Annotated in this window: 53 protein-coding genes (2 of these 53 only partly in view); 20 read left to right on the top strand and 33 right to left on the bottom strand. The window is 59.3% G+C overall.

Going from position 1 to position 57,671, the window contains the following annotated elements; all coding sequences use genetic code 11:
- Both pgeF and rluD read right to left on the bottom strand, forming a co-directional pair.
- Positions 1-615: the 5' portion of a peptidoglycan editing factor PgeF gene (gene pgeF, locus PspS49_RS25115; RefSeq protein WP_160041874.1), read on the bottom strand. The gene continues 108 nt to the left of window position 1, outside the view; the window shows 615 of its 723 coding nt (coding positions 1-615); its start codon is at positions 613-615; its stop codon lies off the left edge, out of view.
- Positions 612-1,574, bottom strand: coding sequence for a 23S rRNA pseudouridine(1911/1915/1917) synthase RluD (gene rluD, locus PspS49_RS25120; RefSeq protein WP_016986220.1), 963 nt, complete (start codon positions 1,572-1,574; stop codon positions 612-614). Before rluD ends, pgeF begins: the two co-directional genes overlap by 4 nt.
- A gap of 151 nt (positions 1,575-1,725) precedes the next feature.
- Here rluD and PspS49_RS25125 point away from each other — a divergent pair, with 151 nt between their 5' ends.
- The 4 genes from PspS49_RS25125 (at position 1,726) to PspS49_RS25140 (ending at position 6,033) form a co-directional block, all read left to right on the top strand.
- Positions 1,726-2,742 carry an outer membrane protein assembly factor BamD gene (locus PspS49_RS25125; protein ID WP_127929826.1) on the top strand — a complete coding sequence of 339 codons (1,017 nt, stop codon included), beginning with the start codon at positions 1,726-1,728 and terminating at the stop codon, positions 2,740-2,742.
- Between the two features lie 126 nt (positions 2,743-2,868).
- Positions 2,869-3,111, top strand: coding sequence for a PP0621 family protein (locus PspS49_RS25130; RefSeq protein ID WP_127929827.1), 243 nt, complete (start codon positions 2,869-2,871; stop codon positions 3,109-3,111).
- Positions 3,101-4,690: an ATP-binding protein gene (locus tag PspS49_RS25135; protein WP_160042586.1), complete on the top strand. Its 1,590-nt coding sequence runs from the start codon at positions 3,101-3,103 to the stop codon at positions 4,688-4,690. The genes PspS49_RS25130 and PspS49_RS25135 overlap by 11 nt, the downstream gene beginning before the upstream one ends.
- Entirely contained in the window at positions 4,687-6,033 is a 1,347-nt protein-coding gene (locus PspS49_RS25140; protein ID WP_150774967.1) for a sigma-54 dependent transcriptional regulator, read from the top strand. Before PspS49_RS25135 ends, PspS49_RS25140 begins: the two co-directional genes overlap by 4 nt.
- Positions 6,034-6,149: 116 nt before the next feature.
- Here the strand turns inward: PspS49_RS25140 and thiO are convergent, their stop codons facing one another.
- Genes thiO through PspS49_RS25175 form a run of 7 tightly spaced genes read right to left on the bottom strand, consistent with a single transcriptional unit; the run spans position 6,150 to position 12,921 of the window.
- Positions 6,150-7,250 carry a glycine oxidase ThiO gene (thiO, locus tag PspS49_RS25145; RefSeq protein ID WP_127929829.1) on the bottom strand — a complete coding sequence of 367 codons (1,101 nt, stop codon included), beginning with the start codon at positions 7,248-7,250 and terminating at the stop codon, positions 6,150-6,152.
- Between the two features lie 57 nt (positions 7,251-7,307).
- Positions 7,308-7,709, bottom strand: a complete 402-nt coding sequence (locus tag PspS49_RS25150) for a type IV pilin protein (RefSeq protein WP_160041876.1) — start codon at positions 7,707-7,709, stop codon at positions 7,308-7,310.
- Positions 7,710-7,724: 15 nt separating this feature from the next.
- On the bottom strand, positions 7,725-10,814 hold the full coding sequence (locus PspS49_RS25155; RefSeq protein WP_160041878.1) for a PilC/PilY family type IV pilus protein: 3,090 nt from the start codon (positions 10,812-10,814) through the stop codon (positions 7,725-7,727).
- Positions 10,801-11,280 (bottom strand): PilX N-terminal domain-containing pilus assembly protein, encoded by a 480-nt coding sequence (locus PspS49_RS25160; protein WP_160041880.1) that lies wholly within the window; start codon positions 11,278-11,280, stop codon positions 10,801-10,803. Before PspS49_RS25160 ends, PspS49_RS25155 begins: the two co-directional genes overlap by 14 nt.
- Before the next feature lie 11 nt (positions 11,281-11,291).
- Positions 11,292-12,005, bottom strand: a complete 714-nt coding sequence (locus PspS49_RS25165; RefSeq protein WP_150774969.1) for a prepilin-type N-terminal cleavage/methylation domain-containing protein — start codon at positions 12,003-12,005, stop codon at positions 11,292-11,294.
- Entirely contained in the window at positions 12,002-12,451 is a 450-nt protein-coding gene (pilV, locus tag PspS49_RS25170) for a type IV pilus modification protein PilV (protein ID WP_150774970.1), read from the bottom strand. The genes PspS49_RS25165 and pilV overlap by 4 nt, the downstream gene beginning before the upstream one ends.
- Positions 12,448-12,921 carry a GspH/FimT family pseudopilin gene (locus PspS49_RS25175; protein ID WP_150774971.1) on the bottom strand — a complete coding sequence of 158 codons (474 nt, stop codon included), beginning with the start codon at positions 12,919-12,921 and terminating at the stop codon, positions 12,448-12,450. Before PspS49_RS25175 ends, pilV begins: the two co-directional genes overlap by 4 nt.
- A 130-nt stretch (positions 12,922-13,051) precedes the next feature.
- Here PspS49_RS25175 and PspS49_RS25180 point away from each other — a divergent pair, with 130 nt between their 5' ends.
- Positions 13,052-13,606 (top strand): GspH/FimT family protein, encoded by a 555-nt coding sequence (locus PspS49_RS25180; RefSeq protein ID WP_160041882.1) that lies wholly within the window; start codon positions 13,052-13,054, stop codon positions 13,604-13,606.
- Here the strand turns inward: PspS49_RS25180 and ispH are convergent.
- The 6 genes from ispH to murJ all read right to left on the bottom strand — a co-directional run bounded on the left by ispH (position 13,578) and on the right by murJ (position 21,062).
- Entirely contained in the window at positions 13,578-14,522 is a 945-nt protein-coding gene (gene ispH / locus PspS49_RS25185) for a 4-hydroxy-3-methylbut-2-enyl diphosphate reductase (RefSeq protein ID WP_034153853.1), read from the bottom strand. The two genes, PspS49_RS25180 and ispH, sit on opposite strands and share 29 nt — an antisense overlap.
- A 138-nt stretch (positions 14,523-14,660) precedes the next feature.
- Positions 14,661-15,098 (bottom strand): FKBP-type peptidyl-prolyl cis-trans isomerase, encoded by a 438-nt coding sequence (fkpB, locus tag PspS49_RS25190; RefSeq protein ID WP_174245140.1) that lies wholly within the window; start codon positions 15,096-15,098, stop codon positions 14,661-14,663.
- A gap of 7 nt (positions 15,099-15,105) precedes the next feature.
- A complete protein-coding gene (gene lspA, locus PspS49_RS25195) occupies positions 15,106-15,618 on the bottom strand; it encodes a signal peptidase II (protein ID WP_007909836.1) in 513 nt (170 codons plus the stop codon).
- A complete protein-coding gene (gene ileS, locus PspS49_RS25200) occupies positions 15,611-18,442 on the bottom strand; it encodes an isoleucine--tRNA ligase (RefSeq protein WP_160041884.1) in 2,832 nt (943 codons plus the stop codon). The genes lspA and ileS overlap by 8 nt, the downstream gene beginning before the upstream one ends.
- Before the next feature lie 13 nt (positions 18,443-18,455).
- The gene (gene ribF / locus PspS49_RS25205; protein ID WP_008078544.1) at positions 18,456-19,394 is read right to left on the bottom strand and encodes a bifunctional riboflavin kinase/FAD synthetase; all 939 of its coding nucleotides are present in this window, start codon (positions 19,392-19,394) and stop codon (positions 18,456-18,458) included.
- Between the two features lie 129 nt (positions 19,395-19,523).
- A complete protein-coding gene (gene murJ, locus PspS49_RS25210; RefSeq protein ID WP_127929837.1) occupies positions 19,524-21,062 on the bottom strand; it encodes a murein biosynthesis integral membrane protein MurJ in 1,539 nt (512 codons plus the stop codon).
- Between the two features lie 252 nt (positions 21,063-21,314).
- On the opposite strand from murJ, the gene rpsT reads away from it, so the two are divergent.
- The gene (gene rpsT, locus PspS49_RS25215; protein ID WP_003228351.1) at positions 21,315-21,587 is read left to right on the top strand and encodes a 30S ribosomal protein S20; all 273 of its coding nucleotides are present in this window, start codon (positions 21,315-21,317) and stop codon (positions 21,585-21,587) included.
- A 181-nt stretch (positions 21,588-21,768) separates the two neighbouring features.
- Here rpsT and PspS49_RS25220 read toward each other — a convergent pair whose 3' ends face one another.
- From PspS49_RS25220 to rplU, 5 genes are all read right to left on the bottom strand, one after another.
- Positions 21,769-22,236: a CreA family protein gene (locus tag PspS49_RS25220; RefSeq protein WP_122607899.1), complete on the bottom strand. Its 468-nt coding sequence runs from the start codon at positions 22,234-22,236 to the stop codon at positions 21,769-21,771.
- A gap of 10 nt (positions 22,237-22,246) precedes the next feature.
- The gene (gene proB / locus PspS49_RS25225) at positions 22,247-23,365 is read right to left on the bottom strand and encodes a glutamate 5-kinase (protein ID WP_150751790.1); all 1,119 of its coding nucleotides are present in this window, start codon (positions 23,363-23,365) and stop codon (positions 22,247-22,249) included.
- A 123-nt stretch (positions 23,366-23,488) separates the two neighbouring features.
- On the bottom strand, positions 23,489-24,712 hold the full coding sequence (gene cgtA, locus PspS49_RS25230) for an Obg family GTPase CgtA (RefSeq protein ID WP_150706882.1): 1,224 nt from the start codon (positions 24,710-24,712) through the stop codon (positions 23,489-23,491).
- Positions 24,713-24,905: 193 nt separating this feature from the next.
- Positions 24,906-25,163, bottom strand: coding sequence for a 50S ribosomal protein L27 (gene rpmA, locus PspS49_RS25235; protein ID WP_003176049.1), 258 nt, complete (start codon positions 25,161-25,163; stop codon positions 24,906-24,908).
- Between the two features lie 34 nt (positions 25,164-25,197).
- The gene (gene rplU, locus PspS49_RS25240; RefSeq protein ID WP_003176051.1) at positions 25,198-25,512 is read right to left on the bottom strand and encodes a 50S ribosomal protein L21; all 315 of its coding nucleotides are present in this window, start codon (positions 25,510-25,512) and stop codon (positions 25,198-25,200) included.
- Between the two features lie 239 nt (positions 25,513-25,751).
- On the opposite strand from rplU, the gene PspS49_RS25245 reads away from it, so the two are divergent.
- The 3 genes from PspS49_RS25245 (at position 25,752) to PspS49_RS25255 (ending at position 27,671) form a co-directional block, all read left to right on the top strand.
- Positions 25,752-26,720, top strand: coding sequence for a polyprenyl synthetase family protein (locus PspS49_RS25245; RefSeq protein ID WP_127929839.1), 969 nt, complete (start codon positions 25,752-25,754; stop codon positions 26,718-26,720).
- 146 nt (positions 26,721-26,866) lie between these two features.
- Positions 26,867-27,208 (top strand): zinc ribbon domain-containing protein YjdM, encoded by a 342-nt coding sequence (locus PspS49_RS25250; RefSeq protein ID WP_016986200.1) that lies wholly within the window; start codon positions 26,867-26,869, stop codon positions 27,206-27,208.
- Positions 27,209-27,413: 205 nt separating this feature from the next.
- Positions 27,414-27,671 (top strand): hypothetical protein, encoded by a 258-nt coding sequence (locus tag PspS49_RS25255; RefSeq protein WP_034153845.1) that lies wholly within the window; start codon positions 27,414-27,416, stop codon positions 27,669-27,671.
- 108 nt (positions 27,672-27,779) lie between these two features.
- Here the strand turns inward: PspS49_RS25255 and PspS49_RS25260 are convergent, their stop codons facing one another.
- From PspS49_RS25260 to PspS49_RS25270, 3 genes are all read right to left on the bottom strand, one after another.
- Positions 27,780-28,397, bottom strand: coding sequence for an FKBP-type peptidyl-prolyl cis-trans isomerase (locus PspS49_RS25260; RefSeq protein ID WP_008078561.1), 618 nt, complete (start codon positions 28,395-28,397; stop codon positions 27,780-27,782).
- A gap of 122 nt (positions 28,398-28,519) precedes the next feature.
- Positions 28,520-28,825, bottom strand: a complete 306-nt coding sequence (locus PspS49_RS25265) for a DUF6482 family protein (protein ID WP_160041886.1) — start codon at positions 28,823-28,825, stop codon at positions 28,520-28,522.
- Positions 28,826-28,960: 135 nt separating this feature from the next.
- Positions 28,961-29,449, bottom strand: a complete 489-nt coding sequence (locus PspS49_RS25270) for a TIGR00645 family protein (RefSeq protein WP_007909801.1) — start codon at positions 29,447-29,449, stop codon at positions 28,961-28,963.
- A 161-nt stretch (positions 29,450-29,610) separates the two neighbouring features.
- On the opposite strand from PspS49_RS25270, the gene PspS49_RS25275 reads away from it, so the two are divergent.
- Entirely contained in the window at positions 29,611-31,440 is a 1,830-nt protein-coding gene (locus tag PspS49_RS25275; protein WP_160041888.1) for a hypothetical protein, read from the top strand.
- Between the two features lie 36 nt (positions 31,441-31,476).
- Here the strand turns inward: PspS49_RS25275 and PspS49_RS25280 are convergent, their stop codons facing one another.
- Positions 31,477-31,791 (bottom strand): hypothetical protein, encoded by a 315-nt coding sequence (locus PspS49_RS25280; RefSeq protein ID WP_007909799.1) that lies wholly within the window; start codon positions 31,789-31,791, stop codon positions 31,477-31,479.
- Positions 31,792-32,103: 312 nt separating this feature from the next.
- On the bottom strand, positions 32,104-34,542 hold the full coding sequence (locus PspS49_RS25285; protein WP_127929841.1) for an ATP-binding protein: 2,439 nt from the start codon (positions 34,540-34,542) through the stop codon (positions 32,104-32,106).
- 277 nt (positions 34,543-34,819) lie between these two features.
- Here PspS49_RS25285 and PspS49_RS25290 point away from each other — a divergent pair, with 277 nt between their 5' ends.
- The 4 genes from PspS49_RS25290 to PspS49_RS25305 all read left to right on the top strand — a co-directional run bounded on the left by PspS49_RS25290 (position 34,820) and on the right by PspS49_RS25305 (position 38,397).
- Complete coding sequence (locus PspS49_RS25290; protein WP_007909797.1) at positions 34,820-35,308, top strand: DUF3015 domain-containing protein; 489 nt, start codon at positions 34,820-34,822, stop codon at positions 35,306-35,308.
- A 94-nt stretch (positions 35,309-35,402) separates the two neighbouring features.
- Positions 35,403-37,256, top strand: a complete 1,854-nt coding sequence (locus PspS49_RS25295) for a DUF4105 domain-containing protein (RefSeq protein ID WP_160041890.1) — start codon at positions 35,403-35,405, stop codon at positions 37,254-37,256.
- 219 nt (positions 37,257-37,475) lie between these two features.
- Positions 37,476-37,832, top strand: coding sequence for a hypothetical protein (locus tag PspS49_RS25300; protein ID WP_160041892.1), 357 nt, complete (start codon positions 37,476-37,478; stop codon positions 37,830-37,832).
- Positions 37,833-37,902: 70 nt separating this feature from the next.
- On the top strand, positions 37,903-38,397 hold the full coding sequence (locus PspS49_RS25305) for a GreA/GreB family elongation factor (RefSeq protein ID WP_160041894.1): 495 nt from the start codon (positions 37,903-37,905) through the stop codon (positions 38,395-38,397).
- Here PspS49_RS25305 and gdhA read toward each other — a convergent pair.
- Positions 38,394-39,731, bottom strand: a complete 1,338-nt coding sequence (gdhA, locus tag PspS49_RS25310) for an NADP-specific glutamate dehydrogenase (protein ID WP_160041896.1) — start codon at positions 39,729-39,731, stop codon at positions 38,394-38,396. The genes PspS49_RS25305 and gdhA overlap by 4 nt on opposite strands.
- Positions 39,732-40,083: 352 nt before the next feature.
- Complete coding sequence (gene ettA / locus PspS49_RS25315) at positions 40,084-41,748, bottom strand: energy-dependent translational throttle protein EttA (protein ID WP_127929845.1); 1,665 nt, start codon at positions 41,746-41,748, stop codon at positions 40,084-40,086.
- Positions 41,749-42,033: 285 nt separating this feature from the next.
- Between ettA and morA the strand changes: the two genes are divergently transcribed.
- The 5 genes from morA (at position 42,034) to PspS49_RS25340 (ending at position 50,543) form a co-directional block, all read left to right on the top strand.
- Positions 42,034-45,882 (top strand): cyclic di-GMP receptor MorA, encoded by a 3,849-nt coding sequence (morA, locus tag PspS49_RS25320; protein WP_160041898.1) that lies wholly within the window; start codon positions 42,034-42,036, stop codon positions 45,880-45,882.
- A gap of 240 nt (positions 45,883-46,122) precedes the next feature.
- Complete coding sequence (gene glyA, locus PspS49_RS25325) at positions 46,123-47,376, top strand: serine hydroxymethyltransferase (protein ID WP_007909785.1); 1,254 nt, start codon at positions 46,123-46,125, stop codon at positions 47,374-47,376.
- A gap of 335 nt (positions 47,377-47,711) precedes the next feature.
- Entirely contained in the window at positions 47,712-49,025 is a 1,314-nt protein-coding gene (locus tag PspS49_RS25330) for a C4-dicarboxylate transporter DctA (protein WP_150751710.1), read from the top strand.
- An 83-nt stretch (positions 49,026-49,108) separates the two neighbouring features.
- A complete protein-coding gene (locus PspS49_RS25335; protein ID WP_150751711.1) occupies positions 49,109-49,813 on the top strand; it encodes a FadR/GntR family transcriptional regulator in 705 nt (234 codons plus the stop codon).
- A gap of 19 nt (positions 49,814-49,832) precedes the next feature.
- A complete protein-coding gene (locus PspS49_RS25340) occupies positions 49,833-50,543 on the top strand; it encodes a GntR family transcriptional regulator (protein WP_160041900.1) in 711 nt (236 codons plus the stop codon).
- 98 nt (positions 50,544-50,641) lie between these two features.
- On the opposite strand, the gene yjiA is transcribed toward PspS49_RS25340, so the two are convergent.
- The 3 genes from yjiA to PspS49_RS25355 all read right to left on the bottom strand — a co-directional run bounded on the left by yjiA (position 50,642) and on the right by PspS49_RS25355 (position 54,055).
- A complete protein-coding gene (gene yjiA, locus PspS49_RS25345) occupies positions 50,642-51,613 on the bottom strand; it encodes a GTPase (protein ID WP_102899948.1) in 972 nt (323 codons plus the stop codon).
- Positions 51,614-51,775: 162 nt separating this feature from the next.
- A complete protein-coding gene (locus PspS49_RS25350; RefSeq protein WP_003228401.1) occupies positions 51,776-51,973 on the bottom strand; it encodes a YbdD/YjiX family protein in 198 nt (65 codons plus the stop codon).
- 15 nt (positions 51,974-51,988) lie between these two features.
- Positions 51,989-54,055, bottom strand: coding sequence for a carbon starvation CstA family protein (locus PspS49_RS25355; protein ID WP_095121699.1), 2,067 nt, complete (start codon positions 54,053-54,055; stop codon positions 51,989-51,991).
- Between the two features lie 159 nt (positions 54,056-54,214).
- On the opposite strand from PspS49_RS25355, the gene PspS49_RS25360 reads away from it, so the two are divergent.
- Positions 54,215-54,583 (top strand): PilZ domain-containing protein, encoded by a 369-nt coding sequence (locus PspS49_RS25360; RefSeq protein WP_127929851.1) that lies wholly within the window; start codon positions 54,215-54,217, stop codon positions 54,581-54,583.
- Positions 54,584-54,700: 117 nt separating this feature from the next.
- On the opposite strand, the gene radA is transcribed toward PspS49_RS25360, so the two are convergent.
- The 3 genes in view from radA to katB are tightly spaced (at most 59 nt apart) and all read right to left on the bottom strand, a layout consistent with a single transcriptional unit that may run on beyond the window.
- Complete coding sequence (radA, locus tag PspS49_RS25365; RefSeq protein ID WP_007909773.1) at positions 54,701-56,068, bottom strand: DNA repair protein RadA; 1,368 nt, start codon at positions 56,066-56,068, stop codon at positions 54,701-54,703.
- 45 nt (positions 56,069-56,113) lie between these two features.
- On the bottom strand, positions 56,114-56,659 hold the full coding sequence (locus tag PspS49_RS25370) for an ankyrin repeat domain-containing protein (RefSeq protein WP_150775717.1): 546 nt from the start codon (positions 56,657-56,659) through the stop codon (positions 56,114-56,116).
- 59 nt (positions 56,660-56,718) lie between these two features.
- On the bottom strand, positions 56,719-57,671 hold the 3' portion of the coding sequence (katB, locus tag PspS49_RS25375; RefSeq protein ID WP_127929853.1) for a catalase KatB. The gene runs 589 nt beyond the window's last position; 953 of the gene's 1,542 nt are visible here — the last part of the coding sequence; its start codon lies beyond the right edge, outside the window; it ends in the stop codon at positions 56,719-56,721.

Raw genomic sequence — 57,671 nt, forward strand, 5'->3', positions numbered from 1 at the left:
AGTGACACCGCGTTCAGCCAGACGTAGGCGCGCCAGCAGATAGATGTCAGCCATGAACTTGCCGGCATTGTCGCTCGGTACAAACGCCTCTGCTGCTTCAGGCAGTTGATTAATGAAGACTTCCCGCACTTCCGGGCCGACTTCAAAGGCTTTCGGGCCAATGGCCGGACCGAGCCAGACCAGAACATCCTTGGGCGGAATATCGAGGCTATCGAGCGTGGCTTCAAGTACCCCCGCCGCCAGACCACGCCAACCGGCATGGGCCGCCGCGATACGGGTTCCAGCGCGATCGCAGAACAACGCTGGCAAACAATCAGCCGTCATTGCCGCGCAGGCAATACCGGGCGTTGCCGTCCAGCTCGCATCGGCGGTCGCAACAATGCCCGGATCAGCATGCGCCACGGTAATCCCGTGCACTTGCTGCAACCAGGCAGGCTGTATAGAGAAGTGTTCGGTCAGGCGCCGACGGTTCTCGGCCACAGCCTCAGGACGATCATCGACATGATCGCCCAGATTGAGGCTATCGAACGGCGCCTCGCTGACACCGCCCTCGCGGGTGGTGACGCAGGCTTTGACGCTGGCCGGCGCAGGCCAGTCCGGCGTCAGCCAGTTCATCCGACGAATGCCTCGCGATCCTGCTTGAGCAGGGTCAGCAGCCAGACGAAATCTTCTGGCAGCGGCGATTCCCAGCTCATGCGTTCACCGGTCGTCGGATGATCCAGCTCAAGGAAGCGCGCGTGCAGGGCCTGACGCGGGAAATGCTTGAGCGATTCAACCATCGTCGGGTTCGCCGCTGGCGGAATGCGGAAACGACCGCCATACGCCGGATCGCCGACCAACGGGAAGTTGATGTGCGACATGTGCACGCGAATCTGGTGAGTACGACCGGTTTCCAGTTTCACCCGTACATGGGTGTGGGAACGGAAGCGCTCCAGCACGCGGTAGTGACTGACGGCTGGCTTGCCGCCTTCCATCACCGCCATGCGCTGGCGCTGCTGGCCGTGACGACCGATCGGGGCGTTGATCTTGCCACCGGCCGTCACCACGCCAATCACGATGCACTCATAGATACGGCTGACGCTGCGACTCTGCAACTGAGTAACCAGTTTGGTCTGCGCCTGAATGGTCTTGGCCACCACCATCAGACCGGTGGTGTCCTTGTCCAGACGATGCACGATGCCGGCGCGCGGGACATTGATGATGTCCGGCACGTGGTGCAGCAAGGCGTTGAGCAAGGTGCCATCGGCGTGACCGGCAGCCGGGTGCACCACCAGGCCCGCAGGCTTGTTGATCACCAGGATGTCGTCGTCTTCATAGACGATATCGAGTTCGATGTCCTGGGCGATCCACTCGCCCTGGGCTTCCTGCTCGGCAGTCAGCTCAAGGATGGCACCGCCGTGCACGATGTCGCGCGGGCGGATGACCGCCCCGTCCACAGTCAGGCGACCTTCTTTGATCCAGGCGGAAAGGCGCGAGCGAGAGTGCTCAGCGAAGAGTTGGGCAGCGACTTGATCGAGGCGTTGGCCGCCCAATTCGGACGGCACCTCTGCGCGAAGTTCAATTTTATCGGACATGCTCTGACTGTGCGTCGGCACAGCTTTTGGTTTCGGCTGCGCGCTTGTGGTTAAATACGGCGTCTTTTGCCCCGAGGCTTTTCAACGGGGCGCTCATCATAACAGGACGGCCCCGCCCAAGACAGCGGCCGTCATAGGGACGCAAGCCGCCATGCAAGTGAAACACCTGCTGCTGATCGCCATCCTCGCATTGACCGCTGCTTGCTCATCGAAGGAAGTCGTAGACGAAAACCTCAGCGAAGCCGAGCTGTATCAGCAGGCTCAGACTGACCTGGACAACAACAGCTACACCAGCGCCACAGCCAAGCTGAAGGCTCTGGAGTCGCGTTATCCGTTCGGTCGCTACGCCGATCAGGCACAGCTGGAGCTGATCTACGCCAACTACAAGAACGCCGAGCCGGAAGCTGCAAAGTCTGCCGCCGAGCGTTTCATTCGTTTGCACCCGCAGCACCCGAACGTGGATTACGCGTACTACCTGAAAGGTCTGACCTCTTTCGACCAGGACGTCGGCCTGCTGGCGCGCTTCCTGCCGCTGGACATGACCAAGCGTGACCCGGGCGCCGCGCGCGACTCGTACAACGAGTTCGCCCAGCTGACCAGCCGCTACCCGAACAGCCGCTACGCGCCGGACGCCAAGCAGCGCATGATCTACCTGCGCAACCTGCTGGCGGCCTACGAAATTCACGTGGCCGACTACTACCTGACCCGTCAGGCTTATGTAGCCGCTGCCAACCGTGGCCGTTACGTCGTGGAAAACTTCCAGGAAACCCCATCGGTCGGCGACGGCCTGGCGGTGATGACTGAAGCCTATCAGCGTCTGCACCTGGACGAACTGGCGGCCACTAGCCTGGAAACCCTGAAGCTCAACTACCCGAACCACCCAAGCCTGCAAGATGGCCAGTTCGTGCCACGGGTTGCCGAAGCCGACAACCGTTCGTTCCTGAGCAAAGCCACTTTGGGCCTGATCGAATCGCGTCCACCGCTGCCGCCGGGTGAAACCCGCGCCAACCAGGACGTGCAGAAGCAGTTCCAGGACGCGAAAGACGCGATCCCGAACGAGCTAAAGCCTAAGGACGAAAACGGCGACGTGATCGAAGAACCGGAGCCTGAGTCGAGCAGCACCGACCGCTCGTGGTTCAGCTACATGACTTTCGGCGTGTTCGACTGATCGCACCGGCAGTAGAGAAAAGGGAGATCTGCGGATCTCCCTTTTTTATTGCCACGCATTAATAGGCTGTGCGCTGGTCGGGAGCTTGGCTAAACTGCCGGATCATCAGTCGGAAAGTCGCTCATCATGCTTCGTTTATTGTTCTGGATCGTCGTGATTTTCGCCGCCATATGGTTGTGGCGTAAATTCAAGGCACCCGCCGCGTCCTCTCAGTCCAATCGCGCCCCTCGCGAACAGGACGCCCCGCCGATGGTGCGCTGCGCCCATTGCGGCGTGCATCTGCCGCGCGACCGCGCGCTGAGCGTGCAACAACAGTGGTATTGCAGCCAGGCTCACCTTGAGCAAGGCCCGGGTGCCAGTGATCGCTGAGGCCACCCACGCCGACAGCAAACAGGCTCAGCGCCTGCTGCGCCTTTATCATCTTTACCGTTTAAGCGTCGGCATCACCCTGGTGTTGCTGATCTCCAGCAACATGGACAACCGCCTGCTGACGTCGGCCAACGACGAACTGCTGCGCGGCGGCAGCTGGCTGTATCTGATCCTCAACATCTTGCTGGTAGTGTTCCTTGAGAACACCCGACGGCCGGCGCAGCTGTTCAGCCTGGCCCTCGTCGATGTCCTGCTTTTATGCGGTGTGTTCTTTGCGGCAGGCGGTGTTGGCAGTGCGCTGGGCAATTTGCTGATTGTCTCGGTGGCAATCAGCAACACCTTGCTACGCCGACGCATCGGCCTGTTGATCGCCGCCATCGGCGCGCTGGGTATCGTCGGTTCGAGTTTCCTGCTGAGCTTCAACCATCCCCTGAGCGCCAATGAATACCTGCAAGCCGGCACCCTTGGCGCCCTGTGCTTTGCCGCCTCGTTGTTGGTGCAGGGACTGATCCGGCGCCTGGAGGTCAGCGAAACACTGGCCGAACAGCGCGCCAGTGAAGTGGTCGGGCTCGAAGCGCTCAATGCGCTGATCCTGCAACGCATGCGCACCGGGATTCTGGTCCTCGACGAGGAGCGCCGGGTGCAACTGGCGAACCACAGCGCACAAACCCTGCTCGCGCAATCTCACCTTCAGGGACATTTGATCGACGACTATTCCAGTGCGCTGGTCGATCGCCTGCAACTGTGGATGAACAACCCGACCTTGCGCCCGCAAAGCCTGAAAATCCCCGGCAACGGCCTCGAACTGCAACCGAGCTTCATTGCCCTCGAGCAAAGTCCCAACCAGCAAACCCTGGTGTTTCTCGAAGACCTTGCGCAAATCGCCCAGCAGGCCCAGCAATTGAAACTGGCCGCGCTCGGGCGCTTGACCGCCGGGATCTCCCACGAGATCCGCAATCCGCTGGGTGCCATCAGTCACGCTGCACAGCTATTGGGGGAGTCCGAGGAACTCGACAGCGCCGATCGGCGTCTGACGCAGATCATTCAAGATCACTCCCAGCGCATGAACCGAGTCATCGAAAACGTCCTGCAACTGTCCCGGCGCCAACAGAGCGCGCCGCAACGACTGGATCTCAAGCCGTGGCTGGAGAATTTCGTTGCCGAAAGCCGCGAACAGGCGGGCGAGCGCCAGCAGATTCATCTGCGGATCAATTCAGGGGACTTCACCACGCTGATGGACCCCAACCAGCTCACGCAGATTCTCGACAATCTGTTACGCAATGGCTGGCGCCACAGCGCCCTGCTGCACGATCAGGCGCAAGTCTGGCTGGCCCTGTTCAGCGATCCCGACAGCCAGTTGGCGGTCCTCGAAGTGCAAGACAACGGCCCCGGCGTGCCTGCCGATGAACAGACACATCTGTTCGAACCGTTCTTCACCACCAGCAGCCAGGGCACCGGCCTTGGGCTTTATCTGTCCCGTGAGCTGTGCGAAAGCAACCAAGCGCGCCTAGACTTTCAATCACGCCAAGGCGGCGGCTGCTTTCGCATCACCTTTGCTCACGGACGGAAACAAAGTTGAACACGAGCCCACGGCAAAAAATCCTCATCGTCGACGACGAACCGGACATCCGCGAACTCCTGGAAATCACCTTGGGACGGATGAAACTCGACACCTACAGCGCGCGCAATCTGGCTGAAGCCCAGGCGCTGTTGCATCGCGAAACATTCGACCTGTGCCTGACCGACATGCGTCTGCCCGACGGCACGGGACTGGAACTGGTGCAGCACATTCAGCAGCGTTATCCACAACTGCCAGTGGCGATGATCACCGCCTATGGCAGCCTGGAAACGGCGATCAACGCCTTGAAAGCAGGCGCATTCGACTTTCTTACCAAACCAGTGGACCTCACTCGCTTGCGCGAGCTGGTCGGCACGGCACTACGCATGCCGGCGGCGGGCGGCAGCTCTACCTCGATTGATCGACGCTTGCTCGGCGATTCAGCACCGATGCGCAACCTGCGCAAACAGATCGACAAACTCGCCCGCAGCCAGGCACCGGTGTACATCAGCGGCGAATCCGGCAGCGGTAAAGAACTGGTCGCGCGACTGATCCACGAACAGGGGCCGCGCGCCAGCCAGCCGTTCGTACCGGTGAACTGCGGGGCGATTCCCTCGGAGCTGATGGAAAGCGAGTTTTTTGGTCATCGCAAAGGCAGTTTCACCGGCGCAGTCGAGGACAAACCCGGGCTGTTTCAGGCGGCCCATGGCGGCACGTTGTTTCTCGATGAAGTGGCGGATTTGCCGCTGTCGATGCAGGTGAAGTTACTGCGCGCGATTCAGGAAAAAGCCGTGCGCAGTGTCGGCGGCCAGCAGGAAAGCGTGGTCGATGTGCGGATTCTTTGCGCCACCCACAAGGATCTCGATGCAGAGGTCGCGGCCGAGCGTTTTCGTCAGGACCTTTATTACCGCCTGAACGTGATTGAATTGCGCGTGCCGTCGCTGCGTGAGCGCCGTGATGACATTGAAGTGCTGGCGGCACATATGCTCAAGCGTTTGGCCAAGGACACCGGCCAACCGGCAGCACGCTTGCATCCGCAGGCGTTGGAAGCGCTGAAGAACTACCGCTTTCCAGGGAATGTGCGGGAACTGGAGAACGTGCTCGAACGAGCGCACACCCTGTGTGAAAACCGCACGATCGAGGCTGAAGATTTACGTTTGAGTGAAGGCAACTGCGCGGCGGATGGTGGGATTGCCGATCTGACCCAGATCGATAATCTTGAGGATTATCTGGAGAACGTTGAGCGGAAGCTGATTTTGCAGGCGCTGGAGGAGACGCGCTGGAATCGTACGGCGGCGGCGCAGCGGTTGAGTCTTTCGTTCAGATCGATGCGCTACAGACTGAAGAAATTGGGCCTGGATTGAGGCCCCCCTTCGCGAGCAGGCTCGCTCCCACATTGGATTTTGTGAACGACAAAGATCAACTGTGGGAGCGAGCCTGCTCGCGAAAGCGATCTGCCAGGCTACAGAGAAATACCTGACTAAATACGGCCTTCCGGTGCATACGGCGCCGGATCAATAATCGGCGCCCTTCCCAGCATCACATCGGCAAACAGCTGGCACGACGCTGGCGCCAGTACCAGCCCATTGCGGTAATGCCCGCAGTTCAACCACAACCCGTCGAACCCCGGCACCCGGCCAATATACGGAATGCCCTCCGGCGAGCCCGGGCGCAACCCCGCCCAGTGCCCGACCACTTCGGCATCGGCCAACGCTGGCAATAACTCCACTGCCGAAGCCTTGAGGCTTTCCAGCGCAACGTCGGTCGGCGTCTTGTCGTAGCCCTCGTGCTCCAGCGTGCTGCCGATCAGAATATGGCCATCTCGGCGCGGGATCGCATAACGGCCCTTGGCCAATACCATACTCGGCAGAAAATCCGCCGCACACTTGTAGAGAATCATCTGGCCTTTGACCGGTTCGACCGGCAATGTCAGATCCAGCGTCTTGAGCAGATCACCGCTCCACGCCCCAGCGGTCAGCACGACCTGATCGCCCTTGATCACACCCTTCGACGTCTCGACGCCAGTAACTCGCCCGTTCTCGCGGACAAACCCGCTGACTTCGCATTGTTCGTGAATGGTCACGTTCGGCAATGCCTGCAACGCCGCTTTCAGCGACTTGACCAAGCGCGGATTGCGCACGTTGGCGACATCCGCCATGTAGATCGCCCGGGAGAAACCGCCACCGAGCACCGGCACCGCATCATGCGCCGCCGAGATATCCACAGCCCGCAACGGGCGATTTTCCCGCTCGGCCCAGGCTAGCGCTTCGGCTTCATCGTCCAGATCCAGCCAGTACAGGCCGGTGGTGTGTACTTCAGGATCCACCCCGGTGTCAGCGAACAAACGCTCGCCGAGCTGTGGATAAAAATCCTGCGACCAGTGCGCCAGCGCGGTGACTGCCGGGCTATAGCGCCACGGATACAGCGGCGAAACGATACCACCGCCCGCCCAGGACGATTCCTGGCCGAGGTTCGAGCGATCGAGCAGCACCACGCTGCGCACTTCGGAGGCGAGATTGTAGGCGGTCAGCAGGCCAATCACCCCGCCACCGACAATCACCACTTGCTGTTGCCTGGTCATGTTTGTTCCAACCGTAAAAAAGACAGTGGGCGCAAAAGGCACCCGAAAGAAAGCGCCTCAGCGGCCCCAGCAATCCTTGGTGGTCAGCCCGGTGGTCGCGTTGTTCATGCTGCGCACACCGGTGTTGGTCAGGGTGAAGTCCCCGCACTTGTCGGTAGCCATCGACGTACCCGTCTTGCGGGTCGCGGTCAGCACAAAGGTCTGGTCAGCAATGGTCGGGGTGAGGGTGTAGAAGTCATTGCCCGTGCTGAGTCCGGTGATACCGGTGTAGACATTGTTCCTGGTGTAGAAACGCTCGAGGCTCTGCGCTTGCTCCGAGAGCAGCGACACCACTTCGGCGCGACGGCCCTTTTTCAGGTACTCGGTATAGCTCGGTGCGGCGATGGTGATGACGATCCCGATGATCGCAATCACGATCATGATTTCGATCAGGGTGAAACCTCGGTTGGATCTACGCATGCCTCAGACTCTCGCTTACTGTATTTGTCGCCACATGATACGACGACTGCCGCCGCCGCCCTTTTCCACCAGGGTGGTGATGTTACCGCTGGAATCGTTAACAATTTTGCGTGTTGCGCCGTTGACGATGGCGTTCAGGGTCGGAATGCCACCGGTAAATATCACACCACTGGAAATCGTGTCGCTGCTGTCAACCACTCCATCCCCGTTGGTATCGAACACCGCATAGTTGAGCATCTTACCGCTGAACGCATCGAGTTCGGCCACTTTGCCGGTTCCGAAACTGGAACAGGGATCGGTGGTATCGACGCTGGCGGTGGTGAAGACGATTCGCCCAAGCACCAGACTGGCCTGATTGATCACGCGCTCACCGATCAGCGCGTTGTTATACACCAAGGGCAGGTACCAGCCCTTCTCTCCCGGATAGGTCGTGTCGTTCTGGGTAGTTGTCACAAACTGCCCGGTACTGCCGGAGAACACGCCAGTCACCGCCTGCGCCTGCAAACTGCCAACAGTGATGTTTCCGGAGCCGCCATCGGCATCCCACACCGAATAGAACGCCTGCAAATCCTTGTTGGTTTTGTCAGCCGTCTCGTTGAATTTACCGGTACCGACGAAAATCTGTTTGCCGCCAAGCGCGTTGTCCGCCAGTAGCGGTTGCGCGGTGATCGGTTGAGTCGCCCCGCCCGCCGTGGTGAATAACGGCTTGCCGGAAAACGCTAAACCCCAACTGTCCGTCGAGGTCGCGCTCAAGTCGAACTTCCATAAGCGCCCTTTCAAATCACCGCCATAAGCGGCCTGCACGACGTTCTGTGAGTTGACCTTGAGTTTCACCGAGGACAAACCATTAGTGGTTTCGGTACTGTCGATGACGATTTTCTTGATCAGCGACCCATCACGTACGTCCAGCACATACAACGCCGCCACGCCGGAGTTGCTGCCGTAGCCATTGGCAATGAAAGCAGCCCAGCGACCATCGGCCAAGCGTGCCACTTCCGGGCGTGCGTAGGCGTAACCCAGATCATTGAAAGCGTTGGCGGTGCTTGCAGTCGCCGGCGCACTGACTTCCCACAATGCGCGCAAAACGTTACCCGCCGAAGCGTCAAACAGTTGCAGCGCGTAGAACGTCTTGCCTCCGGCACCGGTTCCGCCGATGGCCAGGGTTTTCCATGCGCTATTGAGCTGGGCGTCATACACGCCGACCTGGCCGTCGACCAGAAACTTGTGGCTGACGCCGTTGAAGTAGTTCGGATCGGCAATCAGCCGCAGCGACGGTAATACGCTGGAAGGCATATAAGCGTAACGACGGCTGCCGTTGGCCGAGTTGATGACGTTGACGAAACCGTCGTTGGCGTTCACCACCAGACTGGCATTCATGTTTGCCGCTTTGGTGGTCAGGTAAGCGGTGTACGTGGTGTCGCCCGACAGATCGGAGGCTGTCTTGTCCGTCGGTGAGGCCAGCACCAACGGCGAGTTGATGATGTCGCCGAGCAACACGCTACGCACTTTGAGCCCGGTCTTGTTGGTGCCTTTGCTCCACTCCACCAGATCACTACCGGTAATACCGGTGGGCAGGCCTTGGCTGAGTGTCGTCTGCTGGGGCGCGGAAAAATTACCATAGGCCAGCGCAACGGCGGCGTTGCTTGTAGTGTTCCACGACTGATAGGTCGGTGCGATCGCACTCGGTACGATAGTGGTGTCAGTGGTCCAGAGCACCGCAGAGGTATTCACCGCTCCGGATGCATTGAAGCCGAAGGACTTGATCGTGCCGCGCCAGTCCTTGGGGTCGTAACTGGTCTGAAAGTAACTGGAGCCGCTCGCCAGTGTGGTGCCGCTGGTGACACCACTACCGCCGGAACCGGCCTTGGAAGTGATATCACTCAACGCCGACGACAACGCGGCGTTGAGCCCGGTGCTGTCAGTCGCCTGGTAATACCTGCCCTGCCCGTAACTGGCCGCGTCCGACAGCATGTCGTTGTCGGCGGTGAAGCCCACGGTATAGGTGTTCAAATTCTGCTTGGGAAAATCCACCGCGTTCCAACTCTTGCCCGCCGCGTCGGTACCGGTCGAGCGCATGTCGATATCGAAGGCGAACTTGGCGATATCATCCAGATACAACGTATCCCCTTCTTTGTCGCCATAGAGGTTGTTGCCGTCATTGCTGACACCGTCCCAGTTCGGTAACCGGCTGCCGCCCAATGGGTCGTTGCTCGGAAAGGTACGGTCGAAGGTCGGCAAGCCATCGGTTATCACCACGCCATAATTTTTCTGGCAGCGGTACTGGATCGGACTGGTATAGGTCGCGGGCGCGCTGTTGTAGTACGGCGCCATGCCGCGCATATAGCGGGTGATTTCATAGTAGGTTTCTGCCAACGGCGTGTTGGCCACGGCACTCAAACCATTGATCGATGAGATCAGCGCGTTGTAGTTGGTGTCTGCCTGCGCCTGCGTGACGCTCCCGGACACCGGCGCCAAGTCGCTGATCGAGCGGGCGATATAACCGCCATTACCAGAGTCGTTGTTGGTGACCGGGTTGAAAGTCGACAGGCCAATACGCAAAGTGCGATTGCTGGTGACCAGCGCCGTCGACACGTTACGCGCGACGTTGATTCGGTAGTCGTTGGGAATCGCCCCAGTGGTGAAATCGCGTGTGCCATTGTTGATGGCCAGACTGACGACGTAGGAAATGTAGTCGCCTGTATATCGCGTGTTGCCGCCACCCACAGGGTCCGGCAGTTTCAGACACAGTGGCGCGACACTGTTGTTGTAAAACGCGTACGCGCCACCCGAACACCCGGAGGTCGGAAGGCTTGATAAAAACACAGGATCGCCAGTGATCGTTGGCGCGTTCAGAGGGGTGCATAACCCGAGAAACGCATTGCACTGCCGCGCCGGCGTGCGATCAGCCGTCGGATCGAAGCCAGCCGCATAAATGATGCTGTTCATACTCCCCGAATCGTCGATCAGCAGCATGACGTTGGGTGGCACCGCTGCCGCACTCAACAGCGGCGAATCGGAAGGCGTGAACGCATACGCCGGCGCGGCCAGATAGAAGCTCAGCAGCATGCCGATCCATAGTGATATGCAGCGCTCAATACTTCGCATAAACACTCTCCACCACGCTACGCGAAGTGCCGGCGATGCCGACCGCTGTAACCCGATACAACGTCGCCGAGGTGTTGCTCGGTACGTTCACGGCCGTCAGAGTCGTACCGATGTTCTGTACTCCATAGAATCCATTGCCGGCCGCAATCCAGGTGACCCCGGAAGTCGAGTTGAGCCCCGCCGAGCTGACCACTGACGACTCCGCTGGCGGCGCGCATTGCGTGGTACCGCTGCACACGGCCAGCGAATAACTGTCCAGTTGCACCGCACTTTCGCCAATCCGCAACGCCGCCTCGGCAGTCTGAAACGACTGATTACGCAGACTCACGCTGCCGGCCATTTTTTCCTGCAGGTTAGCGCTCTGCATCGACGACAGACCAATCAGGGTGAGCAACAACAGGAATACCAGACTGACCAGCAAGACCATGCCGCGCTGCGCCTGACGGGTGTGGAGAGTCATCCTCATCACCGCGCCCCTCACTGCAAGCGGTTGCGCAAAGCGGCAACCACGTTGAAGGTTTGATTGCGCACCCGATTGTTCGGATCGTTGAGGGTCAGGCTCAGCCGCACGCTGCGAATGCGCGCCGGATCGGCGGGGTTGGCGCTGTAGGTCGAAGCCGCCACATCCGTTGCCGTACTGGCCAGACCGAACATCACGGTGAACGCACTGACGTTGTTCACCAACACCTGCTGGGTCGGCGTACCGCTGCCGGTGCCCATGAGAATCTGATTGTTGCTGAAGCTGTAGATCAGACGCCGGATCGGAAACGCGATCTGCCCGCTCGCTGGGGATCGCAACCCGGTGTAGGCCGTTGCGCTATTGCGGCAGTCGGAGACGACCGTCCAGGTTGGAGTGCCCCCGCCGCTGCCGATATCGGCGGTGACCAGTGTCAGTTTCAGGTTGGCATTGTCCCAACTGATCGGCGTGACCTGCGCAGCGTTGAAATCACCCGCACTGCTCGAATCGGTAATGGTGCCAAGACAGCCGAACATCCCGACCATGCGAATTTCCTGAATCATTTTGCTCAACACAAACCGTGCGTCTTCCTGCATCGCCGCGGCACTGTTCTGGCTTACATAGGTGTTTTTTGCCGCGATGAAAATCTGCACCACGCCCAGCACCACGATCAGCCCCAATGCCAAAGCGATGAGTAATTCGATCAGACCGAATCCACGGTTTCGCCGCTTCATGGCGTAGCCACCGGATCAACTGCTGCGCGACTGGTCAGGACAAAACTGCGTTGAGCACTGGCGGTGTTGGCTGCCCGTGCGTCGCTCCAGTTGATGGTGATGGTATAGACCCGCTGACTGAGGGTGATGCTGCCGGTCGCCGTCGGCCCGCCAAAATTGATGATATTGGTGGTGAAATCGTAGAGGTCCTGATCGCGGGCAACGCTCAGATTGCCCGAGGTCGGCGGGGTGACGGTGTAGTCGGCGCCGGAGTTGGCGCGGATGCGGTCCATCATGTCGTAGGCGATGAAACTGGCCTGGCTGGTCATCCGCGAGCTGTCGGTGTACTTCAGCGCATTCAGTTGCACCGCCGCCGCCCCCAGCAGCCCGACCGTCAGAATCAGCAACGCGACCAGCACCTCGATCAGCGTCATGCCCTGCTGTGTGTATTGACTCCCTGCCCTCATCCGCAACTTCCACCCAATTGAATTCGTCCGTTCAAACACACGTTCAGCGTCCTGCTTTGCGTTCCCAGCGTGTAACTGATGACCACCGCCGTCGACGGTGCCGCCAGACCGCCAAGGTTGTTGAAATCCAGTGCGGTCACTCCTGAGGGTAGCGTCAGAGTCGCGCCGCTGCTCATCGCGGGAACAACCCGCAACACATTGGCCGGATTGCCAGTACTGTCATAGACCGCCAGTTCACCGGTCCAGACGCTGCCACCAGCGGTTGGACGCAAGCGCAGCGTCGTACCACGGTCGATGGCTTCGAGCCTGGCGAAATTGATCGCCCGTTGCAGATCGCCCATCTCGGTATCAGCCTTGCTGCTCTGTATCGATCGGGTGAACGCCGGCACGGCCAAAGTGATCAGGATCACGAAGATCGCGAGTGCGACCAACAACTCGATCAGCGTGAAACCTTTTGTACGAAGATCCATCGATGCCCTCCGTTGCCGTCGGCTATACCTGCTTCTACACGCTAGAACATTCAACCGACCCGCGTCGGTTGATTTGCCCTGCCCGGCGCACGGAGCGCGCCGTTCATCACACTCCACGGAGGGAGCTTTCATGCCACAACAGGGGTTCAGCCTGATCGAACTGCTTATGGGACTGGCGATTGGCGCAATTGTTCTGTTGCTGGTCAGTCCGGCGTTTGCCACGCTCAGAGAAGCCAACCACCGGGACCAGGCGGCGCAATCCTTGCTCGATGGCCTGCGTAACGCTCGCAGCATGGCTATCACACGCAATCAGAGCGTGGTGATTCATGGCATCAATGGCGACTGGAGTCAGGGCTGGCGGATCATTCTGGATATCAGCGGCAAGGGGCCGAAAGACAGCAGCAACCCTCTGCTGGAGGAGCGGGCGAGTGACACGCAGGTGCCGATTGTCGGCAATTGGTCAGTGAGTCGTTACGTACGTTTCAGCAGTCTGGGGCAACCGCTGATGCCCGGGCGGGCGTTTCAGGCAGGGACATTACATGTCTGCTCGGCTCGCGAGCCGGTCAGCCAGCGCCAGATAGTGCTGGCGGCGACCGGTCGCGTGCGCCTGAGCAGCGAAGAAGCTGAGCAGGCGCTTTGTCAAAAAGCCAAAAGCGTCAGATCGAACGCACGCGCAGTTCTTTAGGCATCGAGAAGGTGATGTTCTCTTCACGCCCGGCCAATTCATCGGCACCGGTGGCGCCCCAGGCCTGCAATTGCTGAATCACGCCGCGCACCAGCACTTCCGGCGCAGAGGCACCGGCGGTGATACCGATACGCTCAACGCCATCGAACCAGCTCTTTTGCAGGTCTTCGGCACCGTCGATCAGGTAGGCCGGTGTGGCCATGCGCTCGGCGAGCTCACGCAGACGGTTAGAGTTGGAGCTGTTCGGGCTGCCAACTACCAATACAACGTCGCACTCGTCAGCCAGTTGCTTGACCGCGTCCTGACGGTTTTGCGTGGCGTAGCAGATGTCGTCCTTGCGCGGACCACCGATGGCCGGGAAGCGCGTGCGCAAGGCATCGATGACGCGACTGGTGTCGTCCATCGACAGCGTGGTCTGAGTAACGAAAGCCAGTTTTTCCGGGTTGTGCACCTGCAACTCGGCAACGTCTTTCTCGTCTTCAACGAGGTAAATCGCGCCGCCATTGCTGCCGTCGTACTGGCCCATGGTGCCTTCGACTTCCGGGTGACCGGCGTGGCCGATCAGGATGCACTCGCGACCGTCGCGGCTGTATTTCGCCACTTCGATGTGCACCTTGGTCACCAGCGGGCAGGTGGCATCGAATACTTTCAGGCCACGACCGGCGGCTTCGGTACGCACGGCCTGGGATACGCCGTGAGCGCTGAAGATCACGATAACGTCATCCGGCACCTGATCCAGCTCTTCGACGAAGATCGCTCCCCGGCTGCGCAAGTCTTCAACGACGAACTTGTTGTGCACCACTTCATGGCGCACATAGATCGGCGGCCCGAAGACTTCCAGGGCGCGGTTGACGATTTCGATCGCCCGGTCCACGCCGGCGCAGAAGCCACGGGGGTTGGCGAGTTTGATTTGCATGCTGTGCCTCGTGTCTTGCGCGCGAAAACAATGAATTACCAACTGGGTGGGAGCGAGCCTGCTCGCGAAAGCTGACTGACATTCAACATCGACGTCGCCTGACACACCGCTTTCGCGAACAGGCTCGCTCCCACATTTTTACAGCGCTTTAACGTTGATGATCTCGACGTCAAAGGTCAGCGTCTTGCCCGCCAGCGGATGGTTGAAGTCGATGGTTACTTGCGTGTCATCGAACTCTTTCACCACACCCGGCAACTCAGTATTGGCCGCATCGTTGAAGATCACCAGCAAACCCGGTGACAACTCCATGTCGACAAACTGCGAACGCGGAATGATCTGCACGTTCTGCGGGTTCGGTTGACCGAAGGCGTTTTCCGGCTCGACGGTCAGCGTGCGCTTGTCGCCGGCCTTGAAGCCGAACAGCGCCGCTTCGAAACCCGGCAGCAGGTTGCCGTCGCCGACCTTGAAGGTCGCCGGGGCTTTGTCGAACGTACTGTCGACGGTGTCGCCGTTCTCCAGGCGCAATGCAAAGTGCAAAGTGACTTCCGTGTTCTGGCCGATGCGTTGCTCAGCCAATACCTGTTCAGTCATGAACGGCTTCTCCGGTCTTTTTACTTTTGAACATATCCAGTGCCAGCATCACCGCGCCAACGGTAATCGCGCTGTCGGCGAAGTTGAACGCCGGGAAGTACCAGCGGTTCTGCCAGTGCACCAGAATGAAATCGATCACATGGCCCAAGGCAATGCGGTCATACAGATTGCCCAGTGCGCCGCCCAATACCAGCGCCAGCGCGACGGCCAGCCAGGTTTCGTTGCGGCCCAGGCGCTTGAGCCAGACCACCAGCACCGCACTGACCACAATCGCGATCAGGGCGAACAGCCAGCGCTGCCAGCCGGAGCTGTCAGCCAGGAAGCTGAAGGCAGCGCCGGTGTTGTAGGCCAGGGTCCAGCTGAAGTAATCGGGAATGATCACGATCTGCTGGAACATTTCGAGCTTGCCTTCGAAGTAGAACTTGCTGGCCTGGTCGATGACCAGAACCAGCAAACTCAACCACAGCCAGCTCAACCGTCCGAAACGGCCAACGGCATTAGGCATAGTGACGAACCTCGCCAGCGCCGCTGATGTTGTCGACGCAACGACCGCAGATTTCCGGATGTTCCGGGTTCACGCCTACGTCCTCGCGGCAGTGCCAGCAACGTGCGCACTTCGGGAAGGCCGATTTGACGATTTTCAGCTTCAGGCCGCTGACTTCCGTCACTACCGCATCGGCCGGAGCCTGAACGAACGGCGCAACGCTTGCGGTCGAAGTGATCAGGACAAAGCGCAGTTCGTTGCTCAGCTTGGCCAGATCGGCGCTCAGCGCGTCTTCGGCGTACAGCGTCACTTCGGCTTGCAGGTTGCCACCGACAGCTTTCGCTGCGCGCTGGATTTCCATTTCTTTGTTGACCGCTACTTTGACCGCCATCACGCGTTCCCAGTAGTCGCGACCCAGTTCAACGTCGGCTGGCAGTTCGGTCAAAGCTTCATACCAGGTGTTGAGCATGACCGATTCGTTGCGTTCGCCCGGCAGGTATTCCCACAGTTCGTCGGCGGTGAAGGCGAGGATCGGCGCGATCCAGCGCACCAGCGCTTCGGAGATGTGGAACAGCGCGGTTTGCGCCGAACGGCGGGCCTTGCTGTTGGCGCCAGTGGTGTACTGACGGTCCTTGATGATGTCGAGGTAGAAACCGCCCAGCTCCTGCACGCAGAAGTTGTGGATCTTCGAGTAGACGTTCCAGAAACGGTATTCGCCGTAGTGCTCTTGCAACTCTCGTTGCAGCAGCAAGGTGCGGTCGACCGCCCAACGATCCAGCGCAAGCATTTCTTCGGCCGGCAGGATGTCGGTAGCCGGGTTGAAACCGCTCAGGTTCGAAAGCAGGAAGCGAGCGGTGTTTCGGATACGACGATAAGCGTCCGCACTGCGTTGCAGGATCTGATCGGAAACCGCCATTTCACCGGAGTAGTCAGTCGAAGCAACCCACAGACGCATGATGTCGGCGCCCAGAGTGTCGTTGACTTTCTGCGGCGCGATCACGTTACCCAGCGACTTGGACATCTTGCGGCCGGCTTCGTCGACGGTGAAACCGTGGGTCAGCAATTCGCGGTACGGCGCGTGGTTGTCGATGGCGCAACCGGTCAGCAGCGACGAGTGGAACCAGCCACGGTGTTGGTCGGAACCTTCCAGGTACAGGTCGGCACGCGGGCCGCTCTCGTGACCCATCGGGTGCGAACCGCGCAGGACGTGCCAGTGCGTGGTGCCCGAATCGAACCAGACGTCGAGGGTGTCGCTGATCTTGTCGTACAGCGGCGCTTCGTCACCGAGCAGTTCGGCAGCGTCCATCTTGAACCAGGCTTCGATGCCTTCGACTTCAACGCGCTTGGCGACTTCTTCCATCAGCTCGACGGTGCGAGGGTGCAGTTCGCCGCTTTCCTTGTTGAGGAAGAACGGGATCGGCACGCCCCAGTTGCGCTGACGCGAGATGCACCAGTCCGGACGGTTGGCGATCATCGAGTGCAGGCGCGCCTGGCCCCAGGCCGGGACGAACTTGGTGTCTTCGATGGCTTTGAGCGAGCGCACCCGCAGGGTGTCGCCGCTGGTTGGCTCTTTGTCCATGCCGATGAACCACTGCGCGGTGGCGCGGTAGATCAGCGGGGTCTTGTGACGCCAGCAGTGCATGTAGCTGTGTTTGATGATGGCGGTGTGCAACAGCGCACCGACTTCGGTCAGCTTGTCGACGATGGCCGGGTTGGCCTTCCAGATGAACTGGCCGCCGAAGAACTCCAGCGACGGCGCGTACACGCCGTTGCTCTGCACTGGATTAAGGATGTCGTCGTTGACCATGCCGTACTTCTTGCAGGTCACGAAGTCGTCCACGCCGTAGGCCGGAGCGGAGTGAACCACGCCGGTGCCAGCGCCCAGTTCGACGTAGTCAGCCAGATACACCGGCGACAGACGGTCATAGAACGGGTGACGGAAATTGATCAGCTCCAGCTCTTTACCGGTGGTGGTCGCGATGACCGAACCTTCAACGCCGTAGCGAGTCAGGCAGGCTTCGACCAGCTCTTCAGCCAGTATCAGCAGCTTGTCGCCGACATCAACCAGCGCGTAGTTGAACTCCGGGTGAACGTTCAGCGCCTGGTTGGCCGGGATGGTCCACGGGGTAGTGGTCCAGATCACGATCGAGGCAGGTTTGCTCAGCGACGGCAGACCGAACGCAGCAGCCAGTTGGGCTTCGTCAGCGATCGGGAAAGCAACGTCGATGGTCGAGGAGTCCTTGTTCTCGTACTCGACTTCCGCTTCAGCCAGGGCCGAACCGCAGTCGAAGCACCAGTTCACTGGCTTGAGGCCCTTGAACACGAAACCGCCCTTGACGATTTCGGCGAGGGCGCGGATTTCACCGGCCTCGTTCTTGAAATCCATGGTCTTGTACGGGTTGGCCCAATCGCCCAGCACGCCGAGACGGATGAATTCGGACTTCTGCCCTTCGATCTGCTCGGTGGCGTAGGCACGGCACAGTTCACGGGTCTTGTCCGCGCCCAGGTTCTTGCCGTGGGTCACTTCAACCTTGTGCTCGATCGGCAGGCCGTGGCAGTCCCAACCCGGAACATAAGGCGCGTCGAAACCCGACAGGGTCTTCGAGCGGATGATCATGTCCTTGAGAATCTTGTTCAGTGCGTGACCGATGTGGATCGTGCCGTTGGCATACGGAGGACCGTCGTGCAGAACGAACTTCGGACGATCCTTGCCAATCTCGCGCAACTTTCCGTACAGGCCAATACTGTCCCAGCGCTGCAGGATCTGCGGTTCGCGCTGTGGCAGGCCGGCCTTCATTGGGAAGGCGGTGTCCGGAAGGTTAAGCGTGGCTTTATAGTCGGTCATTTAAGGCTCTTCATTAGCGATGGGCGCTAGGTGCGGCTAGTGCACGGGCGGTGGCGACATCCGCATTGATCGCCGTTTTCAATGCCTCCAGAGAGGCGAAGCGCTGCTCTTCACGCAGCTTTTGGTGGAAAACCACCGTCAAACGCCGGTCATACAGATCGCCGGCAAAATCTAAAAGATGGACTTCAAGGTGGGCCTTGCCATCACCCTGTACCGTGGGCCGCACGCCGATATTGGCGACGCCGGGCCAGGTCTTGCCGTCGATATCGACATCCACCAGATACACCCCGGTGAACGGCACGCGACGACGCTTGAGTTGAATGTTGGCAGTGGGCGTACCCAGTTGCCGGGCCAGTTTCTGGCCGTGCAGCACGCGACCGGCAATCCGGTACGGGCGGCCGAGCAAACGTTCGGCCAAGGCAAAATCGGCGGCGGCCAAGGCGTTACGCACCTGCGTGCTACTGACGCGAATGCCGTCCAGCTCGACGGTTTGCGCCGCTTCGACGGTAAAACCGTGCATCTGCCCGGCCTGCAACAGGAAATCGAAGTCGCCGAGGCGGTCGCAACCGAAACGGAAATCGTCACCGACCTCAAGATGCTGCACGCCAAGACCATCAACCAGGATGGTATCGACGAACTCACTGGCGCTGAGTTTGCTCAAGCGCTGGTTAAACGCCAGGCACAACACCCGGTCAACGCCTTCGGCGGCCAGCAGTTGCAGCTTGTCGCGCAAACGGGCCAGACGTGCCGGCGCGGTTTCGGGGGCAAAGAATTCCCGTGGCTGCGGCTCGAAAATCACCACGCAGCTGGGTACGCCCAACTCGAGCGCACGCTCACGCAGTCGGGCCAGGATAGCCTGGTGACCACGGTGAACACCGTCAAAGTTGCCAATAGTGGCGACGCAGCCCCGATGCTGGGGGCGCAAGTTGTGGAGGCCTCGAACCAGCTGCATAACGCGCTTCTTGCTCATAAAGTGGTCGATTATAACCACACCCGACGGCCGACGACAGGCAACACCGTAACGCAAAGTGAACGAGCCGACAAAACTGCCGGCCCGCGCCTGTTTATAAAGGGTAAAACCTTAACTCAAGGCCTTGCGATTGAAGTCACGCAAGCGGAAACCCAGCAGCAGCAACATACCGAAATAGGACACCACGCCCGCCGCGACCAATGCGCCCAGACGCAGGAAGCGCTCAAGCATGTGCCCTTGATCCCACGCCGGCATGAAATGCATGCCAAGCAGCAACACTGCCGACATAACGGCCACGGCGATCACCAGTTTGAACCCGAACTTGGCCCAACCTGGCTGCGGCTGATACATCTGTTGCTTGCGCAATTGATAGAACAGCAGCCCGGCATTCAGGCAGGCACCGGCACTGATCGCCAGGGCCAAGCCGGCATGAGCCAGCGGACCAATCAGAACGAGGTTGAACAGTTGCGTAACGACCAGCGTGAAGATTGCGATTTTTACCGGCGTACGGATATTCTGTTGCGCATAAAAGCCCGGTGCGAGCACTTTGATCACGATAATTCCGAGCAGGCCGACAGAATACGCAATCAGCGCACGCTGGGTCATTTCGGCGTCAAAGCCGCTGAACTGACCGTACTGAAACAGCGAAACCGTCAGCGGCTCAGCAAGAATCCCCAGCGCCAGCGCACAGGGCAGCACCAGCACAAAGCACAGACGCAGGCCCCAATCGAGAATCCGCGAGTATTCGTGGCGATCCTTGCTGGCATAGGTTTTCGCCAATGTCGGCAGCAGAATCGTCCCCAATGCCACGCCAAGCACGCCGGATGGCAACTCCATCAAGCGGTCGGCGTAATACATCCACGACACCGAGCCTGCGACCAGAAACGAGGCGAAGATGGTGTTGATGATCAGCGAAATCTGACTGACCGAGACACCGAGAATCGCCGGCAGCATCTGTTTCATCACCCGCCACACGCCGGTATCGCGCAGGTTCAGTCGCGGCAGTACCAGCATGCCGATCTTTTTCAGGTGCGGCAGTTGATAGAGCAACTGCGCCAGACCGCCGACCAGGACCGCCCAGCCCAGCGCCATCACCGGCGGATCGAAGTACGGCGTGAGGAACAGCGAAAACACGATCATGCTGACATTGAGCAGGGTCGGCACGAAGGCCGGCACCGAGAAGCGGTTCCAGGTATTGAGGATCGCGCCAGCCAGCGACGACAGCGAGATCAGCAATATATAGGGGAACGTGACGCGCAACAGATCAGAGGTGAGCTGGAATTTTTCCGGTGTATCGGTAAAGCCCGGAGCCGTTGCCCAGATCACCCAGGGTGCGGCGATCATGCCCAGCGCAGTCACTACCGCCAATACCAGCGTCAGCAGACCTGACACGTAAGCAATGAACGTGCGCGTCGCTTCTTCACCCTGCTGACTTTTGTACTCGGCAAGAATCGGTACGAAAGCCTGAGAGAAAGCACCTTCGGCGAAGATCCTGCGCAGCAGATTGGGCAGTTTGAAGGCGATAAAGAAGGCGTCGGTCGCCATCCCGGCACCGAATATACGAGCAATCAGCGTGTCACGGACAAACCCCAAAATCCGGGAAAGCATCGTGATAGAGCTGACGGCGGCCAACGATTTGAGCAGATTCATTGAGGGAATTTGTGCCTGTCGATAAACAGCAGGCGAACAAAGCGCCTACTTGTGCGATACTCCGCGCCGCAGCAGCACAGAGCCAAAGCTCGCGAGTTTACAGGTCAAGCGCCGGAAATAAATATCCCGCCTCTTTATACCTACCACTTAGCGGAACGTTTCAAGTGCCCTTGACAAGACTTCAACTCATCGGCATGATTCGCGGCCTATTTTGTTTGCTATTTCCTAAAAAGTCTTTCGAGGAGCTCGACGGTGGCCAACTCACCTTCCGCCAAAAAACGTGCAAAACAGGCTGAGAAGCGTCGCAGCCACAACGCCAGCCTGCGTTCCATGGTTCGCACCTACATCAAGAATGTAGTTAAAGCCATCGACGCAAAAGACGCTGAAAAAGCTCAAGCTGCATACGTTCTGGCTGTGCCAGTTATCGACCGTATGGCCGATAAAGGCATCATCCACAAGAACAAGGCTGCTCGTCATAAGAGCCGTCTGAATGGCCACGTTAAAGCGCTGAAAGAAGCTGCTTAATCGACGTAGTCATTAAAAAACCGACCTTAGGGTCGGTTTTTTATTGCCTGTGATTTAACAAATCCAGCGCAAAAAAATGTAGGAGTGAGCCTGCTCGCGATAGCTTTTAGTCAGATGTATATTTGCTGACTAACACACCGCTATCGCGAGCAGGCTCACTCCTACAGTTGGTTTTGCGGCGTTATTGCTGGACGGGTACCCACGGCAGGATCGGGATTGCGGTCACGGCATTCTGCGGGCTACCCTCGATCAAGCGATCGCTATAGACCAGATACACCAGCGTATTGCGCTTCTTGTCGAGGAAACGCACCACCTGCATGGTTTTGAATACCAGCGAAGTGCGCTCCTTGAACACCTCATCGCCATCCTTCAGCTCGCCCTTGAACTTGATCGGGCCGACCTGGCGACATGCGATCGACGCCTCGGCGCGATCCTCAGCCAGACCCAGACCACCCTTCACACCGCCCGTCTTGGCGCGCGACAGGTAGCAGGTAACCCCTTCGACTTTCGGATCATCGAAAGCCTCGACCACAATGCGGTCGTTCGGGCCGACAAACTTGAACACTGTCGACACCTGACCGATTTCCTCGGCCGAGACCAGCAATGGCATCGCCATCAGCAAGCCCAACAATCCTTTTGCTAAACGCATCGAGTTTTCCTTAAACCAGAATCAGGTTGTCACGGTGAACCAATTCAGGCTCCGCCATGTAACCGAGCAAACCGACAATCGCATCCGACGACTGACCGATGATTTTTTGTGCCTCCAGCGCGCTGTAGTTGGCCAGGCCACGGGCAATCTCACGACCATCCGGCGCCACACAGACCACCATTTCGCCGCGACGGAAACTGCCCTGCACCAATTTCACCCCCACAGGCAGCAAACTCTTGTTGCCCTGAGACAACGCCGACACCGCACCATCATCCAGCACCAGCGTGCCACGGGTCTGCAGATGCCCGGCCAGCCATTGCTTGCGCGCCGCGAGCATGCCTCGCTCAGGCGACAACAACGTACCGATGCGCTCACCCGCCTTCAAGCGATCAAGCACGCGCTCAAGGCGCCCACCGACGATAATGGTGTGCGCACCGGAACGCGCCGCCAGCCGTGCCGCACGCAGTTTGGTCTGCATGCCGCCACGCCCCAGCGCACCACCCGTGCCGCCCGCGACCGCATCCAGCGTCGGATCATCAGCGCGCGCCTCGTAAATCATCTGCGCATCGGGGTTATTACGCGGATCGGCGTCGAACATGCCGTCGCGATCAGTAAGGATCACCAGCAGGTCCGCCTCGACCAGGTTAGCCACCAGCGCCGCCAGCGTGTCGTTGTCGCCGAAACGGATTTCGTCAGTGACCACGGTGTCGTTCTCGTTGATCACCGGGATGACTTTCAGCTCAACCAATGCGCGCAGGGTGCTGCGGGCGTTGAGGTAACGCTTGCGGTCGGACAGATCGTCATGGGTCAGGAGAATCTGCGCTGTGTGCCGACCATGCTCGGCGAAGCTTGATTCCCACGCCTGCACCAAGCCCATCTGGCCGATAGCCGCAGCCGCCTGAAGCTCGTGCATCGCACTGGGTCGTGCGGTCCAGCCCAAACGACTCATGCCGGCCGCCACCGCCCCAGAGGACACCAGCACCAACTCGACGCCAGCCTCATGCAAGGCCACCATCTGCTCGACCCAGACACCCATTGCCGCGCGATCCAGCCCTTTGCCATCAGCTGTCAGCAAAGCGCTGCCGATCTTCACGACCCAACGCTGCGCACCTGTCACCTTGCTCCGCATCATCTTCAACCTTAGCTTGAGGGCTGCGCGACCCAGCGCCGCCCATGACGTTATTTGTGACTTGCGATTTCCAGATACTAAAACGCCGCTCGATTGAGCGGCGCTTAAGTTTACTGCAACGAATCAGTCACGCACGTAAATGATTTCCGGACCGTCTTCGTCATCCACATCTTCTTCGTCCCAGTCATCATCGCCGATGTCATGGACCGACTTCACGCCGCTGCGACGCAGGGCACGCTTGTCATCCAGCGCCTGCAGTTGCGCGCGGGCTTCGTCTTCGATGCGTTGATCGAGATCGGCCAGCTCTTCCTTGTAAGCCGGGTCATTGGCCAGACGATCAGCACGATCTTCCATGTAACGCATGATGTCGTGGCACAGACGCTCGGTGCCAATCTTGGCGATGGCCGAGATCACGTAGACCGGACCGGTCCACTCCAGGCGCTCAACGATTTCCTTGACGCGCTCATCGTGCTCTTCTTCAAGGATCTGGTCGCACTTGTTCAGCACCAGCCAGCGATCACGCTCCGCCAGGGACGGGCTGAATTTGATCAGCTCGTTGACGATCACTTCAGCGGCATCCGGTGCACTGCTGTCATCCAGAGGTGCCATGTCGACGAGGTGCAGCAACAGACGGGTACGCGCCAAGTGCTTGAGGAAGCGAATGCCCAGACCGGCACCGTCGGAAGCGCCTTCGATCAGACCCGGAATGTCGGCAATGACGAAGCTCTTCCAGCGATCGACGCTGACCACACCCAGGTTCGGCACCAGCGTGGTGAACGGGTAGTCGGCGACTTTTGGCTTGGCCGCCGATACCGAACGAATGAAGGTACTTTTACCGGCGTTCGGCAAGCCCAGCAGACCGACGTCAGCCAGCACTTTCATTTCCAGTTTCAGATCACGCTGCTCACCCGGCTTACCCGGAGTGGTCTGACGCGGCGCACGGTTGGTACTGGATTTGAAACGGGTGTTACCCAGACCGTGCCAGCCGCCCTGCACTACCATCAGTTTCTGGCCAGCCTTGGTCAGGTCGCCGATCACTTCCTGGGTAGCAGAGTCGATCACCGTGGTGCCGACCGGCACGCGCAGGATCAGGTCCTCGCCTTTTTTACCGGTGCAGTCAGTGCTGCCACCGTTGGAGCCACGCTCGGCGTCGAAGTGCCGGGTGTAACGGTAGTCGACCAGGGTGTTGAGGTTTTCGTCAGCCATCATGTAGATGGAACCGCCGTCACCGCCATCACCGCCGTTCGGGCCACCGTTTTCGATGAATTTTTCCCGACGGAAACTCATGGCGCCATTGCCGCCGTCACCAGCCTTTACGCGAATCGATACTTCATCAACAAACTTCATAACCAACGCCTCTCGCCATACGGACGAGCCGAAAAACAATCAAGACATAAGACTCTTGCAAAAATGAGCGCAGCGACCCCAAAACACGACCTGCATCGCACGCCGACAGCCCATACAAACAGTTTTGCAAGAGACTCACCCCACAAACGAAAAAGCCCCGTCGCGAGACAGGGCTTTTCCAGCGATCGCGCAATTAAGCTGCGACAACGCTCACGTAACGGCGGTTGAACGCGCCTTTTACTTCAAACTTGATCACGCCTTCGATTTTCGCGAAGAGGGTGTGATCCTTACCCATGCCAACGCCGTAGCCAGCGTGGAATTGGGTGCCGCGCTGACGCACGATGATGTTGCCCGGAATGATTTTCTGGCCGCCATACATCTTAACGCCAAGGCGTTTGGCTTCTGAGTCGCGACCGTTACGGGTACTACCACCAGCTTTTTTGTGTGCCATGAGTCAATTCTCCTAGTGAGGAATTAGGCTGAAATTAAGCCTGAATACCGGTGATTTTGATCTCGGTGTACCACTGGCGGTGGCCCATACGCTTCATGTGGTGCTTACGACGACGGAACTTGATGATGCGAACTTTATCGTGACGACCTTGGGAGATCACTTCAGCCACAACGGTAGCGCCAGCAACAACTGGAGCGCCGATATTCACGTCGTCGCCATTGGCAACCAACAGAACGCGATCAAAGGTAACGGATTCGCCGGTAGCGATTTCCAGTTTTTCGATCTTCAGGTATTCACCTGGGGCGACTTTGTACTGCTTGCCGCCAGTAACGATTACTGCATAAGACATGGTATTTCTCCGATAATCCTGCTCACCCAGCTCTTTATAAGAAGAGGTATTGGCTGGCATGGCTGCATAAGGCTGGAAGGCCCGTTGCAATTGCGTAAGGCAGGTGCTGCCCAGGAAGTTCAGGGTGCGCGATTGTACGCAAGCCGCGAGAGACGCGCAAGTAGCCGTCCATCGCGCCTTGACAGCTCTGGATGTGAGTCCTAGCATGCCGCGCAACCCTTCTGGAGCGACTCTCGCTGATGCAACCCCAAGCTTTCTACCGCGCGGTGGCGGACGATTTTAGCGCCGTCGACGGCATCATCAAGAAGCAGCTGACTTCCCGAGTACCGCTGGTATCGAAAATCGGCGATTACATTACCTCGGCCGGCGGCAAACGTCTGCGTCCTTTATTAGTGTTGCTGTGTGGCAAGGCCTTGGGTCGCGAAGGCGACGACATGCGTCTTTTGGCCGCCACCATCGAATTCCTGCACACTGCGACCCTGCTGCATGACGACGTGGTCGACATGTCCGGCATGCGCCGTGGCCGCTCGACCGCCAACGCCATGTGGGGCAACGCCCCAAGCGTGCTGGTCGGCGACTTCCTGTACTCGCGCTCGTTCGAAATGATGGTCGAACTGGGCTCGATGCCGGTGATGAAGATCCTTTCCCAGGCCACGCGCATCATCGCCGAAGGCGAAGTGCTGCAACTGTCCAAGGTGCGCGACGCCAGCACTACCGAAGAAACCTACATGGAAGTCATCCGCGGCAAAACCGCGATGCTCTTCGAAGCCTCGACTCACAGTGCTGCGGCACTGGCCGGTGCCTCCGCCGAGCAGAGCGAAGCGCTGCGTACTTTCGGTGATCACCTCGGTGTGGCGTTCCAGTTGGTCGACGACCTGCTCGACTACAAGGGCGACGCGGAAACCCTGGGCAAGAACGTCGGTGACGATCTGGCCGAAGGCAAGCCGACCCTGCCGCTGATCTACACCATGCGTGAAGGTACGGCTGAACAGGCTGCACTGGTGCGTCAGGCGATCCAGAAAGGCGGGATCGAAGACCTGGAAAGCATCCGCATTGCTGTGGAAGCCTCCGGCTCGCTTGAGTACACCGCGCAACTGGCCCGTGATTACGTGGCCCGTGCGATCAAGTGCCTCGATGCACTGCCGGCCAGTGAATATCGGGATGCGCTGGTTGAACTGAGTGAGTTTGCGGTCGCCCGTACGCACTGATATCGCTGAAGCAAGATCAAACGATCGCAGCCTTCGGCAGCTCCTACAGGGGCTGTCGGGGCTGCGATTTTTGCTTTTGACTGCCTGAAAAGCTAAAACCCTATACAATGTGCGACTTTTAGCGATCCACACCCCAAGGAGCCTTAGTGAGCACGTTGCCACCCTGCCCGAAATGCAATTCCGAATACACCTACGAAGACGGCACCCAACTGGTGTGCCCGGAGTGCGCCCACGAGTGGTCTGCCAGCGGCGAAGCCGAAGTGGCGTCCGATGATGCCGTGAAGAAAGATTCGGTCGGCAACGTCCTGCAGGACGGCGACACCATCACCGTGATCAAGGATCTGAAGGTCAAGGGCACCTCGCTGGTGGTCAAGGTCGGCACCAAGGTCAAGAACATCCGTCTGTGCGATGGCGACCACGACATCGACTGCAAGATCGACGGTATCGGCCCGATGAAGCTCAAATCCGAGTTCGTCAGAAAGGTCTGATTCCACTGTCATCCATCCCGCGCCAGCCGTGGGATGGAGCTTCGCCCTCCCCGCTCCGCCCCAGCAAAACCAAGCAATAGCCAAACGCCAGCCGTTTTGACCTTACGCAATCTTTACCCGGAAAATTTCACAATCCGCCAATAGACGCTTGCTATTTGACGAATAAGAATTATTCTCATTGAAACCCTTCAAGGAGATGAGAACCATGACTTATTTGATCGACGCGTGGCTGGATCGCCCACACCCTTACCTCAGAATCCTCCATCGGGAAACCGGTGAAGTCTGTGCGGTGCTTGAAGAAGAAGCCCTGCATGAACTGCAAGACCAAGGGGATCTGGACGTCAGCAGCCTCAATTCCAGCGAGCCATTGGTGCTCAAGGAGCTGGTGCGCAATCTGTTCCTGTTCTGCTATGCCCGGGCGTTGCGCCCGACCAGTGAGCTGCATCACAAGATAGAACTATGAAACTCGGTAAAAACTGTGGGAGTGAGCCTGCTCGCGAAGGCTTCAACTCGAATCTCAAGTTAGATCCAGTCGCCTGCATTCGCGAGCAAGCTCGCTCCCACAAAGGTCTTACAGAACGTCCAGCAGCTCGACGTCGAATACCAGAACGCTGTGCGGCGGGATGCTGCCAACGCCTTGAGCGCCGTAAGCCAGTTCGCTCGGCACGTACAGACGCCATTTGCTGCCGGCATTCATCAGTTGCAGGGCTTCGGTCCAGCCAGCGATCACGCCGCCAACCGGGAATTCTGCAGGCTGGCCACGCTCGTAGGAGCTGTCGAACACAGTGCCGTCGATCAGGGTGCCGTGGTAGTGAGTACGTACTTGATCTTCACGGGTCGGCTTGGCGCCTTCGCCCTGAGTCAGCACTTCGAATTGCAGGCCGGAAGCCAGGGTGGTGATGCCGTCACGCTTGGCGTTTTCAGCCAGGAAGGCCAGGCCTTCGCCAGCAGCGGCTTCAGCTTTGGCAGCGGCTTCGGCTTGCATGATTTCGCGGATAACCTTGAAGCTGGCGGACATTTCTTCCTGACCCACACGGCTTTCCTTACCGGCGAAAGCGTCGGTCAGACCGGCCAGGATGGCGTCCAGGCTAACGCCCGGTGGCGGGTTGTCGCGCAGCTGGTCACCCAGCTGACGGCCGATGCCGTAGCTGACGCGGGTTTCGTCGGTGGACAGATTTACTTCGGACATGACACTGCTCCGCTGTGCGGACGGCCACAAGACTTGCCGTGCGTGCACAGCGCGTCCCGGCGCGCCCGGAACCAAAAGGGCGAGCAGACTAGCACAGATGTTCCGGCGATGGCGCGCAACGCCTACAGGGCTGAACGCCAGGCCAGCGGCACTTTCAGGCTTTCCTCGCCGCTGGGGCCCAAGCCACACATTTCGTCATGTACCGAGGTGTGTACGAGGTTGAATGGCAACACCGGAAAGTTGTGCAGCAAATCCCGTGCATGTTCCACCGAGCGCAATGTCAGCATCCCACCCTTGAGGTCACTCAACGGATACGCCGCCCCATGCATCCGTGCTTCGAGCAGATAAATCCCGCCTTCCATGGAGATCAGATTCAGCTCATCAACCTTCCTGGCGATGGCAAACGCATTCAACTCTTGCAGGTTCATGAGCGCACCTCACGCAGTGGCGAGTCAGGACCTCTACAGGGATATGCCCAAGAGCATCAAAGCACAAGCCACAAACGACACCGCCCGTCTGTTTCGCAACAGACAGGCGGTGTTATTGCAGCGATCAACGGTTGATCAGTGCTTGGTGACCTTGTCCAGGTAACCCATGGCGAACGCCGAAACGACGAAGGTCATGTGGATGATCACGTACCACATCAAGTGCTCGGGATCGACGTTCTTGGCGTCCATGAAGATGCGCAGCAGGTGGATCGAGGAGATCGCCACGATCGAGGCCGCCACTTTCATCTTCAGCGACGAAGAGTCCATGGTGCCGAGCCAGCTGAGCTTCTCCTTGCCTTCATCGATGTTCAGTTCAGAGACGAAGTTCTCGTAGCCGGAAATCATCACCATCACCAGCAGGCCGCCAACCAGCGCCATATCGATCAGCGACAGCAGCACCAGAATCAGTTCAGACTCGGCCATCGAGAACACGTTGGGCAGGATGTGGAAAACTTCCTGGAAAAATTTCAGTGCCAGCGCCAGCAGTCCGAGGGACAGCCCGATATAGATTGGCGCCAGCAGCCAGCGCGAGGCGTACATTGCGTTTTCGATAAAGCGTTCCATTGAGTCTCACACAGGGGGGCTGGAAATGGCGGCGAGTATAACAGCCACCTATGACAGCCAGAAACCGCCGAAAAATCCGCCACCTGCGTGTGTGAGTGATTTTTTTTCTGCTAGTGTCCAAACCATTGACAGCCCAGTGACTGTAGACAGGACGCGTGGAAATGGATGTGCGATTACCGATAACGACGGCCGGAATCTGCCTTGCACTGTTGATCAGCGGTTGCTCGCCTGGCGACGAGAAGCACGCCGCCAGCCTTGAAGAAAAGACGGCAAAGTTCGAACAGTCGCTGGACGCCATCACCGATCCGAAACTCAAGGACGCCATTACCGAACTTGGCGGCTCACTGCTGTTGCTTGAACGGGCGCAACTCAAGCTCAGCGACAATCCAACGCGCACCGAATACGGCGAAGACGCCCTCGCCGTACTCAAGCACTACCCCGCCCCGCAGACACTGGTTGATACCTTTATCAATGGCCTGTTCGTGCTGCACAAGGACGCCAGCTCCGATTACCTCACCGACCTGCAACCGGTGTTCCCGTTCAACCTGAACATTCCCGGCGGCTTCCTGTTCCCCCATGGCGTGGAGTGGCAGTCGGTAACATTGAGCAACAAACGCGTGATCGCTTATCAGCCGGAATGGTCGGAAACCGATCCGGGCATCCAGCTCAGCCCGTCCAGCTCCAATGTCACCAACCCCGATGACCTGACCGTAACCTACCCGTTCATTGACGGACTGGACGTGGACAAGAAGACCCTGCCGCAACCGGTCAGCCTGCAAGGCCAGATCGAAGTCATCGCGCCGCGCCGCTTGTACAGCTTCGACCTGACGCAAAAGGACGTCGGCCAAACCCGCACCAATGACAACCTCAGCGTCAAACTGCTGAAGCTTGAAAAGGACTACGCAGAGGTCGAATTCAGCAACAACCTGCCGCTGGCGGCAGAAGTCGCCGATGCCCAGCTCAATCCGCTGATCGTTCAGGCCCGGGACAAGACCGGACAGTATCTGGTTCGCGCCGGCTCGATCAACGAAAGTCCCGAGCAAGTGGCCTTCTACCAGAAACAACTGGCATACCTGCAACAGCAGAAGAGCTGGAGCGATACGCTGGAAAAACAGCTCACCCGGGAACAACAGGATTTCGAGCAGAAACACCCGCGTCGCTACAACAAGGTCTATTTCAATGGCCCGATCGAAACGCTGGAAGTCAGCGTGCTCGACTTTTCCTCAGCGACCGTGACGCGTAAACCGCTGGACCTGCCGATTCGTACGTTCAATCAGCACACCACGGAGAAAACCATCCAGCCACTGGATCCGTCGGTGACCGTTTACGACGATCTGGCGGCCAACTGGCTCAAGGGTGCGAGCCTGACCGAAGAACAATTGAAGGCCGGCATCCGCATTCATCAATCCGTAGAAGAGCCAAGCGCTGCACGCATCGAGTTCTCCCATCGCCGCACGTTCAACGATGAATTGCTGGGCGATGACTTCAGTCCGGGTGTCAGCCCGGTCACGTTTTTCACCGAAAAGCGCGGTGGCAAGCTCGATGAACCGATCGAACTGCCGCCCGAGGCGTACCAGGTCGATCCGCTGCGCGCGACGATCACTTACGACCTGAACCTGTTCCCGGAAACCCCGGCGATTGCCGTCGGCTCAATGCCGCTGTTTCTCGCCACGGTGGCCAAACAGACGTACGACGCCAAGTCCCTGCCCAAAGGCCTGGAGATCAAGAACAACATGCTGGTGGTGGACCTGAAACTGTTTCCGCCCAACGAATGGCGTTTCTTCGTCAAGGATGACAGCGGCAATTACCTCAAGCAGATCCTTTCGGTCAGCCACGACGCGGGCGCAGAAGGCCCGGCGTTGTTTGGCGTGCATTACTTTTATGGCCGCCCGAGCCAAGTGGAAACCTATCAGCGAACCGACCTCGCCACCGTGCAATACGGCTTTGAAGTCAAACTCGACAAGGCGCAGCTGCCTGATACTGCCCCTTGAAGAGCAAGATCAAAAGATCGCAGCCTGCGGCAGCTCCTACAGGGCGCGGCCACGGCCACCGTTGATCTGCCGCAGTTGGGCTTGCAGGTGTAGGCTCCAGATCTGCGGATCGTCGGCCAGTTCGTAGCCATGCAAGGTCAGACTTTCGACGATGGTGTCGAGTATCGATTCAGCGGCGACCGGCCCATGAAACGGGCCTTGGGCTTTGATGGCGGAAGGTTGTTCGCCGGCCATGCCGGCGGCGAAGAGCAGCGTCCACATGCCGTTATCGCCGGCCAACGGCTTGATGGCGCATTCGATACGGGTCACCAGACCCAGGCATTGACGGGTGAGACAGAGGTTGCGCGACATGGCGGCGACCCTCGGTGAAGCCGGTATTCAGTCCCCACGGGAGGACTGGCTCGATCCAGTGATACTGTCGATATCCTTGAGCTGAGAATAGAAGAAAAGTCCGCTGCGCAAGCTGGATAGAACCAGAAGGCGCCGAATGGTCATTGTGTGAATATTGGCGTCAGAGTTGTGGCGATTTTCCGATGGATTCACACCAAACAAATGTGGGAGCGAGCCTGCTCGCGAATGCGGAGTGTCAGGCAACTTATTCGTCGTCTGATACAGCGTTTTCGCGAGCAGGCTCGCTCCCACAGTTTTTGACCGCGTTTAGGCTCAGGCCGGTTTGGCTTCGGCCAAAGCCTCCTGCGCCAGTTCTTTCTCGGCTTCCTTGAGGTCTTCTTCGCTGATCATCTCGGCGATGTCGCGCAAGCGCTCGACCACCCGTGCATTGATGCTGCCTTCCGGGAATTCGCCATCGGCATTCGGCTCACCGGCCGGTTCACCGACCAGAAGGCTCAGCGCTTCATCCGCCTGGCGCACCGCGTAAACGTGGAACTGCCCGGCACGCACCGCCGCCAGCACTTTCTCATCGAGCATCAGCGTCGCGACGTTGGCCTGCGGAATGATCGCGCCCTGCTCGCCGGTCAAGCCGCGTGCTTCGCAGAGGCGGAAGAAGCCTTCGATCTTCTCGTTGACTCCGCCCACCGCCTGCACTTCGCCGAACTGGTTGATCGAACCGGTAATCGCGAAGCACTGCTTCAACGGCGTTTTCGACAGCGCCGAAATCAGTGTGCACGCCTCGCCCAACGACGCACTGTCGCCATCGACGTAACCGTAGGATTGCTCGAGTGCGATGCTCGCGGAAATCGCCAGCGGGAATTCCTGAGCGTAACGGCTGCCCAGATACCCGGTGAGGATCATCACGCCTTTGGAGTGGATCGGTTGACCAAGGTTAACCTCTCGCTCGATGTCGACGATGCCACTGCCGCCCGGGTACACCGTGGCGGAAATCCGCGCCGGCACACCGAACGCCGAATCGCCGACTTCGAGTACGGTCAGACCGTTGCACTTGCCGACCGCCGCGCCATCGGTGTCGATGAGGATGATCCCGGCGAGCATGTCGTCGAGAATCCGCGCCGACACACGACCAGTCCGTGTGGCTTTGGCTTTCAGCGCACGTTCGATATGCCCGGCATCGGTCATCTCATCGCCGGCCAGATGACGAATGAAATCCGCCTCGCTGACCAACTGGAACAGATCGCCGATGCGCGCCGACAGACGCCCTTGGTGTTCGGCCAGACGTGCGCTGTAAGTGGCCAGACGCGCCACCGCATCGGCAGTCAGCGGTGCCATGCCCTCTTCCGAGGTACGGGTTTTCAACAGCTGGGCGAATTGCTCCAGGCTCTCGTCGACCATCGGGATGTCTTCGTCGAAGTCCACCAGAACGCGGAACATCTCCTGGAAGTCCGGATCGAGGTCTTGCAGCGTGTAGTACAGCGACCGCGCACCGATGATGATGACTTTGACCTGCAACGGAATGTGCTGCGGGTTGAGCGTCACAGTGGCGAACCGGCCCATCTCGCCTAGCGGTGACTCCATTTTCAGCTTGCGCGATTGCAGGGCGCGTTTCAGCGCATCCCACACGAACGGCTCGCTGAGCATTTTTTCCGCTTCAAGAATCAGGAAACCGCCGTTGGCGCGGTGCAAGGCACCCGGACGCAACTGGCGATACGTGGTGTAGAGCGCGCCCTGATCGGTGGTGTATTCGATACGACCGAAGAGGTTTTCGTAAGTCGGGTGCGGCTCGAACACCACCGGCGCACCGCCGCTGGCCGGATGCCCGACCACTAGGCTCGGCGCGTATTGCTCTTCCAGCAGCTTGCGCGCGACGGCGTCGGTCTTGCTGTCATCGACCAATTGCTCGACCACGGTCTTCAGCAGGTACACCTGCATCGCTTGCAGGTAACCGCACACCGCAGCGTTTTCCGCGTACTTCTCCGACAGCGGCGACAGCAACGGCTGCAGCGCCAAGGTGATGGTTTCTTCGTTGAGCGAGCGCAATTGATTGTTCGACTCGCGCTTCCATTGCGGCAGGCTGGCGAGTTCTTCGTTCAGGCGTTCTTCGAGGCCGGAAATGTCATCGTGGAAACGCTCACGATCGGCTTCCGGCAACTGAGCGAATTCCGCTTCATCCAGCGCTTTGCCGTCAAGCATCGGCGTGAAGGCAATGTTGCTGGCGTCGCGATACAGGGCGACGTCTTTTTCCAGGGCCAGACGCTCGATGATGTCGAGGGCCTTGTCGTAGCGCTGGTTGAAGGCGCGGTCGATGGCGCTTTTCTTTTGCTGGTAGGACGGGTGTTCGAACACCGCCGGAAACGTCGCCAGCAGGTTGTCGATCAAACCGTTGATGTCACCGATAAAGGCGCCGGCCGTGCCCGATGGCAGTTCCAGGGCGCGTGGTTCGCGTGGCTCATCGAAGTTATTGACGTAGACCCAGTCCGCCGGGGTCTGCAGGCGTTTGCCTTCGGCCTTCAGGTAGCGTTTGACGAACGAGAAGCGGCCGGTGCCGGGTTCGCCCATGACAAAGACGTTGTAACCGGGGCGTGGCATCGCCACACCGAACTGCAAGGCTTCGACCGCGCGTTCCTGGCCGAGCACACCGCGAAAGGGCTCCAGATCATTGGTGGTAGTGAAGCTGAACTGTTCAGCGGAAAACGGACGGGTCAGCGCTTCGGGCGCAAGACGCAAGCTGGCAGCAACAGGATCAGGCATCGGGCTTCCTTAACAATCAGGCGGGGCAGATAGCGGCATTCTGGCGCCGCCCGTGCCCCACTGGCAAGGCGCGCCACACGACAAAGCATAGACAACTGCCCGCCCCTGCCCCGGCACCCGTGAAATCGGGGTTATCGCCAAATCTTTTGTAAAAACTCACGGAACCCCAGGAACGTGCCTAAACTCCAAACTGCGCGGCTGGAACTAATACTGGCCCACTGGCACCGTCAGGCGCCAGAACCCTGTCCATTGGTATGCACACAAAGAGAAAAAAGCTATGAAACGGATTCTTCTCGGTACTCTCTTCACCGCTGTATCCATCAACGCAATGGCGCAAGCTCCAGGCGGCCCGGATTGCGGTTGGGGCAACATGCTGTTCGAAGGTCAGCGTGGCACCCCGGCGCACTTCCTCGCTTCCACCACCAACGGCACGTCCGGTAACGCCACCTTCGGGATGACGTCCGGCACCAACGGTTGCTCGACCAACGCATCGCTGACCTACGGCGGCAAATCCTGGTTTGCCATGAATGGCATGATGAACGAGCTGTCCGAAGACATGGCCAAAGGCAACGGCGAAGCGCTGACGACTTATGCCGTGGTACTGGGCGTGGCGCCGGAAGATCGCGCGCACTTCGCGGCTGTGACTCACGAGCACTTCCAGCAGATCTTCAGCAAGGCTGACGTGACCGCTGAAGACGTGCATACCAACACCCTGGCCGTACTGAAATCGGATCCTCGTCTGGCCAAGTACGCAACTCAGGCTTAAGCTCGGCCCCACCCGCTTCCTTCGGGAAGCGGGTTTTGTTTTTTCGGCCCGCCCTCCTTGGGTCTTTATTTCTTTCCTGTTCAAGTTGCCGACTATGCTCAAACGCCTTGCCTGGCTGGCGCTCTGTGTCTGCGCCCCGCTGTCCGCCGCGCCAACCATCGACCCTCAACGTTTGCAGCAACTGGCCAACGACCGCTTCTGGATTTCCCTCGGTCACTACGAAACCGCCAAGCTTGGTGGCTGGCGCAGTTATGTCAGCGACAAGAAATTCTTTCTCGCGCCCGATGGCAATGAACATCCCGATCATGAACTAGCGGCCACCGTGCAAGCGCTGTACGCCCCGGCCAGTCTCGGCGAGCAACATGCGCAATGCGTTTATCCGGCGCGCACTCGCTGGTTGAAAGCGCAGCTCAACCTGACCGATCTGCCGACGCCCGAGTGCGCCGAGTACAAAAAATGGTTCAAGGATGTCTCGCCGCACAGCGCGGTGATGATCTTCCCGGCGGCGTACTTGAACAGTCCGTCGTCGATGTTCGGCCATACCCTGCTGCGTATCGATCAGGCTGACGTGCAGGCCGACAAAACGTCGCTGCTCAGTTACGCGATCAACTTCGGCGCCTACATCGAAGGCTCGGACAACAGCATTCTTTACGCTTGGAAAGGCTTGATGGGCGGTTATCCCGGCCTGTTCGCACTGGTGCCGTATCAGGAAAAACTCTCCGAATACCGCAGCCTGGAAAACCGCGATCTGTGGGAATACCGACTGAATCTGACGCAAGAAGAAACCGCACGCATGGTTGAACATGTGTGGGAGTTGAAGCAGATTCAGTTCGACTATTTCTTCTTCGATGAAAACTGCTCGTATCGTTTACTGGAACTGCTGCAAGTCGCACGGCCGAGCCTGCGCCTGACCGAACAATTCCCGTTGACCGCGATCCCCACCGACACCGTCAAAGCGGTGAAAGAAGCCGGGCTGGTGGAAAGCATCGAATATCGCCCGTCCCGTGAGCGCGAATTGCTCAGCCGCGCCGAACCGTTGAGCGACGAAGAACAGCAATGGGTGCTGAAAGTCAGCGCCGATCAGCAGCAGTTGCAGGATCCGGCGTTCAAAGCCCTGCCACGCGACCGTCAGGCGTTGACCATCGACGCGGCGTATCGCCTCGAGCGCTACCGTGCCAACGGTCAGGAGCGTGATCCGCAACGGGCGCAGCGCAGTTTCGAATTGCTGCGGGCGATCAATAAGAACCCCGCACCCGAGCTGGAAATTCCGCAACCGGGCCTGCCGGAAGACGGCCATGAATCACGCACCTGGCAGGCCGGTCTCGGCACCCGTGGCGACCGGGCGTTCGGTGAGTACGGCTTGCGCATGGCCTATCACGATCTCAACGACAACGCCGAAAGCTTCCCGCTCGGCGCGCAGATCGAAATCCTGCAGATGAAGTTGCGTCAGTACGAGGGTAACCACTGGCAGTTCCAGCAATTGGATCTGGCGACGATTCGTTCGCTGACACCGCGCAATGAGCTGCTACAGCCGCTGTCGTGGCAGGTCACCGGTGGTCTTGAGCGAGTGCCGGGCAAGCATGATGACGAAACGCTGGTCAGCCACGTCAATGGTGGCGGTGGCGGCACCTGGGCGCTGGGTGACGATGTGCTGGGTTTTGCCCTCGGCACCGTGCGCGTTGAACACAACAATGATTTCGCCGAGTTCGTGTCCCCGGCCGGCGGCTTCAATACCGGCGTGTTGTGGAAAAACCCGCTGGGGAATATGAGCCTGGAGGCCAAGGGCGATTACTTTTTCAATGGCGAAGTGCGCCGCAGCCTGAGTTTGAATCAGCAGTGGGAATTGTCGCGCAATCTGGGTTTGCGCCTGAGTGCGCAGCGTGAGTTCAGCCATCTCGCTACGCCGGAAACGGAAGTCATGCTCGAAGTGAAGTGGTATCACTACTGAGCTGAAGCCCGACAAATTCCCCCTGTGGGAGCGAGCCTGCTCGCGAAAGCGGTGGGTCAGTCAGCATCTTTGTTGAATGACCGATTGCATTCGCGAGCAGGCTCGCTCCCACAGGGGATTTGTGGTGTTAATGGATTTTTCACGGGGCTTCGACAGCCGCCTCATGAATCCCCTTCTAGACTTTCCCCATAAGCCGGACAACCGGCGCGGGAGAGTGCGATGTGGTGGTGTGCGGGTTTGCTGGGTGTTGTGCTGTTGCTGGGCGGTTGCCAGACCACCCACGAAGATCTGATCGCCAAGGGTTATCCACCGGCCTTCGCCGACGGCTTCGATGACGGCTGCATCAGCGGCCGCCAGGCGGCCGGTTCGATCAGCGGCGAGTTCCGCAAAAACGTGCCGCGCTATCTCAAGGACAAGCAATACGCCGAAGGCTGGACCGACGGTTTTCGCCAGTGTCAGGCAATGCTCGAAAACAAGGATCGCGAAGAGTATCGCAACGAACACTGGGACGAACGCGAGCGCGCCTGGCAGCAACAGAAAGACCAGGACGCCGGGCGGGCCTATCGCTCGCAATAGGTCGCTCTCAGACATCCAGTGAAACCAAATGCCTGCGAGCATGGCCCAAACCTCATACGAGGAGGACACCATGAGTCGCGCATTCGTCAACGAAGACAACGCCGCCGCGCAAGCCGATCAGCCGGTCGAACGGCAGGTCAGCGAGCAGCCCAATTACGTCACGGCGCAAGGGCTCGCGCAGTTGCAAGAAAAAGTCGCCGAACTGCAAACCCTGCATGCCGAACAATCGGCCAAAGGTGAGCAGGCCGACAAACAACGGCTGGCGGATCTGCAACGGGATTTGCGTTATTTCAATCAGCGCCTGAGCAGTGCACAAGTGGCGGTTGCCGCGACGTCCACCGATAAAGCGCAGATCGGCAGCTGGGTGACCTACGCTGACGAACACGACACCGAACGCCGCGTGCAACTGGTCGGCGAGGATCAGGCCGATGCCAGCAAAGGCCTGATCAATTGGGGCTCACCGCTGGGCCGGGCGCTGCTGGGTGCCCGGCTCAATGACGAGGTGCTGTGGCAGCACCCCGCCGGTGATCAAGTGATTGAAGTGATCCGCATCGAACCGGCTTAAACCACACCCTGCGCCAACATCGCGTCGGCGACTTTGACGAAGCCGGCGATGTTAGCGCCTTTGACGTAGTTGATCCGCCCGTTCTCTTCGCCGTAATGCACGCACGCGTGGTGAATCGATTGCATGATCGCGTGCAGCTTGCTGTCGACCTCGCCCGCCGTCCACAGCAGACGCATGGCGTTCTGTGACATTTCCAGACCGCTCACCGCCACGCCGCCAGCGTTGGATGCCTTGCCTGGGGCGAAGAGAATGCCGGCCTCGATAAAGATATCCACAGCCTCCAGCGTGGTCGGCATGTTCGCGCCTTCGGCCACGCATACGCAGCCATTGCGCAGCAGCGTGCGTGCAGCCTCAGCGTCGAGTTCGTTCTGCGTAGCGCACGGCAGCGCGATGTCGCACGGCAACGACCATGGCAGCTGACCGGCGCGGAACTCCAGACCGAACGCTGCCGCCAGTTCGCTGATGCGACCGCGTTTGACGTTTTTCAGCTCCAGCAACGCCAGCCACTGCTCTTCGCTCAAGCCAGCTTCGCAATACAGCGTGCCTTCGGAGTCGGACAAGGAAATCACTTTGCCGCCCAGATCCATGACCTTGCGCGCCGCGTATTGCGCCACGTTGCCGGAACCGGAGATCGCCACGCGTTTGCCTTCGACGGTCTGCTCGCGGCGCTTGAGCATTTCTTCAGCGAAGTACACGCAACCGAACCCCGTGGCTTCCGGACGAATCAGGCTGCCACCGTAGGTCATGCCTTTGCCGGTGAGGACGCTGGTGAACTGGTTGCTCAGGCGTTTGTACTGGCCGAACAGGAAGCCGATCTCGCGCGCACCGACGCCAATATCACCGGCGGGTACGTCAACGTCGGCGCCAATGTGGCGATACAACTCGCTCATGAACGCCTGACAGAAACGCATGACCTCGGCGTCGCTCTTGCCCTTCGGATCGAAGTCAGAACCGCCCTTGCCGCCGCCCATGGGCAGCGAAGTCAGGGAGTTTTTGAAGGTCTGTTCGAAGGCGAGGAATTTCAGCACGCCCAGGTTCACCGAAGGATGGAAGCGCAAACCGCCCTTGTACGGGCCGATGGCGCTATTCATCTGGATGCGGAAACCGCGATTGACCTGGACTTTGCCCTGATCGTCGACCCATGACACGCGGAACACCACGGCACGCTCCGGCTCGCAGATGCGCTCCAGAATCCCCGAGTTCAGGTAATGCGGATTGGCTTCGAGAAACGGCCACAGGCTGCGCAGGACTTCTTCGACGGCCTGGTGGAATTCGGGTTGATCCGGGTCGCGTTTTTTCAGACGGGCAAGGAAGGATTCGACGGATTCGATCATGGGAAAAGTCTCGGCAAATTTATTGTCGTTGGAGGAGATTGGGCCGGACTGTAACAAACGGATCGCGCACAGGAACAGAGCAAAATGTCGCAGTTATGAAATTAAATGGTGCACAGGATATAAATAAGGCGGTTTTTTAGCGGGTTTTGCACCTGAATGGGGAGTCTGGATTCAAGCAATGCACCGCCAGTTACACAGCTATCGCGAGCAGGCTCACTTCTACAGGGGGGAACGCATTTCAAATGTAGGAGTGAGCCTGCTCGCGATGGCCGCACCTCGGTCCCGCTGACAAAAACCGGGCAAAAAAAAACGGAGCCCGAAGGCTCCGCTCTTTCATGCAACCAACCCGATATCAGGCCAGTTTCTTGTGACGTACCCGGTGTGGCTGGGCAGCCGCTTCGCCGAGACGCTTTTTGCGATCAGCTTCGTACTCGGTGTAGTTGCCTTCGAAGAAGATCGCTTGCGAGTCGTCTTCGTACGCCAGGATGTGTGTCGCCACGCGGTCAAGGAACCACCGATCGTGAGAGATCACAATGGCGGCGCCCGGGAAGTCCAGCAGGGCTTCCTCCAGGGAACGCAGGGTTTCAACGTCGAGGTCGTTGGACGGTTCGTCGAGCAGCAGGACGTTGCCGCCCTCCTTCAGGGTCAGCGCCAGGTGCAGACGACCGCGCTCACCACCGGACAGGTCCTTGACGAACTTCTGCTGGTCGCCGCCCTTGAAGTTGAAGCGACCGACGTAGGTGCGCGACGGGATCTCGTAGTTGCCGATGCGGATCTGGTCGGAACCGTCGGAGATTTGCTGGAACACAGTCTTGCTGCCATCCAGGTCATCGCGGCTCTGATCGACGCAGGCCAGTTGCACGGTTTCGCCGACTTCGATGCTGCCCGAATCCGGTGTTTCCTTGCCCATCAGCATGCGGAACAGGGTCGATTTACCGGCACCGTTACCGCCGATCACGCCAACAATGGCGCCCTTCGGCATCGAGAACGACAGGTTGTCGATCAGGACGCGATCGCCGTAGCCCTTGGTGACGTTCTTGAACTCGATGACCTTGTCGCCCAGGCGTGGACCGGCCGGGATGTAGATCTCGTTGGTTTCGCTGCGCTTCTGGAATTCCTGCGATTGCATTTCTTCGAAGCGTTGCAGACGAGCCTTGGATTTCGACTGGCGGGCCTTGGCGCCTTTGCGCACCCACTCCAGTTCTTCTTTCATGGCTTTTTCGTGGGCCGACTGCTGCTTGGATTCGGCAGCCAGACGATCGGACTTGGCTTCGAGCCAACCCGAGTAGTTGCCTTCGTACGGAATGCCTGCGCCGCGGTCGAGTTCCAGAATCCAGCCAGCGACGTTGTCGAGGAAGTAACGGTCGTGCGTGATCGCAACCACGGTGCCCGGGAAGTCGTGCAGGAAGTGCTCCAGCCACGCCACCGAATCGGCGTCCAAGTGGTTGGTTGGTTCGTCGAGCAGCAGCATGTCCGGCGCGGACAGCAGCAGACGGCACAGCGCCACACGACGTTTTTCACCACCGGAGAGGAATTCGACCTTGGCGTCCCAGGCCGGCAGACGCAGCGCATCGGCGGCGACTTCCAGCTGGCGCTCAAGGTTGTGACCATCGCTGGCCTGCAGGATCGCTTCGAGTTTGGCTTGCTCGGCGGCGAGCTTGTCGAAGTCGGCATCCGGATCGGCGTAGGCCGCGTAGACCTCGTCCAGACGCGCTTGCGCATCCTTGATCACGCTGACCGCTTCCTCGACCACTTCACGCACGGTCTTGGTCGGATCAAGTTGCGGCTCTTGCGGCAGATAACCGATGTTCAGGTCCGGCATCGGACGGGCTTCGCCCTCGAACTCGGTGTCGACGCCGGCCATGATTTTCAGCAGCGTGGACTTACCCGAACCGTTGAGGCCGAGTACGCCGATCTTGGCGCCCGGGAAGAACGACAGCGAAATGTTTTTGAGAATTTCCCGCTTCGGCGGAACAACTTTGCCCAGCCGATGCATGGTGAAGACGTATTGAGCCATGGAGAACCTTGGGTCAGTGACAGATGAATGATTGCAGCGCAGGCGAAGCCCGGCCAGACCATGCGCGTCGTTCACTTGATGGTTATCAATGCGTGCGCGCTGAAAAAGTCTGAGTCTAGGAGCTGGAACGCTCCCGCGTAACCGGCAAAGCTACCTGAATGACGGAAGGCAGTCCAGCCGCGCGGGGCTGGCACTTCGCCACGACTCAAGGCATGCTAGCCGCCCTTTGGGCGTCCGGCTTATAGTGCACGTCGCGCCAGTCCAGCCAAACCGCAGGATTACAGCTTGTCCAATGTCACTCCGCCAGCTTCTGTGAGCAGCACCCCACCGGCGCCCGGCTCGTCCCTGCGCGGTACATTAAAGGGTGCGCTGGCGACACTCGTGCTTTTGTTGCTCGCGTTGCTGTTCTGGCAACTGCTCGATCAACTGCGCGAAACCCAGAAAAACCAGCGTCAGTACACCATCGATTACACCGCCGACCTCGCCTCGCAGGTCAGCCTGAACATGGCGCTGAACGCGCAAATCGCCCTCAATCTGCTACCGATCGTCGAACAGCCGCAATCAGCCGACGAACAGCAGGCACTGCTGCGCAAGCTTCAGCAGTCGCTGCCCGATCTGCGCAGCATGGCGTTGCTCAGTCCTTCCGGGCGGATTATCAGCGACAGCGCCGTCGACAGCGACGACGCCAACTACCTGACCGAACTGGTGCGCCGCAGTCGCGCCCAGGCGCATTATTTCAGCAACGCCGATGACGGCTCGGTGGTGCATCTATTACTCCATCAGGCTAGCGGCAGCACCCGCGGCTATTGGGCGTTGCGCCTGACCCCGACGTTCTTCGACTCGCTGACCAAACAGGGTGATACCGGTTTGCGTCCGCTGTGGCTGGTGGAAAACCGCATCAACCATCAAATCATCAGCCGCGACGAAGCGCTGCCTTCAGCCAAACCCGGCGTGCTGACCCCGGACGATCTGGCCAACACCGTGCTGACCGTGCCGCTGAGCAGCAGCGACTGGCAGTTGCGCGGCCTGTTCGACCGCCAGCGCGTGCTGGAAGAATTGCTGCCGGCGTTCATCGGCAAATGCCTGTTGGGCCTGGCATTCTCGATGCTGCCGGTGATCGCGCTGTTGAACATGCGCCGCCGTCAACGCCAGTTACATGAGGGTCGCCGTCGCTATCAGGACATTTTCGAAGGCACCGGTGTGGCCCTCTGTGTGCTTGATCTGTCGGGTCTCAAGCAAGTCTTCGACAAGGCGCAGATCCAGACCAGCGATCAGCTCAAGGCGTGGCTCGACCAACCGCAGCAACGCCAGCAACTGCTGCAGGAACTGCGCGTCACCGAGGTCAACCAGGTCGCGTTGCAACTGCTCAACGTCAACTCTTGCGAGCACGCCTGGCAACTGCTGATCGACGGCCATCCGCACCGCCAGTGCGCGATCGGCAATCAAGTCCTCGATGCCGTGCTGCAGCAACAAAAGCAGCTGGAACTGGAAATCAAACTGCCGGACATCAATGGCCGCGATCAACACCTGTGGATGGTGTTGCGCCTGCCGACCGAGCAGCACGACTACAAAGCGGTGATCCTCAGCATCAACGACATCACCAGCCGCAAGCTGATCGAACTGTCGCTGCTCGAACGCGAAGGTTTCTGGTCCGACGTGGTGCGCACCGTGCCGGATCATCTGTACGTGCAAGACGTGATCAGCCAGCGGATGATTTTCAGCAACCACCATCTCGGCCAGACCCTCGGCTACAACCGCACCGAATTGCACCAGATGGGCGAGTACTTCTGGGAGATCCTGCTACACCCGGAAGACGCCGACTACTACCATCGCTCGCGCCAGTTGCAGCGCCACGCCGGTTACAGTCAGTTGCTGCAATGCCAGTTGCGTTTCCGTCATCGCGACGGCAAGTGGCGGCGTTTCGATATTCGCGAGCAGGCCCTGGCCCGCGACAAACATGATCAGGTCACGCGGATCATCGGCGTGGCCAAGGACATCACCGAACAGATCGAAGCCAGCGAATCGCTGCGTGACAGCGAGCAGCGCTACCGCATGCTCGCCGAAAGCATCAGCGACGTGATTTTCTCCACCGACAGCAAGCTCTCGCTGAACTACGTCAGCCCGTCGGTGCAGGCTGTGCTGGGTTACGACGCCGAGTGGATTTTCCAGAACGGCTGGCAATCGACCATCGCCAACCCGCAGCAACTGAGCGGCATCTACACGCTGATGGATCGCGTCAGCAAGGCGTTGGACAAACCCGAGCAACTGGCCATTTTGCGTAGCCAGGTGCAGACGCAATTGTTCCTGTTCGACTGCCTGCGTGCCGATGGCCGCAAGATCCCGATCGAGCTGCGTCTGGTGCTGGTGTGGGACGAGCATGGCGCGTTTGAAGGCGTGCTCGGCGTCGGTCGCGACATCAGTCAGCAGCGCCGCGCCGAAAAAGACCTGCGCATGGCCGCCACGGTTTTCGAGCATTCGACCTCGGCGATTCTGATCACCGATCCGGCCGGCTACATCGTTCAGGCCAACGAGGCTTTCAGCCGCGTCAGCGGTTACGCGGTGAGCGAAGTGCTCGACCAGTTGCCGAACATGCTCACGGTCGACGAACAACAGGACGCGCACCTGCGTTATGTGATCAAGCAATTGCACGAGCACAACACGTGGGAAGGCGAAGTCTGGATGAAGCGCCGTAACGGCGAGCACTACCCAGCGTGGGTCGGCATCACCGCGGTGCTCGACGACGAGGGTGATCTGGCCAGTTACGTGTGCTTCTTCAGCGACATCAGCGAGCGCAAGGCCAGCGAGCAGCGCATTCACCGCCTCGCCTACTACGACGCCCTGACCCATTTGCCGAACCGCACGTTGTTCCAGGATCGCCTGCACACTGCGCTGCAATCGGCCGAACGGCAGAAGTCGTGGGTGGTGCTGATGTTCCTCGACCTCGACCGTTTCAAACCGATCAACGACTCCCTCGGCCACGCCGCCGGCGACCGTATGCTCAAAGACATGGCCACGCGCCTGCTGGCCTGTGTCGACGATGACGACACCGTGGCGCGCATGGGCGGTGACGAATTCACGCTGCTGCTGCAACACCGCTCCAGCCGCGAAATGGCGCTGAACCGGGCGATTCATGTCGCCGAGCAGATCCTTGGCAGCCTGGTGCGACCGTTCGTGCTCGAAGGCCGCGAGTTCTTTGTCACCGCGAGTATCGGCATCGCCCTGAGTCCGCAGGACGGCAACGAGCTCAGCCAGTTGATGAAGAACGCCGACACCGCGATGTACCACGCCAAGGAGCGCGGCAAGAACAACTTCCAGTTCTATCAGGCCGACATGAACGCCAGTGCGCTGGAGCGTCTGGAACTGGAAAGCGACCTGCGCCACGCCTTGGAACAGAACGAATTCGTCCTGTATTACCAGCCGCAGTTCAGCGGCGACGGCAAGCGTCTGACCGGCGCTGAAGCGCTGTTGCGCTGGCGCCATCCACGTCGTGGACTGGTGCCGCCGGGAGATTTCATTCCGGTGCTCGAAGAACTCGGTCTGGTGGTTGACGTTGGCGACTGGGTGATCAGCGAGGCTTGCCGCCAACTGAAGACCTGGCACCAGAACCGCGTGCGTGTACCGAAGGTCTCAGTGAACATCTCCGCGCGGCAGTTCTCCGACGGCCAGCTCGGCACGCGGATCGCCACGATCCTGCGCGAAACCGGCCTGCCGCCGGCGTGTCTGGAACTTGAACTGACCGAAAGTATCCTGATGCGCGAAGTCAGCGAAGCGATGCAGATTCTTGCCGGGCTGAAAAACCTTGGCCTGAGCATCGCGGTCGATGACTTCGGCACCGGCTACTCATCGCTGAACTACCTCAAACAATTCCCGATCGACGTGCTGAAAATCGACCGCACGTTTGTCGATGGCTTACCGTCCGGCGAACAAGACGCGCAGATTGCCCGGGCGATCATCGCCATGGCGCACAGCCTGAATCTGGCGGTAATCGCCGAAGGCGTGGAAACCCATGAACAGCTGGACTTCCTGCGTGAGCACGGTTGCGATGAGGTTCAGGGCTATCTGTTCGGGCGGCCGATGCCAGCGGGACGGTTTGAGGCGCAGTTCAGCAATGACGCGCTGTTCATGTTCGACTGAAGTCCTGCGGCGCGGCCATCGCGAGCAGGCTCGCTCCCACAAGGGATTGATGTCGGTCAGAAAATCGCAAGAGCACCTCGGTTACTGTGGGAGCGAGCCTGCTCGCGAAGCGGCCTTCAAAAGCACCGCACATCTGTCATGAACGCCACTTGTCTGCGACATGATGTCGTTTCATATGCCATCCAAAACCCATTGGGTTAGAATGCCCCCCTTTTCTGCCCCCGATCCTTGAGGACCGCCATGTTCAGCCGTGATTTGACTATTGCCAAGTACGACGCCGACCTTTTTGCCGCCATGGAGCAAGAAGCTCAGCGCCAGGAAGAACACATTGAGCTGATCGCTTCGGAAAACTACACCAGCCCAGCGGTGATGGAAGCTCAAGGCTCGGTCCTGACCAACAAGTACGCCGAAGGCTACCCAGGCAAGCGCTACTACGGTGGTTGCGAGTACGTCGACATCGTTGAGCAACTGGCTATCGACCGTGCAAAAGAACTGTTCGGCGCCGATTACGCCAACGTTCAGCCGCACGCCGGTTCGCAAGCCAACGCTGCGGTCTACCTGGCTCTGCTGCAAGGTGGCGACACCATTCTGGGCATGAGCCTGGCTCACGGTGGTCACCTGACTCACGGCGCCAGCGTTTCCTCCTCGGGCAAACTGTACAACGCTGTGCAGTACGGCATCGACGCCAACGGTCTGATCGACTACGACGAAGTCGAGCGCCTGGCGGTTGAGCACAAGCCGAAAATGATCGTGGCCGGTTTCTCTGCCTACTCGCAGATTCTCGACTTCCCACGCTTCCGCGCCATCGCGGACAAAGTCGGCGCTTACCTGTTCGTCGACATGGCTCACGTAGCCGGTCTGGTTGCCGCGGGTGTTTACCCGAACCCGGTGCCTTTCGCTGACGTCGTGACCACCACCACGCACAAGACCCTGCGCGGTCCACGTGGCGGCCTGATCCTGGCTCGCGCCAACGCCGACATCGAGAAGAAGCTCAACTCCGCGGTATTCCCGGGCGCCCAGGGTGGCCCGCTGGAGCACGTGATCGCCGCCAAGGCAATCTGCTTCAAGGAAGCGTTGCAGCCAGAGTTCAAGGCCTACCAGGAACAAGTGGTGCTGAACGCCCAGGCCATGGCCGAAGTGTTCATCGAGCGCGGTTTCGACGTAGTTTCCGGGGGTACCAAGAACCACCTGTTCCTGCTGTCGCTGATCAAGCAGGACATCTCCGGGAAAGATGCTGACGCCGCTCTGGGCAAAGCGTTCATCACCGTGAACAAGAACTCCGTGCCAAACGACCCACGCTCGCCGTTCGTCACTTCCGGCCTGCGCTTCGGTACTCCGGCTGTGACCACTCGTGGCTTCAAGCAAGCCGAGTGCAAAGAGCTGGCCGGCTGGATCTGCGACATCCTGGCTGACCTGAACAACGAAGCGGTGATTGACGCCGTTCGTGAGAAAGTCAAAGCCATCTGCAAGAAACTGCCGGTATACGGCGCTTGATTGCGACGTTAAACCCGCAGCATGAAAAACCGGCCGAGTGATTGGCCGGTTTTTTTTCGCCCCTGATTTCCCGTGTAGGCGCTGCCGAAGGCTGCGATCTTTTGATCTGGATCTTAAAAACAAGATCAAAAGATCGCAGCCTTCGGCAGCGCCTACACGTGGCTATGGCCACTGGTCAGACCGGTCATGCCAATTTTGCTGTTTTCACTTGTCATCCCGAAAAAACCGAGCGTAGACTGCACCCGCACTGGACATACCGGTAAGACCACAATAATTAAGTCCTGAATCTGAGCGTGCAAGCGCCAGCAGCCAGGACACCGACCAGGATTCCTCCCATGCTCAGATGGTGCTCGCGTTCAATCTTCCTCCAAGTGGTTCTCGGACTGGTGCTCGGCATCGTCTGCGGGCTGACCCTCCCTGAATACTCGGCCCAGCTCAAACCGCTCGGCGACGGCTTCATCAAACTGATCAAGATGCTCATCGGCCTCATCGTGTTCTGCGTGGTGGTCAGCGGTATCAGCGGCGCCGGCGATCTGAAGAAGGTCGGGCGCATCGGCCTCAAGTCGGTGATCTATTTCGAAGTACTCACCACCATCGCGCTAGTGATCGGTCTGGTCTTCGCCTTCAGCACCGGTATTGGCAGCGGCGCAAATATCCATCTGGAGCAGCTATCTTCCGCCGATATGGGCGATCTCGCCGAACGCGGCCAGCACATGCACACCACCACGCAGTTCCTGATGGATCTGATACCGACTTCGGTGATCGGCGCTTTTGCCGACAACAACATCCTGCAGGTGCTGCTGTTCTCGGTACTGTTCGGCAGCGCGTTGAATCTGGTGGGTGAGGCGGCTTCCGGGATCTCGCGACTGATCAACGAACTGAGCCATGTGATCTTCCGCATCATGGGCATGATCGTGCGTCTGGCGCCGATCGGCGTGTTCGGCGCTATCGCGTTTACCACCAGCAAATATGGCCTCGATTCCCTGCAACACCTGGGCAGTCTGGTCGGTTTGTTCTACCTGACCTGCATCGCTTTCGTCAGCGTGATTCTCGGTCTGGTGATGCGTGCTTCCGGCCTGCGCATGTGGCCGCTGCTCAAGTACCTGCGCGAAGAACTGCTGATCGTCATGGGCACCGCCTCGTCCGACGCCGTGTTGCCACAGATCATGCGCAAACTCGAACACCTCGGCATTGGCAGCTCGACCGTGGGCCTGGTGATCCCGACCGGGTACTCGTTCAACCTCGACGGTTTTTCGATCTACCTGACCCTGGCCATCGTCTTCATCGCCAACGCCACCGGCACTCCGCTGGCGATGACTGATTTGCTGACGATTCTGCTGGTGTCGCTGATCACCTCCAAAGGGGCACACGGCATTCCAGGTTCGGCACTGGTGATTCTGGCGGCCACGCTGACAGCGATTCCGGCAATTCCGGTGGTCGGTCTGGTGCTGGTGTTGGCAGTGGACTGGTTCATGGGCATCGGCCGGGCACTCACCAATCTCATCGGCAACTGCGTCGCCACTGTCGCCATTGCCCGTTGGGAAAAAGACATCGACGTGCAACGCGCCAACAAAGTACTCAGCGGCCAGCAGGGCTACACCTTTCAGCCGCGTAAACCAGCAACTCCGGCGCACCAGCAGGAGTTCTGATTTCAACCCTATCGGCGCTGCCGCAAATGGCGATCTCTTGATTTCGGTTTGCGGCGCCCCTTTGGGCACATGGAGCAAGACAAGTGATTACTACATCAACCGTCGTCAACTCAGTCGTAGAAAAACTCCGTGCGGCGCTCGCCCGTGGCCAGTGGCGCTCCGGCGACATGCTGCCGGGCCAGCGCGAACTGGCCGAACAACTGGGCATCAGCCGCCCGAGCCTGCGCGAAGCGGTGATCGTCCTGGAAACCCTTGGTCTGGTGCGTTCGATGCCGGGCAAAGGCGTTGTCGTACTTGATGCGCATCTCAGCGACAGCCAGAGCCACGACAGCGCAGTCGCCGGCGCCAGCCTCGAAGACGTGCTGCAACTGCGCTACACCCTTGAGCCGTTCATCGTCGGCCTGGTCGCGCAGTCGATCAGCAGCAAGGAAGTCGGCCAGTTGCGCTTGACCCTGATGGACATGCGCGAAGCCCTCGAGGCCGGCGACAGTGACGCCGGCGTCAGCGCCTACATCGCCTTCCACGAAGAGTTGTTCACGCTCACCTCGAATCCGATCTTCCAGAGCGTGGTGCAGCAAACCAGCAACGCCCTCAAGCAAAGCGCCGAGGTGTTGCGCAATTCGCCGGAGCATCTGGCCGAGCGGCTGGAAGAAAACGAGGCCGTGGTGCGCGCGATCCGCAGCAAGAACAGCGCCCAGGCCAGCGCCGAAATGCGTCGGCACATTTTGCGCGAAGGCCAGCGGATGGGGATTGAGTTGAATATTCCGGAAGACAACCTGAGTCGCTGATTTCTATTGGAGACAGGCCATGAACAGTTTCGCTTCACCGTCGCAAACCCACCCGACCACCGCGCCCCTGCCCTTCTCCCGCGTAAGAGTGCCGGCGGAGGATCTGTACCCGCGACTGTTCGACGCGATTCTCGAGCTGCGCATCGATACGGCCAGCCGTTTCACCGAAGACAGTTTGAAAGAGATGTTCGGCGCCAGTCGTGCCGATGTGCGGCGGGTGCTGACGCAGTTGTCGCTTGAGCAGGTCATTGTGCTGCGCGCCAATCATCGGCCGCGTGTGGCAGCACCCGATCGGGAGCAGACGCGGCAGGCCCTGCATGCGCGGCGACTGGCCGAAAACACCTTGGTGCGTCTGGCCTGCCAGCGTCCGCAAGCGGAAGGGTTGAAACGCTTGCGCGGGCTGATCGAACGCGAGCGTCAGGCGGTTGAGCAGGATCGGCGGGGTGCGGCGATTCGCTTGTCCGGTGAGTTTCATCTGCACTTGGCGCAGATGGCGGGGAATGCACCGTTGGCGCATTTTCTCGGCAGCCTGGTGCCGCTGACGTCGTTGGCGATTGCGCGGTGTAAGGGTACTACGCACAGTTGTTGCGCATGGCAGGAGCATTTGGTGCTGGTTGAGGCCGTCGAGCGAGGCGATATTTCCAAGGCCGCGATGTTGATGAATCGGCATCTGGATCATCTTGAGCAGACGCTGCTGGGTTCAGATCTTGAGCATTGTGTTGCAGGTTAGATTGCTATCGCGAGCAGGCTCACTCCTACATTTGAAACGCGTTCCCCTGTAGGAGTGAGCCTGCTCGCGATGGCGTCATCATTGACACTACAAACCCATCAGGCAGAAGCCACCCTGGCAAACCCCGCCCGAATCTTTTCCTCCGGCAAATCATCGGCAATAAACACAATCACACTCTCCCGCGCCTCACCCTCGGCCCATTCAGTGTCCCAGTCGAAACCGTAAAGCTTCAGCACACCCTGAAACACCAAGCGCCGATCCTCACCGGCAATGTTCAGCACGCCCTTGTAACGCAGCAATTGCTTGCCGTGTTCTTCCAGCAGCTCATTCATGAACTCGCTGAGCTGATCGATATCCAGCGGCTGATCGGTACGCAATACCAGACTGGAAATACGATCAATCGACGGCGCCTTGCTCACTGGACGCAAGCTCAAACCACCGCCGAGGTCAGCATTGAGGTTGAAGCCGCGCACATCCAGCAGTTCAGCCAAATCAATGCTGCCGTGCTCGACCACACGGATCGGTGCGCGACGGTTGATCCGCGTCAGCCGTTCGCTCAGCGCGTTGAACGTGGCTTCATCGACCAGATCGGTCTTGCTCACCAGCAATCGGTCGGCAAAACCGATCTGCGCCTGGGCGATGGTCTGGGTCAGGTGTACATCCGCGTGCGCGGCATCGACCAGGGTGATGATGCCGTCGAGCAGATAACGCTCGCGCAGTTCTTCGTCGATGAAAAACGTCTGTGCCACTGGCGCCGGATCGGCCAGTCCGGTGCACTCGATGACCAGGCGATCAAACGCAATCTCGCCGCTGTCCAGCCGCTCCAGCAGCAGATACAACGCCTTGGTCAGGTCGGTGTGAATGGTGCAGCAGACACAGCCGTTGGCCAGAGTCATGACTTGCACCGGCTCATCACCCAGCAACTGCGTGTCGATGCCGGCGTCGCTGAATTCGTTTTCGATCACGGCGATTTTCAGGCCGTGCTCGGCTTTCAGAATATGGCGCAGCAAAGTGGTCTTGCCGGCGCCGAGGAAACCGCTGAGTACCGTTACAGGTATGGGAGAAGACAAAACAGATCCCCTTCACAAAATGAATGAACAACACAAAAACAAATGTGGGAGCGAGCCTGCTTGCGAAAGCGGTGTGCCAGTCAAATCATTCATCAACTGACACTCCGTATTCGCGAGCAAGCTCGCTCCCACAGGGGATTACCTCAACCTTGCGCTGTCAGCTCAACAGCACTTCGGCCCACCCTTGCCACCGTAACGGGCTTCCTGACGTTCGCGGAAGAACATCTCGTAGCTCATCACCGGTTTGTCCGGGTGCTTGGTTTGCATATGCTCGACGTAGGTGTCGTAGTCGGGCATGCCGACCATCAGGCGCGCAGCCTGACCGAGGTATTTACCGAGGCGACTCAGGTCATTGAACATGGTGCAATCCTCTGGTTACGCATCCGGCAGAGCCTGGAACGGCGATTCTTTATCCGTGCGCTCTTTTTTGCCCCAGGCGGCGATGCCGACCTTGAGCGCATAGAACAGGATGCTGAAGACCACGAACAGGAACAGCGCGGTGAGCGTTGCGTTGGTGTAGGCGTTGAAGATCACGTGCTGCATCTGCTCGACGCTTTTTGCCGGTGCCAGCACCTGACCGTTGGCCAGCGCATCGCTGTACTTCTTGGCCAGCGACAGGAAACCGATCGCCGGATTGGCGTCGAACAGTTTGATGAAGCCCGCGGTCGTGGTGCAGATCAGCAGCCAAGTGGCTGGCAGCAGGGTGACCCAGATGTAGCGCTGGCGCTTCATTTTGATCAGGACCACGGTGCCGAGCATCAGCGCGATACCGGCCAGCATCTGGTTGGAGATACCGAACAGTGGCCACAAGGTGTTGATGCCGCCCAGTGGATCGATCACGCCTTGGTAGAGCAACCAGCCCCACATCGCCACACAACCGGCAGTGGCGATCAGGTTGGCGGTCCACGATTCGGTGCGTTTCAGCGCCGGAACGAAGGAGCCGAGCAGATCCTGCAGCATGAAACGCCCGGCACGGGTACCGGCATCGACAGCGGTGAGGATGAACAGCGCTTCAAACAGGATCGCAAAGTGGTACCAGAATGCCATGGTGTTTTCACCCGGCAGGACACTGTGCAGAATCTGCGCGATACCGACCGCCAGGGTCGGCGCACCACCGGCTCGCGCCAGGATGGTGGTTTCGCCAATGTCATGCGCCACGGCTTGCAGCGCTTCCGGCGTGATCGCGAAGCCCCAGCTGGAGACCACTTGCGCAACCGATGCGACGTCACTGCCGACCACGGCAGCCGGACTGTTCATGGCGAAGTACACGCCTGGCTCGATCACCGAAGCGGCAACCATGGCCATGATCGCGACGAACGATTCCATCAGCATGCCGCCGTAACCGATGTAACGGGCGTTGGTTTCGTTATCCAGCAGCTTCGGCGTGGTGCCCGAAGAAATCAGCGCGTGGAAACCGGAAACCGCACCGCAAGCGATGGTGATGAACAGGAACGGGAACAGACCGCCCTTCCATACCGGGCCGGTGCCGTCGACGAACTGGGTCAGCGCCGGCATTTTCAGCTCGGGCATGGTGATCAGAATACCGATCGCCAGGGCGACGATGGTGCCGATCTTGAGGAACGTCGACAGATAGTCACGCGGTGCCAGAATCAGCCACACCGGCAACGATGCCGCGACGAAACCGTAACCGACCAGCATCCAGGTAATCTGCACGCCGGTGAAGGTGAACGCCTTGGCCCACACCGGATCAGCGGCAATCTGCCCACCGAGCCAGATCGAACCGAGCAGCAGCAACACGCCGACCACGGAAATTTCGCCGATGCGGCCCGGGCGGATGTAGCGCATGTAAATGCCCATGAACATCGCGATCGGGATGGTCGCCATCACGGTGAAGATGCCCCATGGGCTCTCCGCCAGCGCTTTAACCACGATCAACGCCAGCACCGCGAGGATGATGATCATGATCAGGAAGCAGCCGAACAAGGCGATGGTGCCGGGCACGCGGCCCATTTCTTCACGCACCATGTCGCCCAGGGAACGGCCGTTGCGCCGGGTCGACATGAACAGAACCATGAAGTCCTGCACCGCGCCCGCCAGCACCACCCCAGCTATCAGCCACAGCGTGCCGGGCAAGTAGCCCATCTGCGCCGCCAATACCGGGCCGACCAGAGGCCCCGCGCCAGCGATGGCAGCGAAGTGGTGACCGAAAAGAATGTGTTTGTTGGTCGGCACATAGTCCAGACCGTCGTTGTTGAGCACGGCGGGGGTGGCCCGACGCGGATCGAGTTGCATCACATTGTTAGCGATGAACAGGCTGTAGTAACGGTACGCAACCAGATAAATGGCCACAGCGGCGACCACAATCCACAAGGCATTGATCGCCTCGCCTCGGCGCAATGCCACTACGCCCAGGGCGCACGCTCCTACGATTGCCAGCACTAGCCAGGGTAAGTGGCGTAGCAGGCTATTATTATTTTTCATTTTATTATTCCAGCCAGGGTGGACAAGAAAGACAGCCACCCCGAGTTTAGCGCTTACGGCGCCAAAGGCCATACCCCGACGTTGGTCTAGACGCTTTAGCGACTGGCTGGCGCCCGCATTCGCGGTCTATAGTCAGCGAACCTTCATGAGGATTGCGCCATGAGCGAGCACCCCGCCAATCGACGTCGTTTCCAACGTATTGCGTTCGATGCCAGAACCGAGCTGAGTCAGGGCGAGTACATCTGGCCGGTCAAGCTGATCGACCTGTCGCTCAAGGGACTGCTGATCGAGCGGCCGGAGCCTTGGCTGGGGGACAAGTCGCAGGACTTTCTCGTCGACATTCATTTGAGCGATGACGTCGATATCGAGATGGATGTGCAGTTGGCCCATGAAGAAAAAGGCCAGTTGGGCTTTGTCTGCCGACATATAAGCCTGGAATCGATCCAGCGCTTGCGACGGTTGATCGAGTTGAATCTGGCGGATGAGGCCGAACTGGAGCGCGAGTTGGGCGCCCTGATCGAAATCTAGCCATCAATACAATCCCCTGTGGGAGCGAGCCTGCTCGCGAAGACGGTGTGTCATTGAACAATGATGCCGACTGACACGGCCCCTTCGCGAGCAGGCTCGCTCCCACAGGTCAGGAGTTCACTCAAACAATGCGTCGAGGGCCTGTTCGAGGCGGGTCACGGCAATGATCTGCAAGCCTGGTGGGGATTCCTTCGGCGCATTGCCCTTCGGCACGATCGCCCGTTTGAAGCCATGCTTCGCCGCTTCCTTCAACCGCTCTTGACCGCTCGGCACTGGGCGCACTTCGCCGGACAGGCCGACCTCACCGAACACCAGCAGATCATGCGGCAACGGCCGATTGCGCAAGCTCGACATCACCGCCGCCATCAACGCCAGATCAGACGCCGTTTCCAGCACCTTCACCCCGCCCACCACGTTGAGGAACACATCCTGGTCGTGCGTCGGAATCCCGCCATGGCGGTGCAACACCGCGAGCAACATCGCCAAACGGTTCTGATCCAGTCCCAGCGTCACCCGACGCGGATTGGCCAGATGACTGTCATCGACCAGCGCCTGCACTTCCACCAGCATCGGTCGCGTGCCTTCCCACGTTGCCATGACCACACTGCCCGGGACTTCTTCCTGCGCACGAGTAAGAAAAATCGCCGACGGGTTGGAGACTTCTTTCAAGCCCTTGTCAGTCATGCCGAACACGCCCAATTCGTTGACCGCACCGAAACGGTTTTTCACCGCGCGCAGCAAACGCAGGCGCCCATCGGACTCGCCTTCGAAATACAGCACGGTGTCGACCATGTGCTCGAGAACTCGAGGCCCCGCCAGCGCGCCTTCCTTGGTCACGTGGCCGACGAGGAAAATCGCCGTGCCGCTCTGCTTGGCATAACGCACCAGCAACGCCGCACTCTCACGCACCTGGGAAACACCGCCAGGTGCCGATTGCAGTTGTTCGGTGAAGATCGTCTGGATCGAGTCGATCACCATCACCTTGGGCTTTTCCTGACGAGCGGTGGCGATGATGGTTTCGATGCAGGTTTCGGTCATCACCCGCAGTTGATCCTGCGGCAAGCCGAGACGGCGGGCGCGCATGGCCACTTGCTGCTGGGATTCTTCGCCAGTGACGTACAGGGCCGGCATGCTCTTGGCGAGGTTGCACAGGGTCTGTAACAGAATCGTCGATTTGCCGATGCCCGGATCGCCGCCGATCAGCACCACCGAGCCATCGACCAGACCGCCACCGAGCACGCGATCGAGTTCACCAGACGCGGTGGAGAAGCGCGGAATCTCTTCGATGCTGACTTCAGCCAGGGTTTTGATCTGTGCCTGCTGTCCGGCCCAACCGGTGCGGCCGGTCGGTGCCGTGGCGCCGCCGCTTTCGATCATGGTCTCGGTCAGGGTGTTCCAGGCACCACACTCACCGCACTGACCGGCCCACTTGGGAAAGGTTGCGCCGCACTCGGTGCAGCCGTACATGCGCTTGGCCTTGGCCATCAGAACCCCCGACAAAAACCGCGATGATAACGCACGGGCCGCCGATCAGCGCGGCGCAGCATTGCGGATTTCGCCGCTGGCCAGACGCGCGGCGCTATTGCCCAACGGATCCTCGGCATTCAAGTCAGCACCCTTGGCCTTCAGCGCATCGAGCAATTCCAGACGCTTGAACAAACCGGCGTACATGGCCGCCGTCTGCCCGGCGCCGTTACGCTGATCGGGGCTGCAATCGGTGGTCATCAGGCGGCGGGCAATCTGTAATTCACCTTTGAAAATTGCGCCCATCAGCGCCGTGTTACCGCGCAGGTCCTGAGCGCAGGCATCGGCGCCGGCAGCGAGCAACCGTTCCACCGCGGGTGCCTGACCGTGATAGGCCGCCAGAATCAGCGCGGTGTAGCCCTTGGTGTCGCGGGTATCGAGGGAATAACCCGACTCGATGAACGTGTCGAGCATCGGCACATCACCGCGCCGGGCCGCGTCGAAGTAGTAGTCCTGAAGTTGGGCTTTGATCGCCTCGGGACTCTGCCCGGTCGGTGCCGCCCACGCCGCGAACGACAGGCAACCGGCCAACAGTAAAAGACAGATTCGCATCAATAGTCTCCTTGAACAGAACGGGGCCTGACTCAGGCCCCGCGTGCGCTACATCTGTATCAGTCGGCCAGTTTGGCCGCCAACGCCTTGACCCGGCTCAGGTCGCCCTTGGCCACTTTGGTCACACCGGTCCCGTATTCCGGGTCAGCCTTATAAAGGAAGGACAGGATGATGTGCTTGCTCTCGTCATCGGTGGTCGCCAGCGAGCCGCCGAAGCTGTCGATCAGGTCCTGACGCTCTTGCTGGCTGAACGAGCGATACAGATCACCGGCCTGCTTGAAGTTCTGCTCACGCTGGATCTTCGCCTGCTGGGTGCTGCCCGACAGCGTCGACTGGCTATAACGCGCACTTGGCGTCTCGTCACGGGGTTGCAGTCGGCTCGGCTGATAGTTCACACCCGAGTTGCTCGCGCCGAAGTTCATCGCGCCATCCTGATTGCCATTGTTCACCGCAACTTTTGCCGCGTTGATTGGCAATTGCAGAGCATTGGCACCCAGCCGATACATTTGCGTATCGGCATAAGAGAACACTCGACCTTGCAACAAACGGTCTTCGGAAGGCTCGATACCCGGAACAATATTCGCTGGCGCCATGGCCACTTGTTCGGTTTCCTGGAATACATTTGCCGGATTACGGTTCAACACCATTTGTCCAACTTTTCGCTCAGGAATACCTGGCCAGATCTTGGTGGCATCCAATGGATCAAAATCAAACTTGGACAAATCTTGTGGTTTCAGCACTTGAATGTACAAGTCCCATTTCGGGAAGTTACCTTTATTGATATTGCTCACCAGATCATTGGTCATATGACTGTAGTCTTGACCTTGAACGTTGGCGACTTGTTTCGGCGTCAGATTATTAAGACCCTGCAAGCTCTTCCAGTGAAACTTGACGTAATGAACTTCACCCTTGGCGTTGATCAACTTGTAAGCATGTACGCCATTACCGTCCATCTCTCGATAACTGGCAGGAGTACCCGAATTCGAATACAACTCGGTCAATGTACGGGTTG

Source organism: Pseudomonas sp. S49 (genome assembly GCF_009866785.1).
Taxonomy (GTDB): domain Bacteria; phylum Pseudomonadota; class Gammaproteobacteria; order Pseudomonadales; family Pseudomonadaceae; genus Aquipseudomonas.

What these genes read in the sequence shown, in the direction of transcription:
- PspS49_RS25280 (WP_007909799.1), bottom strand. Translation starts at nt 31,791, where the DNA reads ATGTCGCGCAACCTCTGTCTCACCCGTCAATGCCTGGGTCTGGTGACC.
- radA (WP_007909773.1), bottom strand. Translation starts at nt 56,068, where the DNA reads ATGGCCAAGGCCAAGCGCATGTACGGCTGCACCGAGTGCGGCGCAACC.
- thiO (WP_127929829.1), bottom strand. Translation starts at nt 7,250, where the DNA reads ATGACCAGGCAACAGCAAGTGGTGATTGTCGGTGGCGGGGTGATTGGC.
- PspS49_RS25260 (WP_008078561.1), bottom strand. Translation starts at nt 28,397, where the DNA reads ATGTCCGAAGTAAATCTGTCCACCGACGAAACCCGCGTCAGCTACGGC.
- PspS49_RS25180 (WP_160041882.1), top strand. Translation starts at nt 13,052, where the DNA reads ATGCCACAACAGGGGTTCAGCCTGATCGAACTGCTTATGGGACTGGCG.
- PspS49_RS25155 (WP_160041878.1), bottom strand. Translation starts at nt 10,814, where the DNA reads ATGCGAAGTATTGAGCGCTGCATATCACTATGGATCGGCATGCTGCTG.
- ileS (WP_160041884.1), bottom strand. Translation starts at nt 18,442, where the DNA reads ATGACCGACTATAAAGCCACGCTTAACCTTCCGGACACCGCCTTCCCA.
- glyA (WP_007909785.1), top strand. Translation starts at nt 46,123, where the DNA reads ATGTTCAGCCGTGATTTGACTATTGCCAAGTACGACGCCGACCTTTTT.
- PspS49_RS25350 (WP_003228401.1), bottom strand. Translation starts at nt 51,973, where the DNA reads ATGTTCAATGACCTGAGTCGCCTCGGTAAATACCTCGGTCAGGCTGCG.
- PspS49_RS25285 (WP_127929841.1), bottom strand. Translation starts at nt 34,542, where the DNA reads ATGCCTGATCCTGTTGCTGCCAGCTTGCGTCTTGCGCCCGAAGCGCTG.
- PspS49_RS25330 (WP_150751710.1), top strand. Translation starts at nt 47,712, where the DNA reads ATGCTCAGATGGTGCTCGCGTTCAATCTTCCTCCAAGTGGTTCTCGGA.
- PspS49_RS25165 (WP_150774969.1), bottom strand. Translation starts at nt 12,005, where the DNA reads ATGAAGCGGCGAAACCGTGGATTCGGTCTGATCGAATTACTCATCGCT.
- PspS49_RS25340 (WP_160041900.1), top strand. Translation starts at nt 49,833, where the DNA reads ATGAACAGTTTCGCTTCACCGTCGCAAACCCACCCGACCACCGCGCCC.
- PspS49_RS25370 (WP_150775717.1), bottom strand. Translation starts at nt 56,659, where the DNA reads ATGCGAATCTGTCTTTTACTGTTGGCCGGTTGCCTGTCGTTCGCGGCG.
- proB (WP_150751790.1), bottom strand. Translation starts at nt 23,365, where the DNA reads ATGCGGAGCAAGGTGACAGGTGCGCAGCGTTGGGTCGTGAAGATCGGC.
- pilV (WP_150774970.1), bottom strand. Translation starts at nt 12,451, where the DNA reads ATGAGGGCAGGGAGTCAATACACACAGCAGGGCATGACGCTGATCGAG.
- PspS49_RS25220 (WP_122607899.1), bottom strand. Translation starts at nt 22,236, where the DNA reads ATGCGTTTAGCAAAAGGATTGTTGGGCTTGCTGATGGCGATGCCATTG.
- ispH (WP_034153853.1), bottom strand. Translation starts at nt 14,522, where the DNA reads ATGCAAATCAAACTCGCCAACCCCCGTGGCTTCTGCGCCGGCGTGGAC.
- rplU (WP_003176051.1), bottom strand. Translation starts at nt 25,512, where the DNA reads ATGTCTTATGCAGTAATCGTTACTGGCGGCAAGCAGTACAAAGTCGCC.
- PspS49_RS25360 (WP_127929851.1), top strand. Translation starts at nt 54,215, where the DNA reads ATGAGCGAGCACCCCGCCAATCGACGTCGTTTCCAACGTATTGCGTTC.
- murJ (WP_127929837.1), bottom strand. Translation starts at nt 21,062, where the DNA reads ATGAATCTGCTCAAATCGTTGGCCGCCGTCAGCTCTATCACGATGCTT.
- ribF (WP_008078544.1), bottom strand. Translation starts at nt 19,394, where the DNA reads ATGCAGCTGGTTCGAGGCCTCCACAACTTGCGCCCCCAGCATCGGGGC.
- PspS49_RS25245 (WP_127929839.1), top strand. Translation starts at nt 25,752, where the DNA reads ATGCAACCCCAAGCTTTCTACCGCGCGGTGGCGGACGATTTTAGCGCC.
- PspS49_RS25150 (WP_160041876.1), bottom strand. Translation starts at nt 7,709, where the DNA reads ATGCGTAGATCCAACCGAGGTTTCACCCTGATCGAAATCATGATCGTG.
- PspS49_RS25295 (WP_160041890.1), top strand. Translation starts at nt 35,403, where the DNA reads ATGCTCAAACGCCTTGCCTGGCTGGCGCTCTGTGTCTGCGCCCCGCTG.
- PspS49_RS25255 (WP_034153845.1), top strand. Translation starts at nt 27,414, where the DNA reads ATGACTTATTTGATCGACGCGTGGCTGGATCGCCCACACCCTTACCTC.
- PspS49_RS25305 (WP_160041894.1), top strand. Translation starts at nt 37,903, where the DNA reads ATGAGTCGCGCATTCGTCAACGAAGACAACGCCGCCGCGCAAGCCGAT.
- PspS49_RS25355 (WP_095121699.1), bottom strand. Translation starts at nt 54,055, where the DNA reads ATGAAAAATAATAATAGCCTGCTACGCCACTTACCCTGGCTAGTGCTG.
- PspS49_RS25125 (WP_127929826.1), top strand. Translation starts at nt 1,726, where the DNA reads ATGCAAGTGAAACACCTGCTGCTGATCGCCATCCTCGCATTGACCGCT.
- lspA (WP_007909836.1), bottom strand. Translation starts at nt 15,618, where the DNA reads ATGCCTAATGCCGTTGGCCGTTTCGGACGGTTGAGCTGGCTGTGGTTG.
- cgtA (WP_150706882.1), bottom strand. Translation starts at nt 24,712, where the DNA reads ATGAAGTTTGTTGATGAAGTATCGATTCGCGTAAAGGCTGGTGACGGC.
- PspS49_RS25300 (WP_160041892.1), top strand. Translation starts at nt 37,476, where the DNA reads ATGTGGTGGTGTGCGGGTTTGCTGGGTGTTGTGCTGTTGCTGGGCGGT.
- PspS49_RS25270 (WP_007909801.1), bottom strand. Translation starts at nt 29,449, where the DNA reads ATGGAACGCTTTATCGAAAACGCAATGTACGCCTCGCGCTGGCTGCTG.
- PspS49_RS25265 (WP_160041886.1), bottom strand. Translation starts at nt 28,825, where the DNA reads ATGAACCTGCAAGAGTTGAATGCGTTTGCCATCGCCAGGAAGGTTGAT.
- PspS49_RS25175 (WP_150774971.1), bottom strand. Translation starts at nt 12,921, where the DNA reads ATGGATCTTCGTACAAAAGGTTTCACGCTGATCGAGTTGTTGGTCGCA.
- rluD (WP_016986220.1), bottom strand. Translation starts at nt 1,574, where the DNA reads ATGTCCGATAAAATTGAACTTCGCGCAGAGGTGCCGTCCGAATTGGGC.
- PspS49_RS25160 (WP_160041880.1), bottom strand. Translation starts at nt 11,280, where the DNA reads ATGAGGATGACTCTCCACACCCGTCAGGCGCAGCGCGGCATGGTCTTG.
- PspS49_RS25130 (WP_127929827.1), top strand. Translation starts at nt 2,869, where the DNA reads ATGCTTCGTTTATTGTTCTGGATCGTCGTGATTTTCGCCGCCATATGG.
- ettA (WP_127929845.1), bottom strand. Translation starts at nt 41,748, where the DNA reads ATGGCTCAATACGTCTTCACCATGCATCGGCTGGGCAAAGTTGTTCCG.
- rpmA (WP_003176049.1), bottom strand. Translation starts at nt 25,163, where the DNA reads ATGGCACACAAAAAAGCTGGTGGTAGTACCCGTAACGGTCGCGACTCA.
- PspS49_RS25275 (WP_160041888.1), top strand. Translation starts at nt 29,611, where the DNA reads ATGGATGTGCGATTACCGATAACGACGGCCGGAATCTGCCTTGCACTG.
- PspS49_RS25290 (WP_007909797.1), top strand. Translation starts at nt 34,820, where the DNA reads ATGAAACGGATTCTTCTCGGTACTCTCTTCACCGCTGTATCCATCAAC.
- gdhA (WP_160041896.1), bottom strand. Translation starts at nt 39,731, where the DNA reads ATGATCGAATCCGTCGAATCCTTCCTTGCCCGTCTGAAAAAACGCGAC.